The sequence below is a fragment of the Mogibacterium kristiansenii genome, assembly GCF_029224645.1.
GTDB lineage: Bacteria > Bacillota > Clostridia > Peptostreptococcales > Anaerovoracaceae > Mogibacterium_A > Mogibacterium_A kristiansenii.
On record NZ_JAQXUZ010000004.1, the window covers coordinates 115,343 to 167,760 of the forward strand.

The following is a 52,418-nucleotide window of genomic DNA, read 5'->3' on the forward strand; positions in this document are numbered from 1 at the left end:
CAGCGTCATACACGGCTTCACGTGACCGATATCGCAGTTCAGGATGATTGGAACGTCGAAGCATCGAGTGAGCAGATCCAGATAATCCTCGTCCGATGAACCGCCGTCGAACATCACCCGGCCAAAGAGAATTCCGGTTGCATCTCGGAAATAGCCGCAGGCCTTCATTTGAAGCATGGTGAGGTACAGGGTTTCCGCATTCATAGCAAAAGGATCGAAGTACCATATAATGCCCTCCGACGCGTAGCGGTCCAAGAATTGATGGGTGCCGTCGTAAGGCGTACCGATCAGCTTTCCGATGCAGTCGATGCATCCTCCGATTAACCTTCCTTCGAAAGATACCGGCGCCTTCTCGCCGTCCATTCGGCTGTCCCAGTACACTTCACCTTCCAGAATCGGATTGTCGCTGAAATCCCTTTTGTCATCATAGTATTGAAAGGACTCCTGTATTCCAATGTCTCCTTTCAGAACCCGAAGCATCCGTTCCTGAAACGGGTGCAGGGGCTGCCAGTCAAAGGTACCCGCATTGAATCCGTACATAGTGGCAATATCCAAATTGGTGGTGACGGGAAAAAGAAGATTGGTGGGGTCACTGGCACCGATGATCCATTTCGGATTTTCTCGGATTCGTTCCCAATCCACGAAAGGAAGCATTTCCGGTGCGTAGTCCCCGCCGGAAGCGGAGAGAATGGCAGAAATGTTTTTATCCTCGACTAATTCCTGTAATTCTTTGCCGCGCACGGCACCGGAGGCGGAACGCTCGGAATCGGTGCGCACTCCTGCGGTTTCGCGAATATGGTAGCCTTCTCCTTTGAGTACGGAAAGCGATTGTTCAAAGGATTCAATTTTGTGACCTACGCCGGCACTGGGTGCACAGATGCCGATGGTGTCGCCGTGGCGGAGAAACTTTGGATAAATCATTTTATTATCTCTCCTGTTCGTTCTGGAATGCGCCTTGCAATCCGTTGGAGAAAAGAATGCCACAGGTGACGTACATGGAATAAGGGGACTGTACGACGGTTACACCTAAGGATTCTGCCAGCTTAATCAAGGCCGGATCCGGCTCGCTTCGTCCGATAAAAATTACACAGGAAATGCCCATTAAGTCTGCTGTACGTAGAACTTGCGGATTATATAAAGCTGTGATTAAGATGGACTTGTCATTAGAATAGGCTAACATATGACTCATCATATCCGACGAAAATGCACTGTTCAATTCCAGCTCCGGATCGCTGTTTCCCGTTAATACTTCGGCATCCAGCAGGTTTACCACTTCTTTTAAAACCATAGCTTCCTCCTTGCGTTTATAGCACTATTGATAAAATATTTTTAAGTGACAATTTAATTTATTTAATTATATTTAACTAAATTTCTGTTCATGTATGATTAAATGAAATAAATTTAGTTAGAGTTATAACAATTCTTGCAAACTCATTATATAATCGTATAATAAATTATACAAGGTGTATTTGTATGTCAAAACAAGGAGGTATAATTCTGATGAAAGTTTCAAATGTTCCTTTCAAAGGCACAGCGGAACAGGAAACTGAACTCCGCAGAAGAATTGCAGAGCACAAAGGTGAAAAAGGTTCTCTGATGCCAATCATGCAGGCAGCACAGGAGATTTACGGATATTTACCATATCAAGTGCAGAAAATTATTTCAGATGAGACCGGAATCCCAATGGAGAAGATTTACGGCGTGGCTACATTCTACGCACAGTTCTCCATGTCTCCAAAGGGACAGTACGAAGTATCTGTCTGTCTTGGAACCGCATGCTACGTTAAGGGTGCCGGCGAGGTTCTGGAAGAGGTTAAGAAAGAACTGGGAATCGATGACGGTGAATGCACATCGGATGGAAAGTTCTCTCTGGATACCTGCCGTTGTGTGGGAGCCTGCGGACTGGCTCCGGTTATGATTGTAGGTGGCGATGTATACGGAAAGATTACTCCGGATCAGGTTGCCGATATCTTGAAGAAGTATGCATAAACCAGTAATTGAAGACTGCAATGGAGGAAGATAATGAAATCATTAGAAGAACTCAAAGTCATTCGTGACCGGATGCAGAGTCAGATCGGTCCAAGATGCGGAGTGGGAGAAACAGCTCCGGAACATGTAGAAGGTGACGGTCCTGAGAAATTTATTATGGTTTGCGGCGGTACCGGATGTCATTCCGGCCACAGCCAGGAAGTTATGGATCGTTTTGAGAAACTGATTAAGGTAGCCGGCAAGGAAAAGGAATACAAGGTAATTCAGACCGGATGTCAGGGTCTCTGCGCAAAGGGCCCGATCGTAGTAATCCACCCGGGTGCCGTATTCTATGAAGAAGTGAATCCGGACAAGGCAGAAGTCATTTTCCGGGAACACGTGGAAGGCGGAAATGTTGCATCTAAGTACCTGCTTCGGGAAGAAAATGCCGACGGTACAAATGATGAAGATTTCAAGTTCTACAATAGACAGACCCGTATCGCACTTCGGAACTGCGGAATAATCGATCCGGAGAATATCGATGAATATATCGGAAGAGGCGGATATGAAGCGCTGGGACGTTCTCTGACTCAGATGTCCCCGGACGATGTCATTCAGGTAGTACTGGACAGCGGACTGAGAGGCCGTGGCGGTGCCGGATTCCCAACCGGAAAGAAGTGGAAATTTGCTTGCGGCAACAGAGGACAGGTTCAGAAGTACGTATGCTGTAACGCCGACGAAGGAGACCCGGGTGCGTTCATGGACCGTTCCATTCTGGAAGGTGACCCGCACAGCGTGCTGGAAGCAATGGCCATTGCCGGATACGCAATCGGCGCAGATCAGGGTTACATCTACGTTCGTGCAGAGTATCCAATCGCCGTAGATCGTCTCCGCATTGCAATTCGTCAGGCAAGAGAATACGGACTGCTGGGCAAGAACCTTTTCGGTACGGATTTCAATTTCGATATCGACCTGAGACTGGGTGCCGGCGCATTCGTTTGCGGTGAAGAAACCGCACTGATGACCTCCATCGAAGGAAACCGTGGAGAGCCTCATACCCGTCCGCCGTTCCCGGCAGTAAAGGGTCTGTTCCAGTCGCCAACTGTTCTGAACAACGTAGAGACATATGCAAATATTCCGGAAATCATCGTAAAGGGTGTGGATTGGTTCCGGTCCATGGGTACCGAAGGCTCAACGGGCACCAAGGTATTCGCTCTGGGCGGTAAGGTAAACAACACCGGTCTGGTAGAAGTTCCGATGGGAACTACACTGAGAGAAGTTATTGAAGAAATCGGCGGCGGTGTGCCAAAGGGCAAGAAGTTCAAGGCCGCACAGACCGGCGGTCCTTCCGGCGGATGTATCCCGGAAAAGTATTATGACATTCCAATCGATTACGAAACCCTGAAGAGCATCGGATGCATGATGGGTTCCGGCGGAATGATCGTAATGGACGAAGATAACTGCATGGTGGATATTGCGAAATTCTTCCTGGAATTCACCGTAAGTGAATCCTGCGGAAAATGTACTCCATGCCGTATCGGTACAAGACGTATGCTGGAAATTCTGACACGGATTACCGAAGGCAAAGGTGAGATGGAAGATCTGAACAAGCTGGAAGAGCTGGCAAAGTACATCCAGGCGAACTCTCTGTGCGGTCTGGGTCAGACTGCACCGAACCCGGTTCTGTCCACTTTGAGATTCTTCCGGGACGAGTATGTAGCGCATATTCAGGACAAGAAGTGTCCGGCCGGCGTATGTAAGGCTCTGTGCACATACGAAATCGATCCGGAGAAGTGTAAAGGATGCACACTGTGCGCAAGAAACTGCCCGGCGGATGCGATTACCGGTTCCGTGAAAGAACCGCATCACATCGATCCGGAGAAGTGCATCAAGTGTGGAGCATGTATGGATAACTGCCGTTTCGGCGCAGTGGTATTCAAGTAGTGGAGGTTACAGAAATGGGAGATATCAAATTAACAATCGATAATATTGAAGTCACAGTTCCGGAAGGCTCCACTCTTCTGGATGCTGCACATGCAGCCGGAATTGACATTCCGACTCTGTGCTATCTGAGAGACGTCAACGAAATTGGCGCCTGCAGAATGTGCCTGTGTGAAGTGGAGGGTGCCAGAGGTCTGGTAACCGCTTGTGCATTCCCGGTAAGTGACGGAATGGTGGCACACACCAATACCGAAAGACTGAGAGAATCCAGAAGAAAGACCCTGCAGCTGATCGTTTCCGATCACAACATGGACTGTCTGGCATGCGTAAGAAACAACAACTGCGAGCTGCAGAAGCTGTGCAAGCGCTACGGCGTGACAGATACGGATTACTATGCCGGAAAGAAGAATTCTTTTAGCGTAGATACCAGCTCCAAATCCATCGTCAGAGACAACAACAAATGTATTCTTTGCAGAAGATGCGTGGGAGCCTGCGAAAACCTTCAGGGAATCGGCGTAATCGGCGCAAACAACCGTGGATTCGATACATACATCGGAAGTACCTTTGACCTTCCGCTTGCAGAGACCAGTTGCGTAAACTGCGGACAGTGCGTGGCAGCTTGCCCGGTAGGTGCCCTCTATGAGAAGGATTCTACCGCTGAGGTTAAGGCTGCACTGGAAGATCCGGATAAGTTCGTTGTCGTTCAGGCAGCACCGTCCGTTCGTGTGGGTCTGGGCGAATGCTTCGGACTTCCGATCGGAACCGTTGTAGAAGGACAGATGTCCGCTGCACTGCACCGTCTGGGATTCGATCGCGTATTCGATACCAACTTCTCGGCAGATCTGACTATCCTGGAAGAGGCTCACGAACTGATTGATCGTGTTCAGAACGGCGGAGCACTGCCTCTGATTACCTCCTGCTCGCCGGGTTGGATTAAGTATTGCGAACACTACTATCCGGACCTGCTCCCGAACGTATCCAGCTGCAAATCTCCGCAGCAGATGTTCGGTGCGGTAGTAAAAACATACTACGCGGAAACCATGGGAATTCCGGTAGACAAGATTGTATCGGTATCCGTAATGCCATGTACCGCTAAGAAATTCGAGTGCGACAGACCGGACCAGGATGCGGCAGGCGTACAGGATGTGGATTACTCCCTGACCACCAGAGAACTGGGCAGCCTGATTAACGAAGCCGGCATCGACTTTGTCAACCTGCCGGAAATGCCGTACGACAGCCCTCTGGGCGACTACACCGGTGCGGGAGTCATCTTCGGTGCAACCGGTGGCGTTATGGAAGCGGCACTGAGAACGGCAGTGGAGACCATTACCGGCGAAGAGCTGGAATGCGTAGAATTTACCGATGTTCGTGGCGTAGAAGGTGTGAAGGAAGCATCCTACAACGTTGGCGGCCTGGAAGTGAACGTGGCAGTAGCCAGCGGTCTGGCCAATGCGAAGAAGGTTCTGGATGCAATCCGTTCCGGCGAGAAGAATTACACATTCGTGGAAATCATGGCATGTCCGGGCGGATGCGTCAACGGCGGTGGACAGCCAATTGTGGATTCCTCTGTCAGAAACTTCGTAGACGTTCGTGCACTTCGTGCAAAGGGACTGTACGAGCTGGACAAGAACAAGCCGCTGCGTAAATCTCACGAGAATCCGGAAATCATCGAACTGTACAAATCCTACTTCGGTGAACCGGGAAGCGAGAAGGCACACCATATTCTGCACACCAAGTATGTGGAGAGAAAGGTGAACAAGGACTTCTAGAATCCGGTGAAGCGAATTGGATTTTCATAAAAGAATTAAGGGAAAGGGAACTGCGAAAGCGGTTCCCTTTTTTCATCAAAACAACTTGAAACGGTCATTTTCCTGTGATAAGATTTCTCTTGTTATTGTATAAGGAGGATAATTTTGAGAGTTGCACTTACAACATTATTAATGGCGATGGTGCCGGTCATAGAGCTTCGAGGGGCTATTCCATATGGCGTAGTGGAAGGTCTCAGCGTGAGTCAAGCGTTGATTCTTTCGATTATCGGAAACCTGATTCCGGTTCCGGCGTTGATTATTTTTACCAAGAGAGTGTTCGCGTGGCTGCGAACCAAAAGTGAAGGCTTGAACGCTTTTGTGTGCAAGATGGAAGCGAAGGCGGAATCCAAGAAGGAAACCGTGGAGAAATACGAGTTTTTCGGATTGATGCTGTTGGTGGCGATACCGTTGCCGGGAACCGGTGCCTGGACGGGCTGTTTGGTGGCGGCCATGATGGAGCTGGATTTCAAGAAGGCCTTCCCGGCGGTGGTTCTGGGAGTTGTAATTGCCGGATTGATCGTATCCTGGCTGACTTTCGGCGTGAAGATGATTGCTTAGGATTTGAAAACAGAAAACAATATGAAAAGCACTGCCGCAGAGGCAGTGCTTTTTGCGTGGAGCATTTTATTCAGGAAGTACCCCTAAATAATTCAAATCAAATGTTTCGTCCAGCGGTGTATCCAGCAGGACGTGATTCATAAAGGAATCCATTTCTGCGGAGGCCGGCATAACGGATTTGTTCAGGGTGTCGAAGAGCTTCACACTGCTGACGGAGGTTCGTCTTTCGTCTCCGTCTCGGTAGATCATATCTCGGCGGCTCTGAATGGCCCTGCTGGGAACGGCAGAAAGAATCCGATAGGTGGCATTTCTTGTAGCGGTATTGGGGCGGCTGAACAGGGTCAGTACCCGATTCATGGTCTCAAGGGCTTCCTGAGTATTTCGGCGGTTCGTGCTCTCGTAGAATCCGGATATAAGCTCGTCGATTTTCTTAGAGTGGGGGAAAACTCGGTCCAGGTTCACCTTTCGAGGGGATTTGCGGCAGATTCCGAGGATATAGCTGTCGAAGTCCCGTTCAATCTTCGCATGGGTCTGGCCGGTTTCTTTCATGAATTCCGATATCAGAGGGTGGCATGCGGCGTCCAGAATAAAATGAGTGACGCATCCCAACACGTAACTGTACGTTTCGGGTGATGGGTTCTTTCGGAGGATTCCGGTCGCGCGTTCAAAGAAATCCCTCCCGGCAGAGTGGTGAATCTGACGGCCTTCCCGGCTCAAGCGATTGCTGTGCCAAGGGCGATAGAATGCCAGAAAATCCGGACCGTGAAGGCCTATCATGTAGGCGTCGATGCTGGTTGCATTGGAATTGATGATATCTTTCGCATCACCCGGCATTACCCGAATGACTTCTTTTCCAAAATAATAATGGGCGTAATGCGATGGCATGGGAGCCTCCTTTTTTCTGTGTATTAACATCATTATAGCCGAGATGGAGCAAAACCGCAATAATTCGGCATTTGTTGAGACGCAATTAACATTTTTGAACGTTATCGAAGAAGAATTTATTCTTTTTTTATGATGGTGAAATAATAGACATTCTTCTGAATTGACATCAAGGGGTGGAAATATTATAATTATTGCGAAAACAGAATACTGTTCCATTCAATAGAACATAAAGTTCGTAAAACCATACGTCATTCACAAGGAGGATGCGAATGAAAATACTGATTATTAATCCGGGTGGCACCAGCACCAAGATTGCAGTATTTGAAGATGATCAAGAACTCTTCAAAGCGTCAATCGACCACACTGCCGAGGAGCTGAAACCGTACACACATGTTTTTGACGAATTTGAGTACCGGAAGAACCTGATTGTAAAGACCGTGGAAGAAGCCGGATATTCGATTCCAGACTTTGGTTGTGTTGCCGGAAGAGGCGGTCTCTGCCGGCCGGTAGAGGGCGGTACCTATGCGGTAAACGATCGCATGATTGAAGACTTCAGAAATGCGGTATGCGGTGAGCATGCATCGAACCTCGGTGCGGTAATCGCGAAGTCCATCGGCGACGAAATCGGCGTACCTTCATTCATTGTCGACCCAGTGGCAGTGGATGAAATGATGGATAAGGCAAGAATCACCGGTCTTGCGGAACTGGAGCGTCCGGCTTGGTTCCATGCACTGAACCATAAGGCAGTTGCCAGATCCATTGCCGGTAAGATTGGAAAGAAGTACGAGGACTGCAACTTCATCGTTGCCCACCTGGGATCCGGAATTTCCATCTGTGCCCACAAGAAGGGAAAGATGGTGGATGGTTCCGGCGGCCGCACCAACGGTCCGTTCTCCCCGGAGCGCTGCGGTTCTCTGCCGACCTATCCGCTGGTTCAGCTCTGTTATTCCGGTAAGTACACGGAATCCGAAATGGTAGACAAAATCAGCAAATTCGCCGGCATGTATGATTTCCTGGGAACGAAAGATTCCAGAGAGATTGAGAAGCGCATTGAAGAAGGAGACGGAAAGGCAGCTCTGGTATATGATGCATTCATCTATGAGACTGCAAAGGAAATCTGCTCCTATATTCCGGCATTTGACGAACCGGTGGACCGGATCATCGTTACCGGAGGAATTGCTCACTCCAAGAAGGTGACATCGGAACTTCAGCGTATGACCCAGAACGTTGCACCGATGGAAGTCGTTGCGGGTGAGTATGAGATGATTGCTCTGGCACTGGGCGCACTTCGTGTAATGAGCGGAGAAGAGCCGTCAAGAGAGTACAAGTAGAAATAACCGTGAATTAGATAAACCATAATACCCATAATAGATTAACCAAAAAATAGACCATTTATAATTACCCATAATTAAATTAACCATTATAAGTTGTAGTAGGAGGATGAAGACATGAGTTTTTCGAAGAGAATGAGCCGCATTAAACCGTCCGGTATCCGCGCAGTGCAGAAGAGAATTGCCGGAAAGTCGGATATGATCTCTTTCGCAGCAGGTCTGCCGGATCCGGCACTGTACCCGCTGGAAGATCTGAGAAAAGCCGCAGACACCATGCTGGAAAAAGAAGGTGCTACTGCCTTCGCATACGGCCTGACAAAGGGTTACGGCCCTCTGCTGGACTACCTGACAGATCGTATGAACAACAGAGAGCACGTAGAATGCACAAAGGAAAACATCTGCATTCTGTCCGGATCTCAGCAGGGTTTGGGGCTGGCAGCAATGACCTTCCTGGACGAAGGAGATGTGGTAATCACAGAGAACCCGAGCTACCTGGGTGCCATCAACGCATTCCGTCCATATGGTGCAGAATTTGTCGGTGTTGATACCGATGATGATGGTATCGTAATCGAAGACCTGGAGAGAGCTCTGGAAGAAAATCCAAAAACAAAAATGATCTACGTGATTCCGAACTTCCAGAACCCAACCGGCAAGGCTTGGACGCTGGAGAGAAGAGAACGCTTCATGGAAGTGGTTGCAAAGTACGATGTTGCTGTTGTAGAAGACAACCCTTACGGCGACCTGAGATTCAAGGGCGAGCCGCTGCCGCACCTACGTGCACTGGACAAAAAGGGTCAGGTCATCTATCTGGGATCTTTCTCCAAGATTCTGAGCCCGGGCATGAGAGTTGCTTGGACATGCGCTTCCAAGGAAGTGGCTACCGCATTTGAATCTCTGAAAGAAACCAACGACCTACAGAGCCCGGAACTGACACAGATGCTGACATACTATTATCTGAAGATGTTCGATCTGGAAAAGCACATTGAGGAGATTCAGGTAGTATACAAAGAACGCTGCGAGCTGATGGTAGAGATGATTCAGAAATACTTCCCGGCAGAAATTAAGTACACCGATCCGGAAGGCGGAATGTTCCTGTGGTTGGAACTGCCGGAAGGTCTGGACAGCGATGCGATTCTGGATGATGCATTGGCTGCGGGAATTGCATACATTCCGGGTGAGTCTTTCTTCTCCTTCGATGGAGTGAAGAACACCATCCGTATGAACTTCACAATGGTGAAGGACGATCAGATTCGCGACGGTATCCGGATTCTGGGGGATGTATTCCGGAAGCACATCGGATAAAAGCGATTGCGCGAAATAGAAGGGAGAGCAACTATGAAAAATACTAATTACATTAAGATGAGTAAGCTTCGGCTGACAATCGCTATGCTGGCGCTGGGTGCCGGCTGGGCTATCGTTTACCTGGTGCCGTATCTTCAGTACACCTGGTACGAACCGTTCCGCGAATTCTTGGATATTTCCGGAACAAAGATGAGTTTTCTGCTTTCCATTTACGGACTGGGAAACGTATTCCTGGCACCGATTGGGGGATGGTTCGCAGACCGCTTCAACTATAAGACGATTTACTTGATTTCCATCGTGCTGAACGTGGTATTTGCGGTAGGCTTCCTACTGAATCCGCATTCCTACGTGTGGTGCATTGCAATGTGGATCGGTTTCGCTGTGGCGTCTCTGATGTTCAACTTCCCGACACAGATTAAGATTATTCGTATGATGTGGCCGGAAAATGAACAGGGAAGAGCATACGGTTTTAACGAAACATGCATCGGCATCTTCAATGTCATCGAGTCTTCTCTGATGATGGTGGCATTCCAGTATGCAGGAGAAGGGGACATGGGAATTAAGGCAACCGTTATTGCCAACATCGCAATGTCCGTTGTCATTTTCGTGGCACTGTACTTTGTTATTCCGAATCCGACCAAGGAAATGCTGGAGGCAAGCAGAGCAGAAGCGGCTGCCAGCAAGAAGGATAAGGAGAACCACAATGCGGTAAAGGAAGTACTGTCGGTATTTGCTCATAAGGAAACCTGGATGTTCGCATTCTGTATCTTTGCAGTGTATTCCTTCATGACGACACTGACATATTTCACCCCGTACTTCTCAGACGTACTGGGTATTCCGGTTGTTATCGCCGGATGGGCGGCAATCTTCAGACAGTACGGCTGCCAGGTGCTTGGAGCACCGGTAGGCGGAGAGATTGCAACCAGATTGAAATCTCAGTCCAAGAATCTGATTATCGTGTATGTAGTGGCAATTATCGGATTGCTGTACATGCTGTTCGGTGCAAACGAGAATTCCTCCGTTCCATTCGTTATATTCGTGGTAATCGGACTTTCCTTCGTTTGCTACGGCGGCAGAGGATACTATGCGGTTATTGAGGAATGCGGAATTCCTGCATCGGTTACCGCAACCACCACCGGTGTAGCGGCGATTCTGGGATTCTCTCCGGACATCTTCCAGTTCACCTTGTTCAGCCACTGGCTGGATACTCTGCCGGCAATTGATGCGTACACCAAAATGTTTACATTCCAGCTGGTAGTTGTAATCCTTGGATTGCTGGATGCAATTCTGATTATCCGTCTGCACAAGCGGAATCAGGCGCGTCTTGCAGAGGGCAAGGATGTGGAATATAACGGGAAATAAGCGTTAAATGATGAATTAAGCAAGCCCTATAACGACACGGAAAAGTGCGGTCTTCTGCGGAAGATCGCATTTTTCTTTTATTTTTATGGAAAGGGCACAAAATCCGATGCTATAAAAACTTTTAAATCAAAATTTGAAATGAATTAAACCCATAATTTGCAAGGAGTACAGCAAAATTCATCTCGGATTGGAAAAGTGAAATTAATAATATGTGTTTTGAACTTGTCGTTGTTATGCTATAATTTGGTCACAAAATAGAACAATGTTCTAATTTCATGGGGCGAGAATGGATGACTCTCCCCCCACGGTGCAATTAAGAGGAGGAGAGAACAATGGAAAAGAAGAATCGGATTGCAGACGGAAATCCACATACGCCAAATTTGGGAATATCCTTGATTCCAATCGTTGCGATATTTGTATTGCTCTATGGGTCGTTGAGAATATTCCATTTGGATGTACAGATTCCGCTGATTTTTGCGTCCATCATCGCCGCATTTATCGCCGTGGTAATCCTGAAGAATAAATGGGATACTATCGAGAAGGGTATTATCGATTCCATTCAGAACGCCATGCAGGCGATTCTGATTGCGTGTTTTATCGGAATGATTATCGGATCCTGGATTGCCGGGGGCATCGTACCGTCATTGATTTACTACGGACTGAAAATTCTGTCGCCGAAGTTTTTCTTGGTCACCTGTTTGCTGGTATGTTCCATCGTAGCGGTGGCAACGGGAAGCGCCTGGACCACCGCGGGAACCTTGGGCGTTGCCATGGTGGGCATCGGTTCCGGAATGGGAATTCCGCCGGCGGTGACGGCCGGTGCGGTGGTATCCGCAGCGTACTTTGGGGATAAGATGTCTCCGTTCTCGGATACTACGAACCTGGCTCCGGCGGTATCGGGAACCACGCTGTTTGCCCACATCCGGCACATGGTATACACCGCGGGAACCAGCTATGCCCTTGCAATTATCGGCTACACGGTTCTGAATACCCGATTCTCCGGAGAAGTTTCTTCGGAGTCGGATATTTCCGCCGTGCTGGTATCCCTCAAAGAGCAGTTCGTGATTTCACCGCTGCTTGTGCTTCCGCTGCTGCTGCTGATTCTCATGATTTGTTTCAAAATTCCGGCTATTCCGGGACTGGTAGCCAGCATGCTTCTGGGCGTAATCTGCGCTCTTCTGGTGCAGGGACAGGGCATAGAGGAAATCGGTACCGTACTGAGCTACGGATACTCCTGCGAGACCGGAAACAAGGCGTTGGACGAGCTTTTGTCCAAGGGCGGACTGCAGAATATGATGTGGACCGTTTCGTTGATCCTATGTTCCCTGACCTTCGGAGGCATCATGCACAGCTCCGGTATGCTGGCATGCATCGCGAACCACATCCTGAAGGTGGCGAAGGGAACCGGAGGGCTGATTACCGCAACGGGTATTACCGCAGTGTTCGTGAACCTGGTATGCGGAGAGCAGTACCTGTCCATTCTGCTGACCGGAAGAATGTATAAAGACGAGTATGAAAAGAGGGATTTGGCACCGCAGAATCTGTCCCGAACGCTGGAAGATTTCGGAACGATGACGTCCCCGCTGATTCCGTGGACGACCTGCGCGGTGGCCATGAGTACGTATTTGAACGTGCCGACACTGGACTACCTACCATACTGTTTCTTGAATCTCGTAAACCCGCTGGTGGCCATCGTATTTGCTTTTACGGGCTTTACCATTCGGAAGAGAAGTCAGGTGACCCCGGAAGATATACTGGAATGATAGGCATATCATAAACGAGGACAGGTGTTCTTGCTTTAATGGCGCAGGACATCTGTCCTTTTTCAGTAGACTGATTCATGGGGGCGATGAAATAGGGGATAAAAGAAAAATAGGAAAAATCGTACTACCGGTTGACGCGAACTTGGTGGAGATGCTATAATAAGGAAATTATAGAACGTCGTTCTATAGAATGAAACAGACTAAAAAGATATTTCTTTAAGAATGCGAAAATTGTTGGAAAGGACGGTTCTGATCATGGAGAAAATCAAGTTGAACGTTGAACATTGCAAAGGTTGCTATCTTTGCATTGCCAACTGCAAGCCTGGTGCTTTGAGTGTATCATCGGAGGTGAACGCAAAGGGTTATCTGGTACCGCAGGTGGATTCGGAGAAGTGCGTACAGTGTGGATGTTGCTACACCATGTGCCCGGATCTGGTTTTCGAAATTTTATAGGTTGTAAGGAGGATACGACATTATGGAAAAAAGAATCATGAAGGGCAACGAGGCGATGGCAGAAGGTGCCATCCGTGGTGGTTGTCGTTTTTATGCGGGATATCCGATTACTCCACAGTCTGAAATTCTGCAGTGGATGTCTTGGAGACAGAAGGAAGTAGGCGGAGTATTCATTCAGGGTGCTTCCGAAATCGAAAGTGTTAATATGACCTTCGCAGCTCGCTGCCTGGGTTCCCGTGCTTTCACTTCCACATCCGGTCCGGGATTCTCCCTGTATCAGGAAGGAATCGCTTACTGGGTATCCGCTGAAATCCCATGCGTAGTAGCATGCGTTCAGCGTTTTGGAATTGGTGATGGTTTCATTTCTGCAGGTCAGGATAATTACTGGCAGGCAGTAAAGTGCGGTGGAAACGGTGACTACCACCTGATCGTACTGGCACCGAACTCCGTTCAGGAATCTTGTGATATGGCTTATGAGGCATTTGAGTTGGCAGAGAAGTATCGTCACCCGGTATGTCTGCTGTCTGACGGAACTATCGGACAGATGATGGAGCCGGTGGTTCTTCCAGAAATGAAGGAATACGGTCTGGACGACCTGGATTGGACTATCAGTGGTGTTAAACCGGGCGAAGACCACAAGGTTGCAACCGACGTAACCTACTTCGAGCCGGTTCAGGAATGGAACCACAAATACCTGGCAAAGATGAGAAAGATCTCGGAAGAAGAGCAGAGATGGGAAAGCTTCCAGGTTGAGGATGCCGACGTTGTACTGGTTGCATACGGCATTTCCTCCAGAGTGGCACAGGAAGCAGTTACCAGAGCGAGAGAAGAAGGCTTCAAGCTGGGTCTGATTCGTCCGATTACGCTGTGGCCGTTTCCAAGCAAGGCATTCGACGCAATTCCGGAAACCTGCAAGGGTATCGTAACGGTCGAAGTGAACATGATGGGACAGATGCGTGAGGACGTAATTATTCATACTAAAGGAAAGTTCAATACATATGCCATGACAGTAGACGAACCGAGAATCCATACCGTAGACGAGGTTATGGCGTTTGCGAAAGAAGTCTTCGAAGGCAAGGACGAAGAGGAGGTATACTAATGGCTACAAAGAAAGCACCTGAGTTATTTTATGATGAGAGCCGTTTCTGCGGCGGATGCGGCCACGGAATCTTCAACAGAATTCTTGCAGAAGTTCTGGAGGAGATGGACATCGTAAGCGACACCATCATTTGCTCCGATATCGGTTGTAACCACCAGTTCCAGTTCTGGATGAACGTGGATGCCATCGTTCCGCCACACGGAAAGATGGGTGCGGCACTCACCGCAATGAAGAGAGTTCGTCCGGACAAAAACATCCTTACCATCGCCGGAGATGGCGGTGCGTATGCAATCGGTCTGGGAGAGACTACATCCGCAGCGCTGAGAAACGAGAACGTGACCATGTTCGTAATGAACAACACCGTATTCGGCATGACCGGCGGACAGCTGGCTCCGACCACAATGATTGGTCAGAAGACGGCATCCACACCGTCAGGAAGAAACTTCGTTGATAACGGTGAGAATACCGATGTATTCAAACTGATGAAGGGCATGGATATCGCTTATCTGGCTCGTACATCCGTGACCAGCCCGGCAAACATCAACCGTACCAAAAAGGCGGTACGGAAAGCAATTGAGAAACAGCAGGCCGGAAAAGGTTTCTCCTTGGTAGAAGTACTGGTACCATGCCCGACAAACTGGCACATGTCACCGGTAGATTCCATGAAGCACATCGATGAAGTGGTTTCTAAGGTATATGAACTTGGCGAAGTAATTGACAGATAAGAAGGGGGAACAAAAGATGGTTAGACGTATTATCTGCGTAGGACTGGGCGGACAGGGTGTCCTGACAGTTGGTAAACTCCTTATGGAAGCAGCTGTAGACAAGAACCTGCAGTGCACTTGGACCTGCAAATACGGAAATGAAATGCGTGGCGGATATTCCGAATGCAACGTAATTATCAGTGATGAGAAGATTGCTTCTCCATATGCGGATCATCCGGATATCGTATTCCTGATGAAGAACGACGGTCCGGTGGTAGAGGCTTCTGTAGAAAGATACGAAGCAGCAATGCCGAAGGATGGCGTAATGTACATCAATAAGAACGCTCTGGATCAGGACGTAAAGCGTCGTGAAGACGTTCGTGTCGTTGAGATTCCGGCAACGGATATCGCAACGGAGCAGGGAAGAGGCGGAAATGCCAACCTGGTTCTTCTGGGTAAACTGGCTTCCGAATCCGGCCTGTTCACTTATGACGAGTTCGAAGCGTCCATGTGCAAGTACTTTGAATCCCATGGAAAGGGCAAGTTCAACGAAGGCAACAAGAAAATGCTGGCTGCCGGAAAGAATGCTTAACGGAATGCTTCACTGGAGTGTTTTGAAATAGTGTTTTAACGGTAATAGGGTAGGAGTCCTTGAGATTCCTACCCTATTATCGTGCTTTTTGTACAAAAGAAAACGGCGCCGCGGCTTCCCGCAGCGTCGCTGAATTACAGATAAACCTCCCGGGTAATCCGGGCACTGACTTCCTTCATCAAAGTAATTTTTTCTTCGAAATGCTCTCCCTTGACTCTGGATTTCGGACCGGAAATACTGATGGCCGCAACGGCATTTCCGTGACCGTTCAGCACCGGAACCCCCAGGCAGTACAGTCCGATTTCTCGTTCTTCCGCATCCACCGCATATCCCTGGTACCGAACCAGCTCCAATTCTTTCATCAAATCCTCGTAGTTGGTGATGGTATGTTCCGTAAACGGGGTGAATTCCGCATTCTTATATACATCCAGGTTCACATTTTCGGAGAATGCCAGAAGGCACTTCCCGAGAGACGCACAATAGCACTCTGTTTGATTGGAGATTTTCCGTGAAAGTCCTAGATTGTGGGTGGATTCAATGGTGATAAGGGGAACGTTCGCGTACATTCCGTCCCATTCCTGTTCCAGAATTCCGTATGTAACGCATTCTCCATAGGCATCGCTGATTTCCTGCAGCAGCGGCCGCACGCTCTCGGTGATGATATCGTTGTGGGGAAGGGTGCTGTAGGCATACAGCTTCGGTCCGATGGAATACTGATCGGAATTCTTGTTCTGAACGACGTATCCACGATTCTCCAGCGTGGCCAGAGTGCGAAATACGGTACTTTTATATATGTCTAAATCTTTGCTGATCTGGGAAATGGATGTATCGTTTCCCTGACGAAAGAGATATTCTAAGATGTCAATGCTTCGATCCACCGAATTGATGATGACGGATTTGGCGGATTCCTTTTCTTTCTTTTCTTTCATAATCTACCTCTACTCTACCGCGGAGTTCGCAGCATCTGCACACAAAAATATATCCATATTATACCGTGTTTTTCCTTATTCTTCAATGGTTTCAGGACCGTCTCAAGGTGAAAATATCATCACAATTACCCAATGCAATTATATATTGGATGACCGGATTTTATTGTAGGAAATTCGTTCCGGTACATGTATAATAAGTAGCGGAAATATATTGTTATAGATTGTTTGATTGGAGAAACGATGAGCGACAGAAGAATTATTCAAGTGAATGAGAAGGTCCCGCTTCGGATGGGAATTCCGTTAAGTATTCAGCACACCTTTGCCATGTTCAGTGCATCGGTTCTGGTTCCGTATATCCTGGGAATCAGTCCGGCCATTGCGCTTCTCATGAACGGCATCGGTACTTTGCTGTTTATTCTGATTACTAAGGGGAAGGCGCCGGCATATCTGGGATCCAGTTTTGCCTTCATCTCCCCGGCACTGATTGTTATCAATAAGATGGGATACGAATACGCATTGGGCGGATTCATCGTCACCGGCATTATTTTCATGGCAGTAGCCATTCTCATCAAGTATGTGGGTGTGGATTGGATTGATGTCATCCTGCCGCCGGCGGCGATGGGACCGGTAGTGGCGCTGATCGGACTGGAACTGGCGAGCAATGCGGCGTCCAACGGCGGAATTGTCAAATCCGAAGGATACGATCGCATCGATCCTCATCTGGTCATCGTATTCCTGGTGACGCTGGCTTTTGCCGTTATTGGCCAGGTGCTGTATCGAGGATTCGCATCGGCAATCGCTATTTTGATTGCCATCATCATCGGCTATATCGTGGCGCTGCTTTTGGGTATTGTGGATTTCACTCCGCTTCAAACCCAGTCCTGGATAGCTATGCCGAATTTCACCGCACCGAAATTCAGTCTGCAGGCGATTCTGGTTATCATCCCCGCATCGCTGGTGGTGATTTCGGAACACATCGGCCATCAGGTGGTAACCTCGGAAATCATCGACAAAGACCTTTTGAAGGATCCGGGACTGCACCGTTCTCTCTTTGCGGACGGTTTATCCACCACGCTTTCCGGTTTCTGCGGTTCTGTGCCGACCACCACTTACGGTGAGAACATCGGCGTCATGGCCATTACAAAGGTATACAGCGTATGGGTCATCGGCGGTGCGGCGGTATTCTCCATTTTCCTTTCGTTTATCGGAAAGGCTTCCGGTTTGATTGAAACCATTCCGGCACCGGTAATGGGCGGCGTCAGCTTCCTGCTGTACGGAATGATCGGTGCGTCCGGCATTCGGTTGATGGTGGATGCCAAAGTGGATTATTCCAAAGCCCGGAATCTTGCTATGACCTCGGTCATTTTCGTCACCGGACTTTCCGGCGCGTATATCAAAATCGGTTCCGCCACGCTGCAGGGCATGAGCCTGGCCGCTCTGGTTGGAATGGCTCTGGGACTGACGTTCTACGTTCTGGATCGGTTCAAATTGACCAACGATTACGAATAAAGAATGGTTAAAAAAGAATAAAAAAATGGACTTTTGATGTTTCAAAAGTCCATTTTTAATATTTCTGCAATTTCCGGTAATGCGTGCATTCCGGTTTAGCTCAGGTAACGGAATACGCCTTCCACCTTTCCGATGATGGTGCAGTCCGGCACAATGATGGGTTCCATCTCGTCGTTCTCCGGCTGGAGCCGGATGTGCCCGTCTTCTCGATAGAATCTTTTTACCGTGGCTTCTGCCTCGAATTCCCCTTCAATCATAGCCACCACGATATCCCCGTTTCGAGCTTCGTGTTCTTCCTTGACGATGATATAATCCCCGTCATTGATTCCGCTGTTAATCATGCTGTTGCCGTGAACGGAAAGGATGAAATTGTTGCCTTTTCCCAGGAATCGTGCAGGGAAGGGAACGTATTCATCGATATTCTGCTCCGACAGAATCGGAGTGCCGGCAGCAACCCGCCCGATAATCGGAATCAGGGTCGTATTGGTGTCGTCAATGGATGTCGGGATGTCGTTATGCGGTTCCGGCGGATTCCGATCCACCACAACCAAAGCCCGAGGTTTGCTGGGATCCTTTCGAATCAAGCCTTTTTCCTCCAGTACTTTCAGATCTTTAAAAACCGTAGAGGTGGATTTGATATCCAATGCGGCACAGATTTCCCGAACAGTTGGAGGAAAACAGCGCTCCCGTATGGTATCCTTCATGTACTGCAGGATTTTTTCCTGTCTTTCCTCACACTTTTTCATCAGTACCTCCTGGCATTAAATCAGTGTCAGTTCGTTAATATCCATCGGGCTGCCGTAGTTGTTCCAGTCGTCATAAATCAGTCCGCTCTGGCGGATGATGATGTCGCCCACTTTACCGTCAATCTTGCTGAACGGCAGGGTCTTGTGATAGGTTACCAGGCTGTCCTTGTAATGGAAGACAAAGCCGGTTCGGAAGAGTTCTTTCTCCAACGGATACTGATATTCCGCAATATCGCAGAGAAGATCGAACAGGTCATCTCCCTCCGTCTCAAAAACGTTCTCCAGCGTCAGATTGGAGTAGTTGGCCCGAATCTGAACTTCGTGACCGTTAAAGCGGTCCAGGAATTTAATCAGTTTCTCCTTCGTAGACGGTTCCTTCGCATCTTCAAAAATAACGCAGTTGATGCGGTGACGAACCTTCAGAAGATCGAAAATCTCGTCAGAGCATTCCTTAACGTAATGCTTCAGGTGGCGGGATACGTTCACGCAGGAAATCATATCCTGATGGCGGTTCAGGACTTCCGCAATGCGGTGGATATCCTGATTCTCGCTGGTCGGCAGGGTGGTGTTGATGTAAAGGTTATGGGTCTCACCGACATGGGCGATGATATCTTCCAACGCTTCCAGCTCTGCCAGAGGTTCTCCGCCGGTAAAAACAACGTCGTTGTGCGGGAAAATCCGGTCCAGCAAATCCAAGGAACGATAGCAGCGATCCAAATCAAAGCTGGAGGAATTTCGATATTCTTCCTTGTTCACACAGAATGGACAGCTGTTGTTGCAGTCATACGGTACGAACATGGTGACGGTTGGTCCTTCTTTAATTTTCTTCATAATATTCATGATACCCCTTAAAAAGCTCTATTTTATGTTTCATTATAGCACGCTTTAAAAGAATTTGTAAACGCATGTTTATAATGTGTCAATACTACGAAGTGTAATGTTACCGTAAATTTACAAGAATTGTACTGGTAAAAACACAAAAGATTATGTATAATTGTAAAAGGTATATTTTAGGAGAAGCTATGAAGAACAATGTTGAAAAAGAAAAACGGCAGAACCCCTCGCTCTGTAATTGGGTTGAGTTGTTTGTAATCCTTTTAGCCGGCTGGCTCATTTTGTCCGGCATCTTTGAATTGAAGTTTATTATCTACGGCGTGATGACCGCAGGCATCATTTCTCTTTTATGTTTTAGATCTTTCTATATGAAAGGCGTTCATTCGGATCGATATTATTTTCTCATTCACATCAATCCCATCCGATTGCTTATTTATTTTCTTTGGCTCTTGAAGGAAATCGTCAAGAGTTCCTTTAGTGTTACCTGGAATGTGTATCGGGGAAAGAAATCGCTGCATCCGCAGATTGTGTGGTTTCAGGCGAATTATGACAATCCGGCAGCAAGGGCACTGCTGGCCAATTCCATTACCCTGACACCGGGAACCGTTACCGTGGACATTCAGGAGGATGGAACGTATTCCGTGCACGCATTGACGGAAGGAGCGAAGGCAGGTCTTCTGGATGGAACCATGCAGGGAAAGGTGGCACGGCTGTTCGGTGAGACGATTGATTTTCGCGTATTGGATGTGGAGGAAGCAGAGGAGAACCGGAAGACGGCTCGCCTGATCGAAACTACTGTTACCGCAAAGAAAGGATTGAAGCGCATATGACGATTTTTTATACGGCGATTCTGCTGGCAATTACAGGGGTGGTGCTTCTGATGCTGTTCTTTATGATTCGGAAGAACGGAGTCTATGACAAGTTAAATGCCATGTTCGTGATGAACACGAATATCGTATTTCTGATTCTGGTGCGGGGCTTAATTGATGGGCGAATCGATATGTACATCGACATCGCGCTGAGCTATTCCATTCTGGGATTTGTGACGACGGTGATTCTGGCGAAGTTTATCGGAGGAAGAAGATAATGGATATACGGACAATTATTTCGGCCGCGCTGATTCTGGTCGGTGCGATATTCCTTTGGACGGCGGCAATCGGTGTGGTTCGGTTCCCGGATTTCTTCTCGCGGCTTCACGCGGCCGGAATCGGAGATACCCTGGGGGCACTCCTTCTGACCGTTGGAATCATGGTGAAAACGGGATTGACGCTGTTGTCCCTGAAGGTTTTCCTGGTATATGTAATCTATCTCATCACCAATCCGCTGGGAACCAACCTGATTATTCTGGAGGCGGTGCATGCCCGGGATTATCAGGGATATAACGGAAAGAGAATTAAGAAAGAGAAGGGAGATGACCGAGATGTCGATGCTGATGCTTGAAGCGGTGCTTTTGCTGGCATTGATTGCCATCACGCTGGTCGTGATTTTTAATAAGGACTTGATGGTGGTAGTGGTGACCTACTGCGCATTCAGTTTTATCACCATGTTTTTGTACATTGTGATGGGGGCGCCGGATGTGGCCTTTACAGAAGCGGTAATCGGTGTCATCTCCACCATTTATTTCATTATGACCCTCAGAAATATAGATCGGCGGTGCAAGTGATGCGGAAAGTGCTACCATTGATATTAATTGTGATTTGCCTGGGTGCATCTTTTGTGACATTGGATTTCCTGCCGGAAATCGGCGATCCGTCCTCCAAGCCGAATACCCATACGACGGATTATTACATTGAACACGCGACGACGGAGACCAATGCGGCGAACATGGTAACGGCGGTCATCGTGGACTACAGAGCGTTTGATACGATGTATGAAACGACGGTAATGTTCATTGCCGGGGTGGCGGTGGTTCTTATTCTGGCCAGCCATCCGGAGCGAAAGAATCGAATTCGGTTCCGAAAGGTTCGGAAGAAGGAATCCCGGGATGGAAAGCCGGTGTACCGCACCATCAATAAGGAAGTAGTGATTCCGTTGATTGAGCCGATGATTATGCTGTACGCTATCTACGTGCTGTTCCATGGTGAAATCAGTCTGGGCGGCGGTTTCCAGGCGGGGGCCCTTCTGGGAATGACATACATTCTGGATGTGATGGTCATTCCGGAACGGGACAGCCTCATCCGGCTGCCGAAGGATAAATCCACCGCACTGGGCGGAATCGGAACCTTCATCTACGTGCTGACCGGAATCCTGTGCATGGCGGGCGGCGGTGTTTTTCTGGAATATGAGAAATTGCCGATTCCGATGCATGCACTGGAGAAACACTCCACCGGAATGCTTTTGGTGGAAGTGGGCGTGGCTATCTGCGTAATGGCGACGATTATTACCATTCTCAACGGGATTATGGAAAGGGTGCATTTTGATGATGACACAGATTGAGACAATTCTGGCAGGGAAGGGAATTTATTTTCTCACGCTGCTGTTGCTGACACTGGGATTATACGGAATCATCGTCAGCCGTAACTACATGAAAAAGCTAATCTGCATGAATATCATGCAGGTGGCGGTAATCTTTTTCTTCCTTTGCTTTGCTCAGAAGAATTCCGGAACCATTCCGGTGGCGATGAAACACATCGTTCATGCGGCAGAGTACATTAATCCGCTGCCCCACGGTCTGATGCTCACAGCCATCGTTGTCAGCCTGGGAACCACCGGTGTAGGATTAGCTTTGCTGACTCGGATTAAGGAAAAGTATGGAAGCATTGAAGAGAAAGATATTATAGAAGGAGAGAAACAGTTCCGATGAAGAATCTGCCTGCATATATTGTATTATTACCATTGTGTTCGGCGTTGCTGTCATTAGCGCTGTCGAAGATTCATAAACATTTGGGGCGGGACGTGGTGTTCGGTGCTCTGGTCGGATCCCTGGTTCTGTCCGTTGTTCAACTGGTGCGGGTGATTCAGAACGGACCGATCCATTACATATTCGGCGGATACAAGATTCCATACGGAATCGAGTTCTCCGTGGACACCATCAACGCCGTCATCGTTATTATGGTGTGCATGCTGGGGGTCCTTTCCTGCATGTTTGCCTTCAATTTTGACAAAAATGGCGATGCGCTTCAGGTGGGGGGTGCGTATACCATGCATGCACTTTTGGTGCTGGGGATGGTGGGCATGACCATGACCGGAGACGTGTTCAACCTGTACGTGTTTCTGGAAATCACTTCCCTGACAGCTTACTGCCTGATTGCCATGGGCGGAAGCCGAGGTATTGTGTCCGCATTCCGGTACTTACTGGTGGGAACCGTTGCGGCGACCTTCTACCTGCTGGGGGTGGGAATTCTGTATTCCGTGACGGGTACCCTGAACATGTCGGATATGGCCGCCTGCTTGAAGCAGGGAAACAACGATTCGGCGATGTTGATGGCCATGATGTTCCTGATTTCAGCTTTCGGCATCAAGATGGCGCTGTTTCCGTTTCATGGATGGCAGCCGTCGGCGTACACTCACGCTCATACCGGTGCGCGTCCACTGATTGCGGGAGCCATGGGAAAGATTCCGGCATACGCCATGTTTCGGTATCTGTACTGCATCTACGGGAAGGACTTTAAATATTTCCGGTACGTCCTTCTCATTATCGGTGTGATTTCCGTGTGCGGAATGATTTACGGATCTGTTCGTGCCATGGCACAGAAGGATATCCGTAAAGTTTTGGCGTATTCCAGCGTGGCTCAGATCGGATACATCAGTCTGGGTTTTGCCATCGGAAGCCCGTTGGCCCTGGCCGGCGCTTTTCTGCACATGCTGGGACATGCTTTTATGAAAGGCGGTCTGTTCTTTGCGGCGGGCGCCATCAGTTGGAAGTACGGAACCTTTGATTTAAATGACTTTGGAAGAATATATAAGAGGATGCCATTCACTGCCGGACTGTTGACGGTGGGGGCACTGTCCATGATCGGCATTCCGCCGACGGTGGGTTTCTTCAGCAAATGGTATCTGGCTTGCGGAGCGGCACAGACCCATGAGTATGTGTACATCTTTGTGCTGGTGCTGAGTTCACTGCTGAATGCGGTCTATTTCTTCAAGGTGATTGAGAAAGTATTCGTTCAGGCGGATAAAAACAGAAAGCCGCTGCATCCGGAGGGGAAGGGCGTGACGGAGGCACCGATTACCATCATGATTCCGGTTGTCACCTGCATTCTTATGATTCTGCTGCTGGGCGTATTTAACGTTAAAGTAATTGATATTCTGCTGATTTCGCTGAAAGGAGTGGCATTATGATTCTGACTGCTCTGGATTACAGACCCGGCATCATTGTCCTCCTGCCGCTGATTGCGTCCTGTTTAATCTACGTATTGGGAGAACATATTCTTCCGAATTATCGGGAGGCGATTACCTTTGCGGCGGCTTTTCCGATGGCAGCATTGGTGTATTCCATGATTCCGGCTGCTTTGGCGGGAAAAGAGATTGGGTTCACTCTGTTGGAAATTGTGAAGGGGGTTCCGCTTCAATTTTCCGTGGATGCCGCGGGGATGATTTTCGCCTGTGTAGCCTCCACCCTGTGGATTGTCACATCCTGCTATTCCATCGGATACATGCGGGGGCACGGGGAGAAGAACCAGACCGGATACTATTCCGCTTTCGCCATGTGCCTGACGGCCACCATGGGACTCTGTTTCTCCGCGAACCTGCTGACTTTCTTCATCTTCTTTGAAGTGCTGACGGTAGCGACCTATCCGTTGGTAGTGCACTATCGGGATGAGGAAGGAACTCGTTCCGGACGGAAATATTTAGCGTATACCTTGATCAGCGGACAGCTGTTCTTTGCGGGAATCGTCATTCTGTATTCCTTTACCGGAAGGATGGATTTTGTTCCGGGCGGATTCGTGAACACCGGCGATATCCCGATGCCTTGGATGCTGGCGGTATTTATTCTGATGATTGGTGCGGGCATTGTGAAAGCCGGTGTAATGCCGCTTCACAGCTGGCTGCCGGCGGCCATGGTGGCGCCGACACCGGTCAGCGCACTGCTGCACGCGGTAGCCGTGGTGAAAGCCGGGGCGTTCTGCACACTTCGGGTGGTGTTGTACGTGTTCGGACCGGAAGCGGCACGCTTCTGCCACGGTTCGGAAATCTTGGCTTGGATGGCGGTGGCGACGATTCTGATTTCGTCCCTGATTGCAATCCGCAAGGATAATCTCAAGGCGCGATTGGCCTTCTCTACGGTGGGACAGCTTTCCTACATCATCTTGGGAATTGCCATTCTGTCACCGTTTGCGGCAACCGGAGCACTGTATCATATCGTTGCCCATGCTTTTATGAAAATTACATTGTTTATGTGTGCCGGTGCGATTTTCGTGACCACTCACCGAAAAAACATCAGCGAGATGATCGGAATCGGCCGACAGATGCCGGTGACCATGACTTGCTTCACTCTGGCTTCACTGGCAGTAGCGGGATTCCCGTTCTTTGTGGGATTCACCAGTAAGGCGAACATCATCATGGGCGCCATTTCCATGGGACAGCCGTTTTTTGTAGCGACCCTGATTGTCAGCGCGCTGTTGGCATTGACCTATTTGATGCCGGTGGTACTGCTGGCGTTTAAGCGGGATTTTTACAACAGTCAGTTCCCGGTAAAAAAAGAGGCCAACCTGCCGATGTTGATTCCGATCATGATTACGGCGGCTTGTTCTCTGATATTGGGCGTAATGCCGAATTTCGGGCTGCATCTCTACGACTTGGCAGCCATGGCGGGCAATGCGATTTTTGGATTATCCCTGTAGGAGTGTAAGATGAATGAGTTCTTATATTATTGTATAATCTCTTTTGTGGGATCGATTGTGCTGATTTTTCTTTCCAAAGTAGTGATGAACAAGCCCCTTCGGAGAGATGTCAATTATTACGAAACCACGGAAAAAGAAGAGGAGCTGCAGATGCTTCGAAAAGCGAATCTGAGTAAAAAGAAAAATGACAAGCGAGACAGAAAGGGAGGAAGAAAATGAGCTGGAACAATCTTCATCCCGGTTTAGTGATGATTCTCTTTGGAATCATCATTCTGGCGCTTCCGGAAAAATGCCGGAAATACCTTACGCTTGCCGGATCAGTGTGTGCCTTTTGTGTATTTTGGATGTTGGACAGTCACAGCACGCTGCCCTTTAAGGTCACCGATAATCTGACACTCCAACTGATCGATACCAACGGTGTGTCCATGGTATTCCTGATGGTCTTCGTGTCCATCGGCGTGATCAATGCCATCTATGCCGTGGATCTTCAGAACAAATGGGAAGCGGGAATCACCTGCATCTATGCGGGGAGTAATATGGGCATCGTACTCGCCGGGGATCTGATTAGCTTCATTGTATTCTGGGAGATATCGGCCTTCACATCTACATACATCATATACGCCCGGCACTGCCGGCGTTCTTCCAGGGCGGCGTTTCGATACGTTCTGGTGCACGCTTTCGGAGGAAATATGCTGCTGGCCGGAATTCTGGTACAGATCTTCCATAACGGAGTCGGACTGGCCAATCTGTCCGGAAACATGCACGGAGTGGCGTTCTGGCTGATTCTCATCGGCATCGGTGTCAATGCGGCTATTCCGCCGTTTAACGGATGGATTGCGGATGCCTACCCGGAGGCGACCATTCCGGGTACGGTATATCTGGGATCCTATACCACCAAGGCGGCGATTTATGCGCTGATTACTTTCTTCTCCGGAACCCATATGCTGATTTACGTCGGTGCTTTTATGGCTATCTTTGCGGCTTGCATGGCGCTTCTGGAGAACGATATTCGCCGGCTCTTATCTTACCATATCGTCAGTCAGCTGGGTATGATGGTGGCATCGTTGGGCGTTGGAAGTGAAATCGGCGTGGACGGTGCATCCGCTCATGCGGTAACCAATATATTCTTTAAAGGCGTGCTGCTGATGTGTGCCGGATCCATTATGAAAGCCACCGGAACCTGCAAAATCACAGAGCTGGGCGGCCTTCGGAAGAAAATGCCGATTACCGCATTCTGCTTCTTGATTTCTTCCATGGCCATTGCGGGATTCCCGTTCCTCAGCGGTTTTGCCAGCAAGGCATTGATAATGGAAAGTCTGCACGAATATGGGGAGGGTTTCCCGGCGGTTATGATTACCATTGCCGGCGTGGGAACTCTGCTGTCCATTACCCTGAAGATTAACTATTTCGTGTTTTTCGGAAAATGCGATCGGCAGGTAAAGGTGCAGAATGCCACAAACTCCATGACAACAGCGGTGGTAATCGGTACCATCATGTCCATCGTCATTGGCATGGAACCGGATCTTCTGTATCAGCAGCTTACCTACAAAACCATGGTGGATCCGTTCTCGATTCCGCACATTATGGAGTATGTAGCAATCATCGCCGGCGGCGCCATTCCGTTCTTCTTCATGCTCAGCATCATGAAGCCGCACGATGAAATTAGCATGGATTTCGACTGGTTCTATCGGAGACCGCTGGTAAAAATAATCGAAGCGCTGTCCAAGGGGCTGTACCGTGTGTTCGGATGGTTCGATCGTCATGTGCTTCACGGGGTGCAGTTCTTCGGTACCGGTCTGGGCAATCCGTATCTCTGGACGGAAAAATCCGGCAATCTGAAAATCAAATCCATGTCCTTTGAGAATGAGGATCGCTTAATCGGAGATGTGATTCAGGTTATCGTGGCATTATTTGCTGTGATGATTCTGATTTCCATATACGTAATCAAGATGTAAAAAAAAATCCGGCAGTGCTTGTGCGCTACCGGATTTTTTCTGTAAATTCATCGGTTTCCCGTTCCAGACGGGAAAATGGAAGCCCTACTACGTTCTCATAATCGCCGTCGCAGCGGTCGATGTACTTCGAGAAATCCTCCTGGATTCCGTAGGCACCGGCTTTATCGAAGGGCCGGCACTCCCGGATGTAAGTCCAAATATCCTCGTCGGTATAGTCCTTGCACCGGATATGGGTGGTTTCGCAGAAGGAATGAACGGCGCCGCTTTGGACATCGATGAGCGTTACGCCGGTCATCACCTGGTGAACGGTGTTTCGGTAAGAGGAAAGCATGCGGAACGCATCCGCTTCATCCTTTGGTTTGCCGAGGATTTCATCCTTGTACACGATGGTATCCGCTGCGATAATCAGGCCTTTGCGGAATTCCTCGGGGCAAATTTCCCGATAGCAGGCTTCGGCTTTTTCCCGGGAAAGAAGGCATACCGCATCTTCCGGGGAAATCCCGTCCAGAAGATGTTCGTCGGTGTGGGTGGGCCGGAGTACGATGGAGACCCCGTGCTGCTGAAGGATATCTCGCCTTCTCGGAGATTGAGAGGCCAGAATAACCGGTTGTATTTCTTGAATTTTCATAATATAATGAGAGTATCCTTTCTGTCGAGATGTTTTCATTATAGCAGAAGAAAAAACACAGAAAAACACTTGACACGGCAGGAAATGTACGGTATTATATTACGGTCGAAGAAGAAGTTGTCCGCTTCTCACCTTATCACGCAGGTGCATAAGGTAACTATATGCAAGCTTTTATCTTGTTTTTGTTGCGGATACTTCTGTATCCGCTTTTTTTAATGTATGGAGGTAAGAGCGATTAGTAGAGATCACAGAGACAAAGACAGCAGGCAGATCAATGAAGAGATCCGCGCTAAAGAAGTTCGCGTTATTGATGCAGAAGGGGAGATGCGAGGAGTTCTGAGCATTAAGGAAGCCCTGGCATTGGCCGAAGAAAGCAACCTGGATCTGGTAAACGTATCACCGAATGCGGAACCGCCGGTATGCAAGATTCTGGATTATGGTAAGTATCGTTATGAACTTCAGAAGAAAGAGAAGCAGTCGAAGAAGAACCAGAAGGTGACTCAGGTCAAAGAGGTTCGTCTCAGCACTTTCATCGAAGAGCATGACATACAGGTCAAAGCGAATACAGCTAAGAAATTCTTGAAAAACGGAGATAAGCTCAAGGTTAGTCTTCGTTTCCGGGGAAGAGAACGGGATTACACGGCGAAGGGTTTTGACGTGATGAACCGTTTCGCAGAGGAAGTTTCCGAGTTCGGTGTAGTTGAGAAGAAGCCGAAGTTCGAAGGCAGAAGTCTGACGATGTTCCTTGGACCAAAGAGCAACAAGTAAGTATTATTTAGGAGGAAAGCGTAATGGCAAAGAACAAAATGAAGTCTCACAGAGGCGCAAGCAAGAGAATGAAGCTCACCGGATCTGGAAAGCTTAAGAGAAACAAGGCATACAAGAGCCACATCCTGACGAAGAAGACGGCTAAGAGAAAGAGAGGACTGAGAAAGTCTTCCATTCTGACAGGTGCAGATACAAAGCGTATGCTGAGATCGTTGGCGAAGTAATCAGGGAGGTAGAAGAACATGGCAAGAGTAAAAAAAGGTGTAACAGCACGCAAGAGACATAAGAAGGTTATCAAGCAGGCAAAGGGTTTCTATGGCCAGAAGAGCAGAAACTTTAAGGCAGCAAATCCGGCTGTAATGAGAGCGCTCCGTTCTGCTTATGTAGGAAGAAAGAACAAGAAGAGAGAATACAGAAGACTGTGGATTGCAAGAATCAACGCTGCAGCAAGAGCAAACGGCATCAGCTACAGCAAGTTCATGAACGGTCTGAAGAAGTCCGGAATCGAGATGAACAGAAAGATGCTGTCCGAGATGGCAATCTACGATCCGGCAGGCTTTGCAGTACTGTGCGAGACTGCAAAGAAAGCTAACTAGTCATGGAATATTTCGTCAGTCATTTCTGGATTCTGATAGGGGCAGCCTTCTTCGTTTCCTTCTGTGCATTCCTGTGGTGGTATTCCATGGATAAGAATACAAGACTGAAGCGGGAGCGGGCGCTGGCCAGAGCAGAAGAGGTTCGTAAGAAAAAGGAAGCCCAACAGAAAGCCGATTCGGAAATGAACGGAAAATAATGACTTTCGGACACCGCATTGCGGTGTCCTTTTTGCTGTGCGGATTTCGGTGACATATGAGATGTTGAAAACAACCCCCCATTATGCTAATATTTAATATGTGCCAAAATACAATTACGATGATATGAGGTGAATATATGCTCAGCAAGAAGAAGAAAATTATAACCGGTGTTGTGGTTCTGGCGGCCCTATTGATTTTGGGCTTCTGGTACTTCTTCCAGAAGGATCGGATTACCGTACCGGACACCTACAAATATGACGATTTAACGGAATACGTCACTCTTGGAAACTACAAGGGCATCCGATACACGAAGAAGGTGAAGAAGGTATCTGACAGTGATGTGCAGTCGGAAGTGAAGAAGGCAATCAAGAAAGCCAGTACCACGAAGGACGTGAAAAGCGGCACGGTCGGCAGCGAGAGTAAGGTGAAAATTGATTTTACCGGTAAGATTAACGGAAAGAAATTTGACGGCGGATCTGCCGAAGAGTACACCTTGGACATCGCCAACGACAGCATGATTGACGGTTTCAGTGAAGGAATTGTGGGTCATAAGGTGGGCGATAAGTTCGACCTGAAACTGAAGTTCCCGAAGGATTATTCCAATAAGGACGTGGCGGGAAAGAATGTGGTATTTACCATCAAGGTGAAGGCCATCGTGAAGACGAACACGCCGGAATACAACGATGCTTTTGTAGAGAAAAATACGAAATACAAGAATACGGCGGAATACGAAAAGTCGATTCGCACGAAACTGGAGAAGGAGAACGAAGCGACCGCGGAGAAGGATGCGTATTCGAAAGTTTTTGCGAAGATTCTGAAGGACAGCGAAGTGAAGAAGTATCCGGAAAAGGAACTGGATGCGTCAAAGGAATCCATGAAGGAGACCTACAAGAATTTGGCGAAGCAGTACAATCTGGAGTACGAAGATTTCCTGAAACAGTACATGAAAATGGATGAGAAGTCCTTCAATAAGCAGGTGGATGCGTATGCAAAGAATTCCGTGAAGCAGCAGCTGGTAATGCGGCAGCTGGCCAAGGAATTGGATGTCGCCGTGACGGACGAGGAATACAATGAATACCTTCAGGAACTTTTGAAGCAGAACGGCATGACCGAGGATTCCTTCGAAGAACAGAGCGGAACTTCCCTGAAGGAGTATGCGCAGCAGAACAACATGTATGAAGGTTTGCTTTATGAGAAAATCATGAAGCAGGTAATGAAATTGAGCAAGGCAGAATAGCAGAATCAATGTGGAGGTAGCATTATGAAGTGCCCATATTGCAACAATTCGGATACGAAGGTAATCGATTCCAGACCGGTAGAGGACGGGCTGGCCATTCGCCGGCGCCGGGAGTGCGAGAAGTGCAAGAAGCGGTTTACCACCTTTGAGAAGATTGAAAATTCCCTGTTGGTGGTGGTGAAAAACGACGGCCGACGGGAGAGTTTTGATCGGAATAAGCTGATTAACGGACTTCTGAAGGCGTGTGAGAAGACAAAGATTACCTATGAGGATGTGGAAAAGATTGCGGAACGAATCGAGCGCGCTCTGAACAACACCATGGAAAAGGAAATCGAGAGCAAGATGATCGGGGCGCTGATTATGGATGAACTTCGGAACCTGGATCAGGTAGCTTACGTACGTTTCGCGTCGGTGTACCACAAATTCACGGACGTGAACACCTTTGTTCAGGAGGTGAATCGCCTTCAGGAGAAAGATCGGGTTCGCCCGGAAGAGCGGAACGAAGAGAAATAGCGGATTGACAGGTAGAATTCAGTTAGGTATAGAGAGGGAATAAAAAAATGATACGGATTGCAATAGACGGACCGGGAGGTGCCGGGAAGAGTACGATTGCCAAGATGGTGGCAGAGAAGATGAACATGGAATACATCGATACCGGCGCCATGTATCGTGCCATCGGCTGGATGTTTGCGAAAAACAAAGTGAACACAGAAGATTCTGCGGAGGTGCAGGATGTTCTGGAACGCACGGTCATTGATTTCGATAACGGAAAGATTTTTCTGAACGGCGAGGATATCAGCGGAGAAATTCGTACACCGGAAATCTCCAAAGCGGCATCTGTCTGCTCCAAGCTGCCGGAGGTTCGCAGCAAGCTGGTTGCGCTGCAGCGGGAAATCGCGGAAGGAAAGAGCGTGGTGATGGACGGAAGGGATATCGGCACCAATGTGCTTCCGAATGCGGAGGTGAAGATTTTTCTGACAGCGGATCCGATGGTTCGAGCGAAGAGAAGATACGATCAGCTTCTGGAAAGCGGGAAAGAGGCGGACCTGGACTTCATTTTTGAAGATATTAAAGAACGGGATTATCAGGACACCCATCGGAAACTGAATCCGCTGCAGCAGGCGGAGGATGCGGTACTGTTGGATACATCCGATATGACAATCAATCAGGTCTTGGATGAAATCATGAAGATGGCAGAGGGGAAAAATGAGTAGCAAGAAGTTCAAGAAAAACAGAAACAACAATGCGAGAAAAAACAGACAGCTGAATCGGGAAGGTCTGGGAGCACTGCAGAAATGCCGCTTCTTTGTATATCTCACTTTCGTGTTTGACATTCTCATGATGTTCTATGCACCGATTGCACATCTCTTCGGTGCAAAGGAAACACAGATTCTGTATGCCATCATGCTGATGATCGGTGCGCAGGCCATTGTGGGTTCCATGCATATCGTGAAGTATATGACCACCGTGGAAATTTTCCTCAGCGGCCGGGAGAAGGATTATGCTAACATGTATGCCAGCCGTGCAAGGTTCTGCGTATTATTACAGTTCTTTATGATTACCCTGGCAATTATCAACCATGTAAAATTCGACAGCGGAATTGTCAATATGCTGCTCAGCGTGGGTGGTGTTACGCTGGTGGTGCTGGCTCTGCAGAATATCACCATTCTTCAGAGAAACTATATCTAGAAAAATGAAGAGTTTAAAAACGCAGAAAACCGTTTAATTTTGCGCTTAACGAGAAGTTCCGGAGGATTGATGACCGGAACTTCTTTTGCTATAATATTTCTCACGTAGAAATGAAGTGAAACAGAAAGACAGAAATACCCGGATGTGCTTCGAACATAAGGAGGAGCATATGCGAATTAAGGATATTCCTCAGGAGGAGCGTCCCAAGGAGAAGCTAATGTATGCCGGAGCGGAAAGCCTCAGCACATCGGAACTGCTGGCATTGATCATCCGGACCGGCAATTCCAACAAGTCCGCGGTTCAGCTGGCGGAAGATGTACTGGCCTATTCCGCTAAGGAACTGGGCAGCTTGCGAGAAGCGGATGTACAGGAGCTGACGGAAATCGACGGAATCGGATCCACCAAAGCTTGCTCCATCGTGGCCAGCCTGGAGTTGGCGCGACGCTTGCTGGCAAGGGAATCGGATGAGTCAAGGATTTCCATGAAGAATCCGGAATCCGTGGCCAACCTTCTGATGGAGGATATGCGAGAGTTGAAGCAAGAGCATTTGGTGGCCTTGCTGTTGAATGCGAAATGCGAAATCGAGTCACGAATCACCGTTTCCATCGGAGAACTGACATCCACGGTGGTGCATCCGAGAGAAGTCTTTCGCCCGGCCATTCGAAAAGGGGCCGCGGGAATTATTTTGGCCCATAATCACCCCAGCGGGGATCCCACCCCCAGTCAGGATGATATTCAATCCACGAAACGCATTATGGAAGTTTCCAAGTTGGTGGGAATTCGTCTGTTAGATCATCTGATTATCGGTGACGGCCGATACATCAGTCTCAGAAATGAAGGTTATATGGAGTAAAGCGATGAATCAGGTATTCTATATTGCATCGGGAAGAGGAGGGACCGGCAAATCCGTTTTTGCCGTGAATCTGGCCGCAACCCTGGGCATGATGGGGAGAAACACACTGCTGGTGGATATGAATCCGGGGATGCGCACATTGGATCTCATGCTGGATGCGGAAAATGAAGCAATCTACCATGTGTTTGATGTGATGGATGGCGTCTGTATGTTGGAGCAGGCGGTGGTTCGGATGGAAAAACCGACCAGCCTGTATCTTCTCCCGGGCGGCCTTATGGAAGACCGTGATCGTTTGGACCGGGAGAAATGGCAGGCTTTGATTGACGATGCAAAGGAGAATTTCGATTGCATCGTAATCGATGGGGCACCGGGTGCGGATGATTTCGTCACCACCTGTGCGGCGGCGGCAGAGGAAACGCTGATTGTGGTGACCCCGGAGCAGACGTCTCTCCGGAATGCGGACATGCTGGAGGACCGGTTGATTCGAAAGCGAGTGCTGCAGCGGCGATACGTGCTGAACCGCATATATCCGTCTTTGACCGAGCAGGGGCTGGAATCGGAACCCCAGGAAATCAATATGCAGTTCAAGTGCGAAATGCTGGGAATGATTCTCGAGGACGATATTTTTCGGGTGTCTTCCGATGCGGGAATTCCTGCCGTTCTGAAAAAAGAATCCTATGTATTCGGAAACTTCCGAAATATCGCCGAACGACTGCTTCACAAATAAAAGTATTCTAAGCGAAAAAATTCTTTTGGAAACGATAACTATACATGGGGGTGTTCCTTTAAATAGAGTTGTATATATTGACTATTTTTACAATTCGGATTATAATTATTTTGTATGATTATGAAATTCTGCTGACTGGAACAGGCAGTTGATTCGTACGGAAATACACAAAATTTTACATTTATATTTAAAGGAGGACATAACAGTGAATGCTACCGTTGTTGGAGTGGTTAGTTCTGTTGTGTTTCTGATTGTTGGACTGTTGATTGGTTACCTTCTGCGCAAGAACGTGGGCGAAAGCAAAATCGGAAGTGCGGAACAGAAGGCTCAGAACTTGATTTTGGATGCGGAAAATGCCGCAGAAAATATCAAGAAAGAGAAAATCTTGGAGGCAAAGGAAGAAACACACAGACTGAAGTCGGATTTGGAAAACGAGATTCGAGATCGCCGGAAGGAAGTAGAGAAATCCGAAAGAAGAATTCTTCAGAGAGAAGAGAACATTGAGAAGAAGCTGGAGAACATCGAACGTCGAGAGGACGGTCTTTCGAAGAGAGAGCGTTCTATGAACGAGAAACATCAGAAAATCGACGAGTATCTGGCAAAGCAGATGGAAGAGCTGGAGAAGATTTCCGGCTACACCCAGGAAGAAGCGAAACAGATTCTGCTGGATGAAGTGGAGAAGGATATCCGAAAGGATGCTTCTGCCATGATTACCCAGGTGGAAACGGAAGCGAAGGACGAGGCGGACAAGCGGGCAAGAGAAATCGTCACCATGGCGATTCAGCGCTGTGCGGCAGATCAGGTGGCGGAGACTACCGTGTCGGTGGTTCCTCTTCCGAGTGACGATATGAAGGGCCGAATTATCGGCCGAGAAGGAAGAAATATTCGTGCCATCGAGACCCTTACCGGCGTGGATTTGATTATCGACGATACACCGGAAGCGGTAATTCTTTCCGGATTCGATCCGATTCGCCGGGAAATCGCTCGGATTGCACTGGAGAAATTGATTATGGATGGCCGTATTCACCCGGCTCGCATTGAAGAAATGGTGCAGAAGGCCACCAAGGAAGTGAACAACATCATCAAAGAAGAGGGCGAACAGGCTTGCTTCGAGACCGGCGTGCACAACCTGCACCCAGAGATGGTGAAACTGCTGGGACGTCTGAAGTATCGTACTTCTTACGGACAGAATGTATTGAAGCACTCCATCGAAGTCTCCCTGCTGGCGGGACTGATGGCTTCGGAACTGGGTTACGATCCAAGACTGGCAAAGAGAGCCGGACTGCTTCACGATATCGGCAAATCCATCGACCACGAGGTGGAAGGAACGCACGTGGAAATCGGTGCGAACATCTGTAAGAAGTATAAAGAATCCTGGAAGGTGGTCAACGCCGTTCAGGCACATCACGGTGATGCGGAGCCGACCACCATGGAAGCGGTGCTGGTAGCGGCGGCAGATGCGCTTTCCGCAGCTCGGCCGGGAGCTCGTCGTGAGACACTGGAATCCTACATCAAGCGTTTGGAGAGTCTGGAGGAGATTGCCAATACCACGAAGGGCGTAGACAAGTCCTATGCAATTCAGGCCGGCAGAGAAATCCGGATTGCGGTAAAACCGAACCAGGTGAAGGACGACGAAGTACCGATGCTTGCTCGTGAAATCGCAAAGAAAATTGAAGGCGAACTTGAATATCCCGGACAAATCAAGGTTAATGTTATCAGGGAGACAAGAGCAACCGATTACGCGAAATAATCAAAGCTCCCCGATTCGGGGAGCTTTTTTACCGCAAAAGCAAGTCGCAATGACAAAGACAGCATAGAAGAAGACATAGAAGGAATAACATGATATATCTGGATAATAGCGCAACTACAAGGCAATATGATGAAGTAACGGATTTAATGATTCGGCTTCAGCGAGAGGAATTCGGGAATCCTTCCTCTCTTCATTCCATGGGTTTTGAAGCCGGCAACTATATCTTTGATGCGAGAGAAGCATTGAGCCGGACATTCCCGAGAGACGGCCGAATTGTTTTTACATCCGGCGGAACGGAAAGCGATAACATGGCGATTTTCTCCTCCTGCCGTAAGATGCGTCGCCGTGGGAAAAAAGTGATTACCACACAGCTAGAGCATCCGGCGGTGCTGGAATGCATGAAGCGTCTTCAGGAGGATGGATATGAAATCGTCTATCTCGCCTCCGATGTGAACGGATACGTGGAACCGCAGGCTCTGAAAGCGGCATTAGACGAGGAGACCGTGCTGGTATCCATGATGGCGGTGAACAACGAGGTGGGTACCATAGAACCGGTGCTTCCGTGTTACCGTATCGTTCAGGAATTTAATCGGGAACACGGAACGGAAATCCTGTTCCATACCGATGGAGTACAAGCCTTTGGAAAAGTAGAATTTAACGACGCACCCTTCGACCTGATTTCCATCAGCGGACACAAGTTCCACGGGCCGAAGGGAGTGGGTGCCCTCTACATTCGGAAGGGCGTTCACATTCCGCCGTTTATTCTAGGCGGCGGACAGGAAGACGGATTCCGATCCGGAACCGAGAACACACCGGGAATCGCCGGGCTTGGACTGGCGGCTCAGATGGCCACGGAAAATATCTTCGAAAAACAACAGAAGATGGCACAGGTGAACGATTACTTTCGGAAAGCGGTTATCGACGAGATTCCGGATGTGCAGCTGAACGGGTTCGAAGAACAGGGATTGGAGCTCCAGCATTACGGAACCCGTTGCCCGTCCGTTATTAATTTTTCCTTCCTGGGAACTCGCGGCGAAGTGCTTCTGCATACGCTGGAGCAGGACGGCATCTTTGTATCTACCGGTTCGGCATGCGCATCCCATCACACGGGAGACAGCCACGTGCTGCAGGCCATGTCCTTGGGGCATAAAGAAATTGAATGCGCGATTCGGTTCAGTTTCTCGGAGTTCAACACGATGGAAGAAATGGATTTCGTCATCGACCGCCTGAAAAATGCGGTAACGAGATTCCGGAGACTGGGAAGCTTTCGGTAGAAGACAGATAGGAGACAGACATGGAAAAGAATTTATACATTGTTCGGTGCGGAGAAGTGGCACTGAAGGGAATGAACCGCCCGTACTTTGAGCGGGTGCTTCTGGAAAGAGTACGCAGTGCCCTTTCCGTATTCAACGATGTGGAATCCCGTTGGATTGGCGGTCTGATGTTGGTTCGAGTACCGGCAGATGTGCCTCGGGAAGAAGTGGTTCGGGTGGCATCGAAGGTTTTCGGCGTGGCCACCGTGAGTCCGGCAACTTGCTGCGTACCGGATATGGATGCCATCGGTAAAGCCGCAGCGGCATATATGATGGAATTGATTGAGAAGGAAGGAATTAAATCCTTCAAGGTAAAAGCAAAGCGCGTGGACAAGACGTTTCCGGTGCAGTCTCCGGAAATCGGCCGTCAGGTGGGCGCGACGATTCTCAAGACCTGCAAGGTGCTGCACGTGGATGTGCATGAACCGGAAGTCCTGCTTTATGTGGATGTTCGGTCCGAAGGAGCATACATTTATCGGGATAAGATTAAGGGCTTTGGCGGTTTGCCGCTGGGTACCAACGGAAAGGGCCTGATTCTCATGTCCGGCGGAATTGACAGCCCGGTTGCGGCATTCATGATGGCAAAGAGAGGAATGCGGATTGAAGCCATTCATTTCCATTCATATCCATACACCAGCCAGAGAGCTCAGAAGAAAGTAGAAGACCTGTGCAGTGTGCTGGCGGGATATATGGGATCCATCAAAATGTATGTGGTGAACTTGCTGCCGATTCAGGAAGAAATCGTAAAGAACTGTCCGGAGGATGAAACCACCATCTTAGTCCGTCGTTTCATGATGCGAATTGCGGAGCAAATGGCGATCAAGAAGCACGATATGATGCTGATTACCGGAGAGGACCTGGGCCAGGTGGCCAGCCAGACGGCGGAAGCCCTGGTGGTAACCGATGCGGTAGTGAAGATGCCGGTAATGCGTCCGCTCATCGCCATGGACAAGGTGGACATCATGGATAAGGCACAGGAAATCGGAACCTACGATATCTCCATTCAGCCGTATGAGGATTGCTGTACCGTATTCCTGCCGAAGCATCCGGTGACGAAGCCGAAACTGAAGAATATTGAGAAATCGGAAGAAGCGCTGGACGTAGACGCTCTGGTAAAGGCGGCTGTAGATTCTGCGGAAACCGTTCTCATCGAGCCGAAGCGGTAGAATGCGATTTACAAAGATGTGGTAATATGATACTATTTCAACAGAAGTAGGAGAGGTGAAATATGGCAACCAAATACAAGAGAGTTTTAATTAAGCTCAGTGGAGAAGCATTGGCCGGAGAGGATAAATTCGGTGTGAATCCGGAGATGACCGCAAAGACGGCTGCGCAGGTTAAGGAAATTCACGATCAAGGGGTGCAGATTGCCATCGTCGTGGGTGGCGGAAACTTCTTCCGGGGTCGTACCGGAAAGAATATCGACCGTGCAACCGCAGATTATATGGGTATGCTGGCAACGGTAATGAACGCCCTGGCACTACAGGATTCCTTGCTTTCCATTGGATGCGATGCGAAGGTGATGACCGCCATCGAAATTCGCGATATGGCAGAGGGATATTCCAGACGGAAGGCGCTGGATTATCTGGACGACAACAAAGTCGTAATCTTTGGAGGCGGAACGGGAAGCCCATTCTTCTCCACGGACACCACAGCGGCTCTGCGGGCGGCGGAGATGAATGCGGAAGTAATTTTACTGGCAAAGAGCATCGATGCGGTATATTCGGAAGATCCGAACGTGAATCCGGATGCGGAACGTTATGAAGAACTGACCTATATGGATATTGTAGAGAAAGAACTGAGAGTGATGGACCTCACCGCTGCCACTCTCTGTAAGGACAACGACATTCAGCTGTACGTTTTTGCGATGGCCGAAGAAGGAAACCTGATGAAAGTCATTAACGGTGAGAATGTGGGAACGCTGATTCATTAGAAGACACAAATGGAGGAAGAAAAATGTCTCATAAGAAATCCCTGGAAGAAAAGCTTGAAAAAACTGAAAACGTGCTGAGAGAAAATCTGAACACCGTCCGTGCCGGCAGAGCAAATCCGGCTCTTCTGGACAGAGTAAATGTAGACTATTATGGTGTTCCGACTCCACTGAAGAGTCTGGCAAACGTATCCGTACCGGATGCCAGAACATTAATGATTTCACCGTTCGACCCATCCACACTGGGAACCATCGAACATGCAATCAACGAAGCGAACCTGGGTATCAACCCATCCAATGACGGAAAGTGCATCCGCTTGGGAATTCCTCAGCTGACCGAAGAGAGAAGAAAAGAGCTGGTAAAGCAGATTAAGAAGATGGGCGAAGATGCGAAGGTTGCCATTCGAAACGTACGCCGTGATGTGAACGATGATCTGAAGAAGCAGCAGAAAGCCGGAGACATCACCGAAGACGAGATGAAGAATGCTCTGGACGATGTTCAGAAGACCATCGACAAGGCAATCAAGAAAGTTGACGAAATCATTGCCAAGAAGAACGAAGAACTGATGGCAGTGTAATAATGAGTGAGTATAACGTGGCTCTTTAGCCACGTTTGCTTGTATTAAGAGGTATATTATGACAGAACCGAACAAACTTCCTACACATGTAGGTGTTATAATGGACGGAAACGGACGCTGGGCAAAGAAGAAAGGGGTTCCTCGTTTGATGGGACACAATGCCGGCATGGAGTCCATGAAAAAAATCGTAATTGCGGCTTCCAATATGGGAATAAAGTATCTGACGGTATACGCGTTCTCCACGGAGAATTGGAAGCGCAGCGTGGAAGAGGTCTCCGGCATCTTCCGGCTCATCGTGAAGTACGTGCAGCTGGAACTGAAGGAGCTGGTGGAGAACAACGTGCGGATCAACATCATCGGCGAATACCGGGAGCTTCCGGCAGATTCTGTGGCCGCAATCGATAAATTGCTGGATGCCACCAAGGATAATACAGGTCTGGTATTCAACATCGCGGTAAATTACGGCGGCCGGGCAGAGATTGTAAAAGCAGTGAACGAGCTGCTGGCGGAACCGGGCCGGACGGAAATTACGGAGGAGGACATCAGTGCGCATCTCTATACCGGAAGAGTCCATGATGATATTCCGGATCCGGATTTGATTATTCGGACCAGCGGCGAGGAGCGGACGTCCAATTTTCTGGTATGGCAATCGGCGTACAGCGAGTTGATGTTCACCGATACCCTGTGGCCGGATTTCACGGCGGAGGAATTTGGGAACCTCTGTGAACAATTTTCCCATCGCAAAAGAAGATTCGGAGGAAGGGACAAGGACGACAAGTAATGAAGACAAGAATTATTTCCGGAATCGTAATGGTTCCATTGCTATTGATTATCTATTTCGGCGGTATTCCGCTGCTGGCGGCAGCGGCACTGATTGCCTACGTTGGCGTAACGGAGTTCTATAACGGTTTTGAAAACATGGGAGTTCACCCATCCAAGCCGATTGCGTACGTTATGATTACCATTCTGTATGCTGGACACCTGTTCCTGGGCGTGAACCACACCTTCCTGATGGCATGGGTAATTCTTTCCATGATGGTCAGCATGATCTACGGATGGAAAATTACGGAAAGAAAGCCGTACGATGCAGTTGCCACGCTGACGGCGCTGGTGTACATTGTGCTGTTCTCCTACCACATTGTCATCATAGACAACACCCCATATCCAAAGATGACCTGGCTGGTGGTTATCGCGGCCTTCGGTTCGGATATCATGGCCTACTTCACCGGATATTTCCTGGGAAAACACAAGATGGCACCGAACCTCAGCCCGAAGAAGACCATCGAAGGTGCTGTCGGCGGAGTTGTGGGAAGTGCGGTTCTTTGCGGAATCTTCGGATACTTCTTTTACCCAACCATGATGGTGCACTGCATGATTATCGGCGTGCTGGGCGGAATGGTGGCCGAAGCGGGCGACCTGACCGCATCCATGTTCAAGCGTGGAATGGGAATTAAGGATTACGGACATTTGATTCCGGGTCACGGCGGCATTATGGACCGTTTTGACAGTGTGATTTTCGTGGCACCGGCAGTGTGCTACTACATTCTGTTTGTTCTGGTATAAACGGAACAGAGAAGAAGAGGATAGAAGGTTAATCGGATGAAGAAAATAATTATTCTGGGAAGCACCGGCTCCATCGGTACGCAGACCTTGGACATTGTGGATGAGAATCCGGATTTGTTTACCGTTACCGCTTTGAGCTGCAGAAGCCGGGTGGATGAACTGATTCAGCAGATCGAGAAATATCGGCCGCTTGGGATCTGCGTGGGAAACGAAGCGGATGCTCGTCGAGTGCAGGAACGATTCCCGAATCTTACCGTGTACCATGGCGACGAGGGTTTGGTTCAGCTGACGGAAGTCGAGGGAGACATGATTGTGAATTCCCTGATGGGAATCAGCGGTTTGGCACCGACCTATCACGGAATCCGGCTTGGGAAGGATATTGCGTTGGCCAACAAGGAAACCCTGGTGGCCGGAGGCGCTCTGGTGATGGATGCCGTGGCGAGAAAGGGCGTGAAGCTCCTGCCGGTAGACAGCGAGCACAGCGCCATTTTCCAATGCCTGGAAGGAAACAAGGGACGGGAAATTCGGCGAATTCTTCTGACCGCATCCGGGGGACCGTTCCGGAAGTACTCTCCGGAAGAGCTGGAAGATGTGACTTTGGATCAGGCGCTGAATCATCCAAAGTGGACCATGGGCCGGAAGATTACCATCGATTCCGCCACCATGATGAACAAGGGGCTGGAAGTCATCGAGGCTCGCTGGCTCTTCGATGTGCCGGCGTCCAAAATCGATGTGCACGTGCACCCGGAGAGTATCGTTCATTCCATGGTGGAATTTGCGGATACTTCGGTGATTGCTCAGATGGGACTTCCGGATATGCGGATTCCGATCAGTTTGGCTTTGGGATACCCGAAGCGGCTGGAGTATTCCGGGGACAGCTTGGACTTCTTCACGGAGGGCGCCAACCTTCATTTCGAGAAGCCTCGGATGGATGTGTTCCGCTGTCTGAGCTTGGCGTATCAGGCCATTGAAGACGGAAGAAGTTACCCGATTGCATTAAACGGCGCCAATGAGGAATTGGTGGCCATGTTCCTGAACAAGGAAATTCGTTTCCTGGATATTCAGCGCACCATTGAGAAGGTGCTGGAGGCCCACAATCCGGTGGATCCGAAGAGCGTATCGGAAATTCTGGAGATCGATTGGGAAGCCCGGCGAATGGCAAGGGAACTGGCACAAGGGTAGTTCTCTTCCGAAACCTTCACCGGAGAGTGAAGAACGGAAATAAATGAGTTAAGAAACGAGGGTACTTTATTGCTGACAGCAATTCTAACAATCATACTTTTCTGCATTATGATTATTCCCCATGAGCTGGGACATTTTGTGGTAGCGAAATTGGTAGGCGTTCAAGTGAACGAGTTCTCCATGGGAATGGGTCCCCTTCTCTTCCAGAAACAGAAGGGGGAGACCTTGTATTCCGTACGGCTCCTGCCCATCGGCGGATATTGCGCCATGGAAGGGGAGAACGAGGAAAGCGGAAACCCGAGAGCCTTTAACAACAAGAAGGTGTGGCAGAAGATTGCCGTGCTCCTGGCAGGCGCCGTGATGAACGTCATCACCGCACTGCTGGTGATGATTATTGCGGTAACCGTATCCGGCATTCCCACCAATACGCTGGATTCTGTGGTGAAGAATTCACCGGCAGAGGCAGCCGGTCTTCGGGCGGGCGACCGTGTTGTGGCAGTGAATAAGGTCAAAACATCCGGTTGGATGGAAGTGGTACAGGAAATCGACCGAGACAAGTCCGGGAAAGAAATTCGGATTACGGTGGACCGGGATGGCAAGAAACAGGATTGCACCGTTCAGCCGGAATACTCCAAGAAAGAGAAACGAATGATGGTGGGCATTGCCTGCAGACAAAGCCATAATATTTTTACCTGCGGACGATATGGCGCGGCGGCAACCTGGAACTTGAACAAACTGATGCTGAAGAGCTTGAAGATGCTCTTTACCGGGCAGATGTCCCGAAACGACCTGGCGGGTCCGGTGGGAATGGTTTCACTGGTGAATCAGACGGCCACGGCGGGCGCGGTGCCGTATCTGTATCTGGCAGCCCTGATTTGCCTGAATCTGGCCTATGTTAATCTGCTGCCTTTCCCGGCGCTGGACGGCGGAAGAATTATCTTTGTGATGATTCGAAAGATTACGGGAAATATGATTTCCGACGATATGGAGGGGAAAGTGCATTTGGCGGGCATGTTCCTGCTGATTACTTTTGCTGTGTTTATTACCTGGAACGATATTATGCGGTTGTTCGGATAGGAGGATGGTATGACAAGAAGCGTACAGTGCGGAAGAATTCAAATCGGCGGAGGGGCGCCGGTTTCCATTCAATCCATGACAAATGTAGATACCCGGGATGAGAAGGCGCTGCTGCGTCAGATTCAGGAACTGGAAGAAGCGGGCTGCGATATCGTGCGAGTGGCGATTCCGGATATGGAGGCTTGTGAGTCTTTTGCACAGGTGCGGAAGAAGACGGAAGTGCCATTGGTGGCGGATATCCATTTCGACTATCGATTGGCCATCGGTGCAATTGAAGCCGGTGCGGACAAGGTGCGCATCAATCCGGGCAATATCGGAAAAGCGGAGTACGTACAGAAGGTGGTTCAGGCGGCCAAAGCGCGGCACATCCCGATTCGGGTCGGCGTCAACTCCGGTTCCCTGGAAAAAGAAATTCTGGCGGAATATGGCGGCGTAACGGCGGAAGCGCTGGCGAAGAGCGCGCTGAATACGGTTCGCTACATGGAAAATCTGGATTTCGATAATCTGGTGCTTTCCATCAAATCCTCCAACGTTCCCATGACTTATGCGGCCTATACTCTGGCCGCCAAGGAAACGGACGTACCGATGCACATCGGCATCACCGAGTCGGGAACTCCGTCCAACGGAAAGCTGAAATCCGCCATCGGAATCGGCGGACTGCTCCTCAGCGGGATTGGAGATACCCTGCGGGTGTCCCTTACGGATGACCCGGTTCAGGAAGTTCTATTCGGACAGCGCATTCTGGAAGCGGTAGGGCTTCGGGAAAAGAGTATTGAAATCGTTTCCTGCCCGACTTGCGGCCGAACGGAAGTGGATTTGATCTCCTTGGCAGAGGAAACGGAGAACCGTTTGATTCCGGTTGCGAAAAGACGTCAGGAGAAAGGCCTGAGACCGTTAAAGGTCGCAGTAATGGGTTGCGTGGTGAACGGTCCGGGAGAATCCCGGGAAGCGGATTACGGTATTGCCGGTGGAAAGGGCGAGGGCTTGCTCTTCTCCCACGGGGAGATTATCGGAAAGGTTCCGGAAAACCAACTGGTAGACCGTCTCATTGAAATGATAGAGAAAGAAGAGTAGTGGATGATCAAAATACCCCAAGATATTCTGACAACGGAAGAGCTGGAACGCATTTCCGGGATGAAAGAACAGGATATTAATATTGAAATACCCAGGGTATATCTGGAAAAAGAGAGTTTGACGCTGGTAGTCGGTGTCAAACTCAATTTTGTGATACCTCGTATTCACGAGAAGCGCATGCGGGATCGGATTCTGAAGAAGGTGGGACAGGCGAAGGACGTGCGGTTCCGGTACGCCTATCAAGCTTCCGAAGCACCGGCAGTGAAGAAGGCGTCGGATAAAAGCAAAGGCAGCAAGAAGCCCAACGTTTCCGGCGGGGTTCTGTACGGGACCTATATCTCCGGAGACCCCATTCCCATCGAGGAAATCTACGGCAAGGTGGGGGAGCGGGGTCAGGTGGTCATTCGCGGAGAGCTGTTCAGCCTGGATTCCCGTGCCATAAAGAACGGCAAACTTCTGGTGACCATGGAAATCACCGATAAGGAGCGGGCCACCTGCTGCAAGGCCTTTATGAAGACCGAGGATTTTGAACTGCTGGAGGAAAACGTATCACTGGGAGACTGGCTGAAGATTTCCGGAAATGTGGAATTCGATACTTTTGAAAACGAAGTGGGCATCATGGCCCGTTCCATCAACCAGTCGTCAAAACCGGAGCGCAAAGATGAGCACCCGGGGGAAAAGCGGGTGGAGCTTCACGTGCACACGAAGATGAGCGACAACGACGGCTTCAACGAAATCGCGGAACTGGTGGATCAGGCGGCGGCCTGGGGTCAGAAGGCGGTGGCGATTACGGATCACGGCGTGGTGCAGGCCTTCCCGGATGCGGCTAATCGAGCGGCAAAACTTCGGGGCAAAGGAAAGGATATCAAAATCATTTACGGCATGGAAGGATATTTGTATCCCGATGAGGATGCCATGCTTCCGGATGGAACCATCGATATCAAAAAAAACCGGACATACCATATCATTCTGCTGGCCAAGAATCTGACGGGACTTCGGAATCTGTATAAAATGGTCTCTTATTCCCACGTAGATTATTTTTACAAGAAACCGAGACTTCCCCGTTCCGTACTGCAGCAGCACAGAGAAGGCATTATCGTGGGCAGTGCCTGCGAGGCCGGAGAGCTGTATCAGGCGATCAACCGGGGGGCTTCCCGGGAGGAGCTGCTTCAGATTGCGGATTTCTACGATTATCTGGAGATTCAGCCGTTGGACAACAACCAGTTCATGATTGACAAAGGGATGGTGGCATCCCGGAAGGAGCTGGCGGACAATAACTTGCTGATTCTGTCTCTGGCGGACGAGCTGGGGAAGATGACCGTCGCCACTACAGACTCCCACTACCCGACGAAGGAGTCGGCGATATATCGGAACATCATCATGTCCAGCATGGGCTTTAGCGAGACCAACGCCAACAGCCTGTACCTGCGCACTACGGACGAGATGCTGGCGGAATTTTCCTACCTGGGAGACCGGGCGGAAGAGGTGGTTATCACCAATACCAACCGGATTGCGGATATGTGCGAGGTGTTCGAGCCGGTGCCGCCGGATAAGTGTCCGCCGAAGATTGAAGGCGCGGAGGAATTCCTGCGGGATACCTGTTACGAGAATGCAAAGGCAATGTACGGCGATCCGATTCCGGAAGTGATTCAAACCCGGCTGGACACGGAGCTGAACGCCATCATCAATAACGGTTATGCCGTGATGTACGTAGCAGCCATGCGTCTGGTAAAAAAATCCAACGATGACGGCTACCTGGTGGGCAGCCGAGGATCCGTAGGATCTTCTTTCGCCGCTACCATGGCGGGGATTACCGAGGTAAACCCTTTGGAGCCGCATTATATCTGTCCGAAGTGCAAGAACCTGGAATGGCTTGCGGAGGAAGATGAAGCAAAGTACGACTGCGGATTCGATATGCCGGACAAGGTGTGTCCGAAATGCGGCACCCCGTACGAGAAGAACGGCTTCCGTATTCCATTCGCGACATTCTTGGGATTCAGCGGTAATAAGGAACCGGATATCGATTTGAACTTCGCCGGCGAATATCAGGCTACAGCCCACAAATACGTTGGCGTGATTTTCGGAGAGAAGAATATTTTCAAGGCGGGTACGGTAGCCACCGTTGCGGATAAAACCGCCTACGGCTACGTAAAGCATTATGCCGATGAGTCGCCGAAGAAGCTGAGCAAATACGACATCGATTATCTCACCAAGGGCTGTACAGGGGTAAAAAGAACCACCGGGCAGCATCCGGGCGGAATCATTGTCGTGCCGGACGATCATGAAATCTATGAGTTCTGCCCGGTGCAGCGTCCGGCCAACAAACCGGTGGATATCATTACCACCCATTTCGATTATCACAAAATCGATAAGAACTTGCTGAAGCTGGATATTCTGGGCCACGATGTGCCGCAGATGATTCGTCATCTTCAGAATATGACCGGTGTGGATCCGATGACCATCGACGTTGCGGATAAGAAGGTCATCAGCCTGTTCACCTCCACAGAGGCCTTGAACATCCAGAATCCGGACTACAAATTCGTTCACGGAACCTATGCCATTCCGGAGTTCGGAACTAACTTCACACGGCAGATGCTAGACGACATTCAGCCGACTACCATCTCCGCGCTGGTAAAGATTTCCGGTTTCTCTCACGGAACCGACGTGTGGACCAATAACGGTCAGGAACTCCTTCGAGACGGAAAAGCCACCATCGATGAGCTGATTTCCTGCCGTGACGATATTATGAACTACCTGATTCTGAAGGGAATCCCGAATGAGGAAGCGTTCTGGATCATGGAACACGTTCGTAAGAACAAGCCGCTGACGGAAGAGGAGCTGGAAACCATGAAGAGCCATGGGGTTCCGGACTGGTATATTTGGTCCTGCGAAACTCTGAAGTACATGTTCCCTCGGGCCCATGCGGTGGCCTACGTGCTCATGTCCATCCGAATGGCCTGGTTCAAGGTGTACTATCCGGCGGAATTCTATGCCGCATGGCTCTCTTCCAAAATCGATGATTTCGATGTTCTGGCAGCCCGAGACGGAATTCAGGCGGTGGAGCGAGAGATGAAGAACCTGGAGCAGCTGGGGAACCAGATGACCACCAAGCAGAAAGATCATCTCACCGTCTACGAAGTGATGTACGAGATGTTCTCTCGGGGACTTCGGTTCCGGATGCCGGAGCTGGGCGTTTCCCAACCGTGTGACTTCATCGTGGAAGGTGGGGACGTGGTGGTTCCGTATATGGCCATCAGCGGACTGGGCAAAGCGGCGGCGGAGTCCCTGGCGGATGCCTACGACGGAACGCCGTTCACCTCTCTGGACGATGTGCGGCAGCAGACTAAACTCTCTCAGAGCAATATCGACGACTTGAAAGCGGTAGGCATGTTCCGGGGCGTGCCGGATACGGCACAGGTGTCCATCTTTGAACTGTTCTGATATATTATGAAAGGCGAGTGAATTTGTGGAATTTGCAGGAAGCCGGTGCCATTACGGACCGGCTTCCACGCTTAATTCCGAATAATTCGAAAAAAATACAAAAAATACTTGCATTAACCTTATTCCTATGGTAATATAAGTGAGCGTCAGAAATGACTAAATACTTTTGGAGGATTGACCGAGCGGCTAAGGAGCTTGATTGGAAATCAAGTAAGGTGTAACAGCCCCGTGGGTTCGAGTCCCATGTCCTCCGCCAAAACGAAGAGACCTGAACAAGGTCTCTTTTTTCTTATAATTGCAAGGGTTCCAGCAATTGCAAGGGTTTGCGGGTTTCCTTTTTTATATAGATTCACGTCGTACAGACGCATACAAAGGTATACAAAGGAACTTTAAAATGGGAATCGGTTGGGAGAAGCCCGTTTTTGGGTGGATTCAGAAACTGCAAATTCACATTTTTTGTTGCCCGCGGGACTCGAAAATCAGGTATTTTCTATACCAGGGGGGGAGTCTGCCCTTTTGCAGGTGATGCATAATTGTTTGCGTTTACGGGGTCAGTGCCGGAATGTATAATGAAGCTGAAGTAAGTTTGAATTTGAAAAGGCGGTGAATGGAAATGAAACAATCTATTATCTCAATCGTATTGTTAGTAATAATAATTGGGGTGATAGTGTACTTCATTATGAAATCACGCAAGTATAAAACAGAGAAAGAAAAGAATGCTATAGATAAAGGTCTTGTTGCATATCTGTTTACAAACAGCTTTCTCGTTAGCTGGTTAGTGTACAGAAAGAATAAGAATAACGACCATTTGTAATATGAGCTGTTGCTGTCACTTTAGAATAGAACCTGGAAGTTATATATACGGTATAAAGTCATGTTCATTAAAGATGTTTTCATAGATTGGAATAAAGTCGAACAAGGAAGTTACCTTAGTGAGATTGAAGCAATTCACAATGTTAGTAAGATTTCCTTTAATAAACAAGTTACGTTCTTTGTTGGCGAGAATGGCAGCGGGAAATCGACGTTGCTGGAGGCGATGGCCATTGCAGAAGGGTTTAACCCAGAGGGTGGCACAAAGAACTATTCTTTCTCAACCTATGACTCACACTCGAAGCTGTGTGATGCAATTCGCCTGTCCAGACAAATACGAGCGAAATGGGGTTATTTTCTTAGAGCTGAAAGCTTTTATAATGTAGCAACTACAGAGGATGAATATTCGAAAGGCCCTGGCGGCGTTCCTATGCACTATCATGAGCAGTCTCACGGTGAGAGCTTCCTAGCAATGGTTCAAAATAACTTTAATGGAAACGGACTGTATTTCTTAGACGAGCCTGAAGCTGCACTATCACCACAGAGACAGCTTACATTGTTGTTTGAAATTGACCGTTGCAGAAAACAAGGCGCACAGTTTTTTATTGTAACTCATTCGCCTATCATACTTGGTCTTCCGGATTCTGAGATACTAACCTTTGATAAAGGTGTGATACATCCGTGCCAGTATGAGGATACGGATAGTTATCAAATCACTTCAATGTTCTTGAATAATCGTGAGCAAATTCTAAATCATCTGCTAGATGAATAGAGCGAAATTTATCGTTTAATCTATCAGTCATATGAACCCCAAGGCAGCTTCGGCTGTCTTTTTTCATATCCGAATTCGCACATTTGCTGCATTCATTCCCACACATTAAACTGAAGCAGACAATAACAGAAAAGATTGGAGGAAAGAGTCATGAGATATCAAATGAAGCTTAAGCTGACACATGATGAGGTCAGAGTTCTGGTATTTGCCCTTAACGAGCTTAGAAACACCCTCATAGCAGAAAACAGATATACAGATCCTGTCGATGAGATCCTCGCAAGGCTCATTGCATGATTCATATATCTATATATCCTTTACATGCCGCATTCAATAGGGAGTGCGGCTTTTTTATTGCAGGCCGATACGGCGGAAAGGAACAGAAATGAGAGAAAGAAAAAGCGAAAAGGAATTAGTAATCAGAATCATCATCACAGAGGTTGATGCAGAAGAGCCCGATGAGCCGGAGTACTGGACAGAGGAAGAGGAAGGCGTGCTTAACGAGCTTGTTGCATATGCCGAGTCTGTTGCCGGGGCAATCGCCGGCAAAACAAAGAAAAAGTTCGATGAGTGCATTTTCATGCACACAATGCGCATTGCAAAGTGCATGCATGGCCACGAACACTTTTCAGAAGCAATTGAGTTTCTCGCAGATATCTTAAAAGTAAGAGGAGATGAAGATACTGGAAGGTTTTTAGAAGGTCTTACGGAGTATCTGGAGTACGACGAAGACTTCTGTGAGTATTTCCTTGATGTGCTCTTTGAAAAGCTGGCAGACGAAAGTGATGATTATGCCTTCCTTTGCGAGGAGGATTGCCATGAAGAAATGTAATGTCATAGCAATATGCAATCAGAAGGGAGGCGTAGCGAAGACCACAACAGCCTTAAACCTTGGGGTCGGTCTTGCAGGAGAGGGAAAGAAACTCCTTCTCATAGACTGCGACCCCCAGGGGGACCTTACGGTGTCACTGGGGATAAAGAATCCGGATGAGCTTGAAGTGACGCTTTCTGACCTCATGATGAAGGTGCTGAAGGATAAGCCTGTCACTCCATCAGAAGGGATCATAACCCATAAGGAAGGAGTTGACCTTATCCCATCAAATCTTGAGCTTTCATCCATGGAGATACAGCTTGTAAACGCCATGAGCCGTGAGGTGACACTCAAGAACTATATCAAGGAAGCAAAGCTTAAGGAGCGATATGACTATGTCATAATCGACTGCATGCCGTCTCTAGGCATGATAACAATCAACGCCCTTGCTGCGGCAGACAAGGTAATCATCCCTGTTCAGGCACAGTATCTTCCCGCAAAGGGCATGACCCAGCTCATAGGCACCATAGGGAAGGTAAAGAGAACTCTTAACCCTGCCCTTACCATCGACGGTGCCATCCTTACTCTTGTGGATAACCGTACAAACCTTGCAAGAAGTATTGCAGAGACCTTAAGAAGGCAGTACGGCCACATCATGAAGATCTACAAAACCCGGGTGCCGGTTGCCGTAAAGGCAGCGGAAGCAAGTGCTGCAGGCGTAAGCATATACGCCTACGACAGAAACAATGCAGCATGCAAAGCCTATGAGGCTCTGACGAAGGAAGTGATTCAAAATGGCGAAAAAGAACGAGCTGGACTTTCATCTTCCCTCTGCAGATGACCTGTTTTCCACGCAGGAGGAGCGAGAAGATGCAAAGCTCAAAAGGATCTATGAGATATCCCTTGATGAGATAGACCCTTTCCCGAAGCATCCGTTTAAGGTAAAGGAGGACGAGGATATGAAGACACTTGTGGACAGCATAAAGGAGTTCAGAGTACTTACTCCTGCTACAGTAAGAAGAAAAGAAGATGGAAGATACGAGCTGCTATCGGGGCACAGAAGGAAAAGAGCCTGCGAGCTTGCAGGACTTGATACCCTCAGGTGCGAGGTAGTTGAGCTTGATAAGGATGCGGCTACAATCTTTATGGTGGACAGCAACCTTCAGAGAACCACCATACTTCCAAGTGAAAAGGCATTCTCATATAAGATGCGGTACGATGCAATGAAACGTCAGGCTGGAGCAAGAACGGATTTAACCGGGGACCCACTGGAACCCAGGTTGAAAACAAGTCAACTTCTTGCACTTGAAACGAGCGAAAGTGCTTCTCAGATAAAGAGATATATCCGCCTCACCTACCTTATCCCACAGCTCCTTGAAATGGTGGATGAGGGAAAGATTGCTCTGAGGCCTGCTGTTGAAATCTCATATCTTCCAAGAGACATGCAGGAAAGCCTGGTGGCTGCAATACACTACGAGGACAGCACTCCAAGTCATGCTCAGGCAAGAGAACTGAGAGCTCTGTCAGATAAGGGAATCCTGACACAGGACCTTATTTACCACATGATGGGCGAGGAAAAGCCGAATCAGAAGGACAGGTTCATCCTGAAAGCTGACAGAGTCAAAGAACTTTTTCCAAAGAATCTTCCCATATCCCAGAGGGAGGATTATGTGGTAAAGGCAATGGAGCATTACGCAAAGTACCGTGCCAGAAGGGAGCGTGAAAGGGAGCGTTAAAACAGCATAATCGAGGCAAGGAATGCGGCAGCAGGAGTACTTTCGTACGTCCTTCCCCACACCCCTACCTTAAGACAACCTGTAACTTACCGAAGAAAGAAAACACTTAGATAATCAACAGTTAATACCAATATAGAGCGGCTTCTTTGCGAGGTCGCTCTTTTCA

General features: G+C 48.9%; 56 protein-coding genes, 1 tRNA gene and 1 other annotated feature (1 of these 58 cut by a window edge). Of the genes, 50 read left to right on the plus strand and 7 right to left on the minus strand.

Annotated elements, in window-relative coordinates; genetic code table 11:
* A protein-coding gene (locus PUE40_RS01855) for a S66 family peptidase (RefSeq protein ID WP_277671725.1) crosses the window boundary here: on the minus strand, positions 1 to 921 show its 5' portion. It extends 69 nt beyond the left edge of the window; only the first 921 of its 990 coding nucleotides appear in the window; its start codon is at positions 919 to 921; its stop codon lies beyond the left edge, outside the window.
* Positions 922 to 925: 4 nt separating this feature from the next.
* Complete coding sequence (locus PUE40_RS01860; protein ID WP_154553457.1) at positions 926 to 1,288, minus strand: DRTGG domain-containing protein; 363 nt, start codon at positions 1,286 to 1,288, stop codon at positions 926 to 928.
* Positions 1,289 to 1,500: 212 nt separating this feature from the next.
* On the opposite strand from PUE40_RS01860, the gene PUE40_RS01865 reads away from it, so the two are divergent.
* From PUE40_RS01865 to PUE40_RS01880, 4 genes are all read left to right on the plus strand, one after another.
* Positions 1,501 to 1,989, plus strand: a complete 489-nt coding sequence (locus PUE40_RS01865; RefSeq protein ID WP_154553458.1) for an NADH-quinone oxidoreductase subunit NuoE family protein — start codon at positions 1,501 to 1,503, stop codon at positions 1,987 to 1,989.
* Positions 1,990 to 2,022: 33 nt separating this feature from the next.
* Positions 2,023 to 3,912, plus strand: a complete 1,890-nt coding sequence (nuoF, locus tag PUE40_RS01870; RefSeq protein ID WP_154553459.1) for an NADH-quinone oxidoreductase subunit NuoF — start codon at positions 2,023 to 2,025, stop codon at positions 3,910 to 3,912.
* Positions 3,913 to 3,926: 14 nt separating this feature from the next.
* Complete coding sequence (locus tag PUE40_RS01875; RefSeq protein WP_277671726.1) at positions 3,927 to 5,678, plus strand: NADH-dependent [FeFe] hydrogenase, group A6; 1,752 nt, start codon at positions 3,927 to 3,929, stop codon at positions 5,676 to 5,678.
* Between the two features lie 144 nt (positions 5,679 to 5,822).
* A complete protein-coding gene (locus PUE40_RS01880; RefSeq protein ID WP_235898144.1) occupies positions 5,823 to 6,275 on the plus strand; it encodes a COG2426 family protein in 453 nt (150 codons plus the stop codon).
* Between the two features lie 66 nt (positions 6,276 to 6,341).
* Here PUE40_RS01880 and PUE40_RS01885 read toward each other — a convergent pair whose 3' ends face one another.
* Entirely contained in the window at positions 6,342 to 7,160 is an 819-nt protein-coding gene (locus PUE40_RS01885) for a zinc dependent phospholipase C family protein (RefSeq protein ID WP_277671727.1), read from the minus strand.
* Between the two features lie 269 nt (positions 7,161 to 7,429).
* Here PUE40_RS01885 and buk point away from each other — a divergent pair, with 269 nt between their 5' ends.
* The 8 genes from buk (at position 7,430) to PUE40_RS01925 (ending at position 15,766) form a co-directional block, all read left to right on the plus strand.
* A complete protein-coding gene (gene buk, locus PUE40_RS01890; RefSeq protein ID WP_277671728.1) occupies positions 7,430 to 8,491 on the plus strand; it encodes a butyrate kinase in 1,062 nt (353 codons plus the stop codon).
* A 117-nt stretch (positions 8,492 to 8,608) separates the two neighbouring features.
* Positions 8,609 to 9,793 (plus strand): aminotransferase-like domain-containing protein, encoded by a 1,185-nt coding sequence (locus PUE40_RS01895; RefSeq protein WP_154553463.1) that lies wholly within the window; start codon positions 8,609 to 8,611, stop codon positions 9,791 to 9,793.
* 33 nt (positions 9,794 to 9,826) lie between these two features.
* On the plus strand, positions 9,827 to 11,155 hold the full coding sequence (locus PUE40_RS01900) for an MFS transporter (protein WP_277671729.1): 1,329 nt from the start codon (positions 9,827 to 9,829) through the stop codon (positions 11,153 to 11,155).
* 332 nt (positions 11,156 to 11,487) lie between these two features.
* Positions 11,488 to 12,918: a Na+/H+ antiporter NhaC gene (gene nhaC, locus PUE40_RS01905; protein ID WP_277671730.1), complete on the plus strand. Its 1,431-nt coding sequence runs from the start codon at positions 11,488 to 11,490 to the stop codon at positions 12,916 to 12,918.
* A 255-nt stretch (positions 12,919 to 13,173) separates the two neighbouring features.
* Positions 13,174 to 13,371, plus strand: coding sequence for a 4Fe-4S dicluster domain-containing protein (locus PUE40_RS01910; protein WP_154553466.1), 198 nt, complete (start codon positions 13,174 to 13,176; stop codon positions 13,369 to 13,371).
* Between the two features lie 22 nt (positions 13,372 to 13,393).
* A complete protein-coding gene (vorB, locus tag PUE40_RS01915; protein ID WP_154553467.1) occupies positions 13,394 to 14,470 on the plus strand; it encodes a 3-methyl-2-oxobutanoate dehydrogenase subunit VorB in 1,077 nt (358 codons plus the stop codon).
* Positions 14,470 to 15,195, plus strand: a complete 726-nt coding sequence (locus PUE40_RS01920) for a thiamine pyrophosphate-dependent enzyme (RefSeq protein ID WP_277671731.1) — start codon at positions 14,470 to 14,472, stop codon at positions 15,193 to 15,195. Before vorB ends, PUE40_RS01920 begins: the two co-directional genes overlap by 1 nt.
* A 16-nt stretch (positions 15,196 to 15,211) precedes the next feature.
* Entirely contained in the window at positions 15,212 to 15,766 is a 555-nt protein-coding gene (locus tag PUE40_RS01925; RefSeq protein WP_154553469.1) for a 2-oxoacid:acceptor oxidoreductase family protein, read from the plus strand.
* Positions 15,767 to 15,900: 134 nt separating this feature from the next.
* On the opposite strand, the gene PUE40_RS01930 is transcribed toward PUE40_RS01925, so the two are convergent.
* Positions 15,901 to 16,695 carry an IclR family transcriptional regulator gene (locus tag PUE40_RS01930; RefSeq protein WP_154553470.1) on the minus strand — a complete coding sequence of 265 codons (795 nt, stop codon included), beginning with the start codon at positions 16,693 to 16,695 and terminating at the stop codon, positions 15,901 to 15,903.
* Between the two features lie 240 nt (positions 16,696 to 16,935).
* Here PUE40_RS01930 and uraA point away from each other — a divergent pair, with 240 nt between their 5' ends.
* Positions 16,936 to 18,204 (plus strand): uracil permease, encoded by a 1,269-nt coding sequence (gene uraA / locus PUE40_RS01935; protein WP_154553471.1) that lies wholly within the window; start codon positions 16,936 to 16,938, stop codon positions 18,202 to 18,204.
* 95 nt (positions 18,205 to 18,299) lie between these two features.
* Here uraA and lexA read toward each other — a convergent pair whose 3' ends face one another.
* Both lexA and PUE40_RS01945 read right to left on the minus strand, forming a co-directional pair.
* Positions 18,300 to 18,950 carry a transcriptional repressor LexA gene (gene lexA / locus PUE40_RS01940; RefSeq protein ID WP_154553472.1) on the minus strand — a complete coding sequence of 217 codons (651 nt, stop codon included), beginning with the start codon at positions 18,948 to 18,950 and terminating at the stop codon, positions 18,300 to 18,302.
* Between the two features lie 15 nt (positions 18,951 to 18,965).
* Positions 18,966 to 19,781 carry a radical SAM protein gene (locus PUE40_RS01945; protein WP_277671732.1) on the minus strand — a complete coding sequence of 272 codons (816 nt, stop codon included), beginning with the start codon at positions 19,779 to 19,781 and terminating at the stop codon, positions 18,966 to 18,968.
* 191 nt (positions 19,782 to 19,972) lie between these two features.
* Here PUE40_RS01945 and PUE40_RS01950 point away from each other — a divergent pair, with 191 nt between their 5' ends.
* From PUE40_RS01950 to PUE40_RS01995, 10 genes are read left to right on the plus strand one after another with little or no spacing between them, the layout of a single operon-like run.
* On the plus strand, positions 19,973 to 20,614 hold the full coding sequence (locus tag PUE40_RS01950) for a Na+/H+ antiporter subunit E (RefSeq protein WP_206157238.1): 642 nt from the start codon (positions 19,973 to 19,975) through the stop codon (positions 20,612 to 20,614).
* The gene (locus PUE40_RS01955; protein ID WP_154553475.1) at positions 20,611 to 20,871 is read left to right on the plus strand and encodes an MrpF/PhaF family protein; all 261 of its coding nucleotides are present in this window, start codon (positions 20,611 to 20,613) and stop codon (positions 20,869 to 20,871) included. The genes PUE40_RS01950 and PUE40_RS01955 overlap by 4 nt, the downstream gene beginning before the upstream one ends.
* Positions 20,871 to 21,224, plus strand: a complete 354-nt coding sequence (gene mnhG / locus PUE40_RS01960; RefSeq protein WP_154553476.1) for a monovalent cation/H(+) antiporter subunit G — start codon at positions 20,871 to 20,873, stop codon at positions 21,222 to 21,224. Before PUE40_RS01955 ends, mnhG begins: the two co-directional genes overlap by 1 nt.
* Positions 21,196 to 21,447, plus strand: coding sequence for a Na(+)/H(+) antiporter subunit B (locus PUE40_RS01965; RefSeq protein WP_235898145.1), 252 nt, complete (start codon positions 21,196 to 21,198; stop codon positions 21,445 to 21,447). Before mnhG ends, PUE40_RS01965 begins: the two co-directional genes overlap by 29 nt.
* A 17-nt stretch (positions 21,448 to 21,464) precedes the next feature.
* A complete protein-coding gene (mbhE, locus tag PUE40_RS01970) occupies positions 21,465 to 22,220 on the plus strand; it encodes a hydrogen gas-evolving membrane-bound hydrogenase subunit E (protein ID WP_206157240.1) in 756 nt (251 codons plus the stop codon).
* Complete coding sequence (locus tag PUE40_RS01975; RefSeq protein WP_277671733.1) at positions 22,204 to 22,587, plus strand: sodium:proton antiporter; 384 nt, start codon at positions 22,204 to 22,206, stop codon at positions 22,585 to 22,587. Before mbhE ends, PUE40_RS01975 begins: the two co-directional genes overlap by 17 nt.
* Positions 22,584 to 24,065 (plus strand): complex I subunit 5 family protein, encoded by a 1,482-nt coding sequence (locus PUE40_RS01980; protein WP_154553479.1) that lies wholly within the window; start codon positions 22,584 to 22,586, stop codon positions 24,063 to 24,065. The genes PUE40_RS01975 and PUE40_RS01980 overlap by 4 nt, the downstream gene beginning before the upstream one ends.
* A complete protein-coding gene (locus PUE40_RS01985; RefSeq protein WP_277671734.1) occupies positions 24,062 to 25,567 on the plus strand; it encodes a monovalent cation/H+ antiporter subunit D family protein in 1,506 nt (501 codons plus the stop codon). The genes PUE40_RS01980 and PUE40_RS01985 overlap by 4 nt, the downstream gene beginning before the upstream one ends.
* 9 nt (positions 25,568 to 25,576) lie before the next feature.
* Positions 25,577 to 25,786, plus strand: a complete 210-nt coding sequence (locus PUE40_RS01990; protein ID WP_154553481.1) for a hypothetical protein — start codon at positions 25,577 to 25,579, stop codon at positions 25,784 to 25,786.
* Positions 25,783 to 27,522, plus strand: coding sequence for a proton-conducting transporter transmembrane domain-containing protein (locus tag PUE40_RS01995; RefSeq protein WP_277671735.1), 1,740 nt, complete (start codon positions 25,783 to 25,785; stop codon positions 27,520 to 27,522). The genes PUE40_RS01990 and PUE40_RS01995 overlap by 4 nt, the downstream gene beginning before the upstream one ends.
* Positions 27,523 to 27,547: 25 nt before the next feature.
* Here PUE40_RS01995 and PUE40_RS02000 read toward each other — a convergent pair whose 3' ends face one another.
* Positions 27,548 to 28,150 (minus strand): Maf family protein, encoded by a 603-nt coding sequence (locus PUE40_RS02000; protein ID WP_277671736.1) that lies wholly within the window; start codon positions 28,148 to 28,150, stop codon positions 27,548 to 27,550.
* 102 nt (positions 28,151 to 28,252) lie between these two features.
* Positions 28,253 to 28,371 (plus strand) — a sequence feature (ribosomal protein L20 leader region).
* Here PUE40_RS02000 and infC point away from each other — a divergent pair.
* The 27 genes from infC to PUE40_RS02135 all read left to right on the plus strand — a co-directional run bounded on the left by infC (position 28,370) and on the right by PUE40_RS02135 (position 52,252).
* The gene (gene infC, locus PUE40_RS02005) at positions 28,370 to 28,918 is read left to right on the plus strand and encodes a translation initiation factor IF-3 (RefSeq protein ID WP_154553484.1); all 549 of its coding nucleotides are present in this window, start codon (positions 28,370 to 28,372) and stop codon (positions 28,916 to 28,918) included. (Overlaps the previous feature by 2 nt.)
* A 23-nt stretch (positions 28,919 to 28,941) precedes the next feature.
* The gene (gene rpmI, locus PUE40_RS02010; RefSeq protein WP_154553485.1) at positions 28,942 to 29,142 is read left to right on the plus strand and encodes a 50S ribosomal protein L35; all 201 of its coding nucleotides are present in this window, start codon (positions 28,942 to 28,944) and stop codon (positions 29,140 to 29,142) included.
* 18 nt (positions 29,143 to 29,160) lie between these two features.
* A complete protein-coding gene (rplT, locus tag PUE40_RS02015) occupies positions 29,161 to 29,514 on the plus strand; it encodes a 50S ribosomal protein L20 (protein ID WP_154553486.1) in 354 nt (117 codons plus the stop codon).
* Positions 29,515 to 29,516: 2 nt separating this feature from the next.
* Positions 29,517 to 29,711: a hypothetical protein gene (locus PUE40_RS02020; RefSeq protein WP_277671737.1), complete on the plus strand. Its 195-nt coding sequence runs from the start codon at positions 29,517 to 29,519 to the stop codon at positions 29,709 to 29,711.
* 137 nt (positions 29,712 to 29,848) lie between these two features.
* Complete coding sequence (tig, locus tag PUE40_RS02025; RefSeq protein ID WP_277671738.1) at positions 29,849 to 30,949, plus strand: trigger factor; 1,101 nt, start codon at positions 29,849 to 29,851, stop codon at positions 30,947 to 30,949.
* 24 nt (positions 30,950 to 30,973) lie between these two features.
* On the plus strand, positions 30,974 to 31,462 hold the full coding sequence (gene nrdR / locus PUE40_RS02030; protein ID WP_154553489.1) for a transcriptional regulator NrdR: 489 nt from the start codon (positions 30,974 to 30,976) through the stop codon (positions 31,460 to 31,462).
* 47 nt (positions 31,463 to 31,509) lie between these two features.
* Positions 31,510 to 32,163, plus strand: a complete 654-nt coding sequence (gene cmk / locus PUE40_RS02035) for a (d)CMP kinase (RefSeq protein WP_154553490.1) — start codon at positions 31,510 to 31,512, stop codon at positions 32,161 to 32,163.
* On the plus strand, positions 32,156 to 32,638 hold the full coding sequence (locus PUE40_RS02040) for a hypothetical protein (protein WP_154553491.1): 483 nt from the start codon (positions 32,156 to 32,158) through the stop codon (positions 32,636 to 32,638). Before cmk ends, PUE40_RS02040 begins: the two co-directional genes overlap by 8 nt.
* Before the next feature lie 169 nt (positions 32,639 to 32,807).
* The gene (radC, locus tag PUE40_RS02045; RefSeq protein WP_277671739.1) at positions 32,808 to 33,491 is read left to right on the plus strand and encodes a RadC family protein; all 684 of its coding nucleotides are present in this window, start codon (positions 32,808 to 32,810) and stop codon (positions 33,489 to 33,491) included.
* Positions 33,492 to 33,495: 4 nt separating this feature from the next.
* A complete protein-coding gene (locus PUE40_RS02050; protein ID WP_206157246.1) occupies positions 33,496 to 34,218 on the plus strand; it encodes an AAA family ATPase in 723 nt (240 codons plus the stop codon).
* A 205-nt stretch (positions 34,219 to 34,423) separates the two neighbouring features.
* Positions 34,424 to 35,968 (plus strand): ribonuclease Y, encoded by a 1,545-nt coding sequence (rny, locus tag PUE40_RS02055; RefSeq protein ID WP_277671740.1) that lies wholly within the window; start codon positions 34,424 to 34,426, stop codon positions 35,966 to 35,968.
* Positions 35,969 to 36,057: 89 nt separating this feature from the next.
* The gene (locus tag PUE40_RS02060; RefSeq protein ID WP_277671741.1) at positions 36,058 to 37,242 is read left to right on the plus strand and encodes a cysteine desulfurase family protein; all 1,185 of its coding nucleotides are present in this window, start codon (positions 36,058 to 36,060) and stop codon (positions 37,240 to 37,242) included.
* Positions 37,243 to 37,262: 20 nt separating this feature from the next.
* On the plus strand, positions 37,263 to 38,447 hold the full coding sequence (gene thiI, locus PUE40_RS02065) for a tRNA uracil 4-sulfurtransferase ThiI (RefSeq protein ID WP_154553496.1): 1,185 nt from the start codon (positions 37,263 to 37,265) through the stop codon (positions 38,445 to 38,447).
* A gap of 62 nt (positions 38,448 to 38,509) precedes the next feature.
* Complete coding sequence (gene pyrH / locus PUE40_RS02070; RefSeq protein ID WP_154553497.1) at positions 38,510 to 39,214, plus strand: UMP kinase; 705 nt, start codon at positions 38,510 to 38,512, stop codon at positions 39,212 to 39,214.
* A 23-nt stretch (positions 39,215 to 39,237) separates the two neighbouring features.
* Positions 39,238 to 39,789 carry a ribosome recycling factor gene (gene frr, locus PUE40_RS02075; RefSeq protein ID WP_154553498.1) on the plus strand — a complete coding sequence of 184 codons (552 nt, stop codon included), beginning with the start codon at positions 39,238 to 39,240 and terminating at the stop codon, positions 39,787 to 39,789.
* A gap of 58 nt (positions 39,790 to 39,847) precedes the next feature.
* Positions 39,848 to 40,570, plus strand: a complete 723-nt coding sequence (locus PUE40_RS02080; protein ID WP_277671742.1) for an isoprenyl transferase — start codon at positions 39,848 to 39,850, stop codon at positions 40,568 to 40,570.
* Positions 40,570 to 41,352 carry a phosphatidate cytidylyltransferase gene (locus tag PUE40_RS02085; RefSeq protein WP_154553500.1) on the plus strand — a complete coding sequence of 261 codons (783 nt, stop codon included), beginning with the start codon at positions 40,570 to 40,572 and terminating at the stop codon, positions 41,350 to 41,352. Before PUE40_RS02080 ends, PUE40_RS02085 begins: the two co-directional genes overlap by 1 nt.
* A 36-nt stretch (positions 41,353 to 41,388) precedes the next feature.
* A complete protein-coding gene (locus PUE40_RS02090) occupies positions 41,389 to 42,534 on the plus strand; it encodes a 1-deoxy-D-xylulose-5-phosphate reductoisomerase (protein WP_154553501.1) in 1,146 nt (381 codons plus the stop codon).
* A gap of 69 nt (positions 42,535 to 42,603) precedes the next feature.
* Entirely contained in the window at positions 42,604 to 43,611 is a 1,008-nt protein-coding gene (rseP, locus tag PUE40_RS02095; protein WP_277671743.1) for an RIP metalloprotease RseP, read from the plus strand.
* 9 nt (positions 43,612 to 43,620) lie between these two features.
* Positions 43,621 to 44,685, plus strand: coding sequence for a flavodoxin-dependent (E)-4-hydroxy-3-methylbut-2-enyl-diphosphate synthase (gene ispG / locus PUE40_RS02100; protein ID WP_277671744.1), 1,065 nt, complete (start codon positions 43,621 to 43,623; stop codon positions 44,683 to 44,685).
* Between the two features lie 3 nt (positions 44,686 to 44,688).
* A complete protein-coding gene (locus PUE40_RS02105) occupies positions 44,689 to 48,126 on the plus strand; it encodes a PolC-type DNA polymerase III (RefSeq protein WP_277671745.1) in 3,438 nt (1,145 codons plus the stop codon).
* A 168-nt stretch (positions 48,127 to 48,294) separates the two neighbouring features.
* Positions 48,295 to 48,382: transfer RNA gene (locus PUE40_RS02110), tRNA-Ser, on the plus strand.
* Between the two features lie 618 nt (positions 48,383 to 49,000).
* A complete protein-coding gene (locus PUE40_RS02115) occupies positions 49,001 to 49,708 on the plus strand; it encodes an AAA family ATPase (protein ID WP_277671746.1) in 708 nt (235 codons plus the stop codon).
* Between the two features lie 162 nt (positions 49,709 to 49,870).
* The gene (locus tag PUE40_RS02120; protein ID WP_268890072.1) at positions 49,871 to 50,002 is read left to right on the plus strand and encodes a hypothetical protein; all 132 of its coding nucleotides are present in this window, start codon (positions 49,871 to 49,873) and stop codon (positions 50,000 to 50,002) included.
* Between the two features lie 88 nt (positions 50,003 to 50,090).
* The gene (locus tag PUE40_RS02125) at positions 50,091 to 50,537 is read left to right on the plus strand and encodes a hypothetical protein (RefSeq protein WP_277671747.1); all 447 of its coding nucleotides are present in this window, start codon (positions 50,091 to 50,093) and stop codon (positions 50,535 to 50,537) included.
* A complete protein-coding gene (locus PUE40_RS02130; protein WP_277671748.1) occupies positions 50,524 to 51,357 on the plus strand; it encodes a ParA family protein in 834 nt (277 codons plus the stop codon). Before PUE40_RS02125 ends, PUE40_RS02130 begins: the two co-directional genes overlap by 14 nt.
* Positions 51,311 to 52,252, plus strand: coding sequence for a ParB/RepB/Spo0J family partition protein (locus PUE40_RS02135; protein WP_277671749.1), 942 nt, complete (start codon positions 51,311 to 51,313; stop codon positions 52,250 to 52,252). Before PUE40_RS02130 ends, PUE40_RS02135 begins: the two co-directional genes overlap by 47 nt.
* The last annotated feature ends 166 nt before the right edge of the window (positions 52,253 to 52,418 follow it).

Bases quoted from the DNA above. Each gene is read 5' to 3' on its own strand.
- PUE40_RS01910 (WP_154553466.1), top strand. From the start codon at position 13,174: ATGGAGAAAATCAAGTTGAACGTTGAACATTGCAAAGGTTGCTATCTT.
- PUE40_RS01990 (WP_154553481.1), top strand. From the start codon at position 25,577: ATGAATGAGTTCTTATATTATTGTATAATCTCTTTTGTGGGATCGATT.
- PUE40_RS02120 (WP_268890072.1), top strand. From the start codon at position 49,871: ATGAAGCTTAAGCTGACACATGATGAGGTCAGAGTTCTGGTATTTGCC.
- rplT (WP_154553486.1), top strand. From the start codon at position 29,161: ATGGCAAGAGTAAAAAAAGGTGTAACAGCACGCAAGAGACATAAGAAG.
- PUE40_RS02090 (WP_154553501.1), top strand. From the start codon at position 41,389: ATGAAGAAAATAATTATTCTGGGAAGCACCGGCTCCATCGGTACGCAG.
- PUE40_RS02130 (WP_277671748.1), top strand. From the start codon at position 50,524: ATGAAGAAATGTAATGTCATAGCAATATGCAATCAGAAGGGAGGCGTA.
- lexA (WP_154553472.1), bottom strand. From the start codon at position 18,950: ATGAAAAAGTGTGAGGAAAGACAGGAAAAAATCCTGCAGTACATGAAG.
- nhaC (WP_277671730.1), top strand. From the start codon at position 11,488: ATGGAAAAGAAGAATCGGATTGCAGACGGAAATCCACATACGCCAAAT.
- PUE40_RS01925 (WP_154553469.1), top strand. From the start codon at position 15,212: ATGGTTAGACGTATTATCTGCGTAGGACTGGGCGGACAGGGTGTCCTG.
- PUE40_RS01900 (WP_277671729.1), top strand. From the start codon at position 9,827: ATGAAAAATACTAATTACATTAAGATGAGTAAGCTTCGGCTGACAATC.
- PUE40_RS02000 (WP_277671736.1), bottom strand. From the start codon at position 28,150: ATGAAAATTCAAGAAATACAACCGGTTATTCTGGCCTCTCAATCTCCG.
- PUE40_RS01945 (WP_277671732.1), bottom strand. From the start codon at position 19,781: ATGAAGAAAATTAAAGAAGGACCAACCGTCACCATGTTCGTACCGTAT.
- PUE40_RS01955 (WP_154553475.1), top strand. From the start codon at position 20,611: ATGACGATTTTTTATACGGCGATTCTGCTGGCAATTACAGGGGTGGTG.
- PUE40_RS02115 (WP_277671746.1), top strand. From the start codon at position 49,001: ATGTTCATTAAAGATGTTTTCATAGATTGGAATAAAGTCGAACAAGGA.
- PUE40_RS01885 (WP_277671727.1), bottom strand. From the start codon at position 7,160: ATGCCATCGCATTACGCCCATTATTATTTTGGAAAAGAAGTCATTCGG.
- PUE40_RS02020 (WP_277671737.1), top strand. From the start codon at position 29,517: ATGGAATATTTCGTCAGTCATTTCTGGATTCTGATAGGGGCAGCCTTC.
- thiI (WP_154553496.1), top strand. From the start codon at position 37,263: ATGGAAAAGAATTTATACATTGTTCGGTGCGGAGAAGTGGCACTGAAG.
- nuoF (WP_154553459.1), top strand. From the start codon at position 2,023: ATGAAATCATTAGAAGAACTCAAAGTCATTCGTGACCGGATGCAGAGT.
- PUE40_RS02135 (WP_277671749.1), top strand. From the start codon at position 51,311: ATGGCGAAAAAGAACGAGCTGGACTTTCATCTTCCCTCTGCAGATGAC.
- PUE40_RS01860 (WP_154553457.1), bottom strand. From the start codon at position 1,288: ATGGTTTTAAAAGAAGTGGTAAACCTGCTGGATGCCGAAGTATTAACG.
- PUE40_RS01950 (WP_206157238.1), top strand. From the start codon at position 19,973: ATGAAGAACAATGTTGAAAAAGAAAAACGGCAGAACCCCTCGCTCTGT.
- PUE40_RS01895 (WP_154553463.1), top strand. From the start codon at position 8,609: ATGAGTTTTTCGAAGAGAATGAGCCGCATTAAACCGTCCGGTATCCGC.
- PUE40_RS01980 (WP_154553479.1), top strand. From the start codon at position 22,584: ATGAAGAATCTGCCTGCATATATTGTATTATTACCATTGTGTTCGGCG.
- nrdR (WP_154553489.1), top strand. From the start codon at position 30,974: ATGAAGTGCCCATATTGCAACAATTCGGATACGAAGGTAATCGATTCC.
- PUE40_RS02040 (WP_154553491.1), top strand. From the start codon at position 32,156: ATGAGTAGCAAGAAGTTCAAGAAAAACAGAAACAACAATGCGAGAAAA.
- PUE40_RS01995 (WP_277671735.1), top strand. From the start codon at position 25,783: ATGAGCTGGAACAATCTTCATCCCGGTTTAGTGATGATTCTCTTTGGA.
- PUE40_RS02085 (WP_154553500.1), top strand. From the start codon at position 40,570: ATGAAGACAAGAATTATTTCCGGAATCGTAATGGTTCCATTGCTATTG.
- PUE40_RS02080 (WP_277671742.1), top strand. From the start codon at position 39,848: ATGACAGAACCGAACAAACTTCCTACACATGTAGGTGTTATAATGGAC.
- uraA (WP_154553471.1), top strand. From the start codon at position 16,936: ATGAGCGACAGAAGAATTATTCAAGTGAATGAGAAGGTCCCGCTTCGG.
- vorB (WP_154553467.1), top strand. From the start codon at position 13,394: ATGGAAAAAAGAATCATGAAGGGCAACGAGGCGATGGCAGAAGGTGCC.
- infC (WP_154553484.1), top strand. From the start codon at position 28,370: ATGGAGGTAAGAGCGATTAGTAGAGATCACAGAGACAAAGACAGCAGG.
- PUE40_RS01875 (WP_277671726.1), top strand. From the start codon at position 3,927: ATGGGAGATATCAAATTAACAATCGATAATATTGAAGTCACAGTTCCG.
- PUE40_RS01975 (WP_277671733.1), top strand. From the start codon at position 22,204: ATGATGACACAGATTGAGACAATTCTGGCAGGGAAGGGAATTTATTTT.
- PUE40_RS01920 (WP_277671731.1), top strand. From the start codon at position 14,470: ATGGCTACAAAGAAAGCACCTGAGTTATTTTATGATGAGAGCCGTTTC.
- PUE40_RS02050 (WP_206157246.1), top strand. From the start codon at position 33,496: ATGAATCAGGTATTCTATATTGCATCGGGAAGAGGAGGGACCGGCAAA.
- PUE40_RS02060 (WP_277671741.1), top strand. From the start codon at position 36,058: ATGATATATCTGGATAATAGCGCAACTACAAGGCAATATGATGAAGTA.
- pyrH (WP_154553497.1), top strand. From the start codon at position 38,510: ATGGCAACCAAATACAAGAGAGTTTTAATTAAGCTCAGTGGAGAAGCA.
- PUE40_RS02105 (WP_277671745.1), top strand. From the start codon at position 44,689: ATGATCAAAATACCCCAAGATATTCTGACAACGGAAGAGCTGGAACGC.
- PUE40_RS01865 (WP_154553458.1), top strand. From the start codon at position 1,501: ATGAAAGTTTCAAATGTTCCTTTCAAAGGCACAGCGGAACAGGAAACT.
- mnhG (WP_154553476.1), top strand. From the start codon at position 20,871: ATGGATATACGGACAATTATTTCGGCCGCGCTGATTCTGGTCGGTGCG.
- tig (WP_277671738.1), top strand. From the start codon at position 29,849: ATGCTCAGCAAGAAGAAGAAAATTATAACCGGTGTTGTGGTTCTGGCG.
- PUE40_RS01930 (WP_154553470.1), bottom strand. From the start codon at position 16,695: ATGAAAGAAAAGAAAGAAAAGGAATCCGCCAAATCCGTCATCATCAAT.
- radC (WP_277671739.1), top strand. From the start codon at position 32,808: ATGCGAATTAAGGATATTCCTCAGGAGGAGCGTCCCAAGGAGAAGCTA.
- buk (WP_277671728.1), top strand. From the start codon at position 7,430: ATGAAAATACTGATTATTAATCCGGGTGGCACCAGCACCAAGATTGCA.
- PUE40_RS02125 (WP_277671747.1), top strand. From the start codon at position 50,091: ATGAGAGAAAGAAAAAGCGAAAAGGAATTAGTAATCAGAATCATCATC.
- PUE40_RS01985 (WP_277671734.1), top strand. From the start codon at position 24,062: ATGATTCTGACTGCTCTGGATTACAGACCCGGCATCATTGTCCTCCTG.
- cmk (WP_154553490.1), top strand. From the start codon at position 31,510: ATGATACGGATTGCAATAGACGGACCGGGAGGTGCCGGGAAGAGTACG.
- PUE40_RS01965 (WP_235898145.1), top strand. From the start codon at position 21,196: ATGACCGAGATGTCGATGCTGATGCTTGAAGCGGTGCTTTTGCTGGCA.
- frr (WP_154553498.1), top strand. From the start codon at position 39,238: ATGTCTCATAAGAAATCCCTGGAAGAAAAGCTTGAAAAAACTGAAAAC.
- rpmI (WP_154553485.1), top strand. From the start codon at position 28,942: ATGGCAAAGAACAAAATGAAGTCTCACAGAGGCGCAAGCAAGAGAATG.
- ispG (WP_277671744.1), top strand. From the start codon at position 43,621: ATGACAAGAAGCGTACAGTGCGGAAGAATTCAAATCGGCGGAGGGGCG.